Genomic DNA, 56,409 nt, shown 5'->3' on the forward strand with positions numbered 1-56,409 from the left:
CCGAGGCCGACGGGCTCGCGATCGCGCGCGATGCTGACGTGACGTACCGGGTGGATGTGCCGGGCGGCACCCTCCAGGTGACCTGGACGACCGACGACCGCGTTCTGCTCACCGGACCGGCGATCCTGGTCGCTGAGGGCACCACCTCCCTCTGACCGGGCCTGACCGGGGTCCGACCGCGAGATGGTTAACGGGTATTCACCATCGTGAGGGCGGTCACGTCTATGGTGCTGCCCATGGAGTTGACTGATAGCACAGCGATCGTGACCGGAGCGGCCAGCGGGATCGGGGCGGCGACGGCCCGGGCACTGGCGGCCAAGGGTGCGACGGTCATCGTCGCGGACATGCAGAAGGACAAGGGCGAGGCCCTGGCGGAGGAGATCAAGGGGCTGTTCGTGCCCGTTGACGTCACCGACACCGACCAGATCACCAACGCCGTCGAGAGGGCCGTCGAGATCGCGCCGCTGAAGGCCGTGGTGAACTCGGCCGGCATCGGGTGGGCGCAGCGCACCATCGGGCGTGACGGCCAGATCGGGTCGGCGCACGACCTGGATGCGTACAAGAAGGTCATCGCGATCAACCTGATCGGCACCTTCGACATGTGCCGCCAGGCGGCGACCTACATCAGCCGCAACGAGCCCGACGCCAACGGTCAGCGTGGCGCCATCGTCAACCTGGCCAGCGTGGCCGCCTTCGACGGCCAGATCGGGCAGGTGTCCTACTCCTCGTCCAAGGGTGGCGTCGTCGGCCTCACCCTCCCGCTCGCTCGCGACCTCGCCGCGGTCGGCATCCGGGTCAACACCGTCGCCCCGGGTCTGATCGACACCCCGATCTACGGCGAGGGCCCGGAGGCCGAGGCATTCAAGGCCAAGCTCGGCGAGAGCGTGCTGTTCCCGCACCGCCTCGGCGTGCCGGAGGAGCTGGCCAGCATGGTCGTCGAGTGCCTGACCAACGACTACATGAACGGCGAGACGATCCGCGTCGACGGCGGCATCCGGATGCCACCGAAGTGACCGCACGCCACTGAGGTAACCGGACGCAGGTAGTACCCCGACGGCTGGCGCACCGCTAATGTGTGCGCCAGCCGCAGTCCGTTTCAGACCGTTCCGCGGATGTCGGAGCTAGGGGAGTTCGCATGTCCGAAAAGGAGGGCACGAGTACGTCCAAGGCGCTCGCGATCATCGAGCCGGACGAGCCCACCGGGCCCTCGGGGCCGAGCGAGCCCGCGCAGGAGCCGCGGTTCACGCGCGAGACGATCGGTGTGATCGCCGGGGCCGCGGGCGTGCTGGCGGTGTGTCTGCTCGCGACGGCACTGGTCGCCAACGGCAAGGCGAGCCCCAGCGATGACCGCACGTGTCTGGGCCCACAGATGACGGTCGCGGTGGCACCCGAGGCAGCCGCCGTCGTCCGCAACATCCTCGAGGACGCCGGCTGCAGCCAGATGGAGGTGAAGGCCACCAAGACCGACCGGGTCCTCCAGCCGATGGCGCTCGGTGGCGAGCTGCCCGACGTCTGGATCCCCGACTCCTCGCTCTGGCTCGAGCGGGTCACGCCCGCCGAGGAACCGGTGAAGCTGCGCGACTCGATGGCCTCCTCCCCGGTGGTGCTGGTCTCCGGCGACGGGCTCACCCGCACCTCCTACACCGAGGCCTTCGCCGAGGACGACCTGCTGCTCGGCGATCCCCAGCGGATGATGAGCGCGCTCGGCACCGTCGTCGCGGGCCGGGCGAAGCCAGGCGGCGAGGCCAGGCTGGAGCCGTACGCGGAGCGGATCGCCTCCGGCGCGGAGGCCGCCGCACCGGACGACTCGGCGCGTCTGGCCGAGCTGCAGACCACGATGAGCGGGGTGACCGCGACGAGCGAGCAGCAGTGGTCGACGTACGCGCCGATGCTGAAGGCGGCCGCGCCGAAGGAGGGCACGGTGGTCCTCGACTACCCGGTCCTGATCACCGCCGACTCCTCCCGGCGCAACGCGATCGCCTCCACGATCACCAGCTTCGCCCGGGTGCTCGACAGCCACGCCGCCGACACCGCCCTGACCCGGGCCGGGTTCCGCACCGCCGGTGCCGGCAAGCCGTCGCCCAACGTCGGCGCATACACCCGGGTCGAGCAGGCCGCCGTCACGAAGGCCGCCGCCGACTGGAACGCCAAGCTGCGGCCACAGCGGGCGATCGCGGTCGTCGACGTCTCCGGCTCGATGGGCTGGCCGTCCGCGCCCGGAAGCACGACGACCCGTCTCGAGCTGACCCAGGCGGCCGCGTCGAAGGCCGTCGAGCTCCTCCCCGGCGGCGCCGCAATCGGGCTGTGGGCCTTCTCCGAGGAGACCGAGGGCACCCTCGGTGGCGACCACGCCGTGCTGGTCCCGACCCGTCAGCTCGCCTCGAACGGCCAGCGTACGCAGCTGACCGAGGAGATCGCCGGGCTCACCGCTCGCACCGGCGGCGGCACGTCCCTCCACGACACCGCGCTCGCCGCCTACCAGGCCGCGGTCACCGCCTACGACCCGCTCGCCTCCAACACCGTGCTGCTCTTCACCGACGGCACCAACGACGATCCGGACTCGATGGATCTCGCCGAGCTCCTACGTCAGATGGAAGCCGCCTCGGACCCGAGCCGGCCGGTCCGCGTCCTGGGCATCGGGATCACCGCCGACGCCGACCTCGACGCGCTCCAGGCGATCGCCGACGCGACCGGCGGGGAGGCGTACGTCGCCGAGCGGCCGGAGGACGTCGGAACCGTCCTGCGGGAGGCGCTCAGCCAGCGCTGAGGGCCGCTGCTGGATAAGCATTGTCCCCCGGGTGGTGCGGCGCCGTACCCTTGTTGGTATATGACGAACAACGCACACGATTTCTCACTCGCTGACGAGCTCGAGGCCACCGAGGACTGGGACGCGCTCGAGGACGGCTTCGAGTCGGGCTACGCCGACGAGGATCCCGAGGACACCGACCCGACCGTCGGTGCGATGGAGCTCGCCGAGCGGCACGCGCTCAAGCGCGTCGCCAGCCTGCGCACCGAGCTCGAAGACATCACCGAGGTCGAGTACCGGCAGCTGCGCCTGGAGCGAGTGGTGCTCGTGGGCGTGTGGGCCGGCGGCACCCAGACGGACGCGGAGAACTCCCTCGCCGAGCTCGCGCTGCTGGCCGAGACTGCCGGCTCCGAGGTCCTCGAGGCGATCTACCAGCGTCGCCAGGCGCCCGACCCCGCGACCTACATCGGTCGCGGCAAGGTCGAGGCGCTCAAGGAGATCGTCGCCGCCACCGGCGCCGACACCGTGATCGCCGACGGCGAGCTCGCTCCCTCGCAGCTGCGAAACCTGGAGGACCGCACCGGGGTCAAGGTCGTGGACCGGACTGCGCTGATCCTCGACATCTTCGCCCAGCACGCCAAGTCCCGCGAGGGTCAGGCGCAGGTGGAGCTCGCCCAGCTCAACTACATGAAGCAGCGGCTTCGTGGTTGGGGTGGCAACCTGTCCCGCCAGGCCGGTGGCCGGGTCGCCGGTGGTGCCGGTATCGGTGGCCGTGGTCCCGGTGAGACCAAGATCGAGACCGACCGTCGTCGGATCAACACCAAGATCGCCAAGCTCAACCGCGAGCTGAAGGCGATGAAGGGCACCCGCGACACCAAGCGGGCCGACCGCAAGCGCCACCAGATCCCCGCCGTGGCGATCGCCGGCTACACCAACGCCGGCAAGTCGTCGCTGCTCAACCGGCTCACCGGAGCCGGGGTGCTCGTCGAGGACGCCCTCTTCGCGACCCTGGACCCGACCACGCGGCGTACGACCACCGACGACGGGCGGGTCTACACGATGTCCGACACCGTCGGCTTCGTACGCCACCTGCCCCACCAGCTCGTCGAGGCCTTCCGCTCGACGTTGGAGGAGGTCGCCGACGCCGACCTGGTCGTGCACGTGGTCGACGGTTCCCACCCCGACCCCGAGGGCCAGCTGGCCGCGGTGCGTGAGGTCTTCGCCGAGATCGGTGCCGGTGACGTGCCGGAGCTCGTCGTGATCAACAAGTCCGACATCGCCGACCCGCTGGTGATCAGCCGGCTGCTCCGCGCCGAGCCTCACTCGGTCGCGGTCTCGGCCAAGACCGGCGAGGGCATCGAGGAGGCCATCAAGGCCGTCGAGAACGACCTGCCGCGTCCGGGCGTCGAGTTCTCCGCACTGGTTCCTTACGAGCGGGGCGACCTGGTCAACCGGATCCATCAGCACGGCGAGATCGACCATCTCGAGCACACCCCCGAAGGCACCGTCGTCAAGGGCCGCGCCAACGCGGACCTGGCCGGCGAGCTGGCGGCGTACTCCGCATGATCGCGAGCGCTGATCCGGGTCGCTGATCCAGCGCCCGTTTCGGCGTTTCGACATGGGCGATGCCGGACTCGTCCCTCACACTTGGGACGGTCGGTCGATGGAGAGGGCACGGATGCGCACAGAGGTACGTCCTGCGGCGCGCGCCAGGATCGTGGGCGCGCTGGCCGGTGCTGCCCTGGTGGCGACGCTGGCCGGCTGTGCCGCCGAGGACGACGGCGCGCTTCCGGGGCAGGAGGGGAGCCAGGGGACCGAGGTGACCCAGGACCTGTGCACCCGCCTGGCTGCTGAGTCCGTGACCAGGGCTGCCGTGGTGACCGGCGCCGGCGAGCGGGTCGTCGTGATCGGCGACTCCTGGGCCTCGGGCTTCGGGCTCGACGACCCCGGACTCTCCTGGCCGCGCTATCTCGACGGCGAGGTGCGGGTCTCCGGCTTCGGCGGCACCGGCTACTCCCACGAGCTGATGGAGCGGTGCGGCCCGATCTCGTTCCCCGAGCGCGTTCCCGACGCGGTGGCGCAAGGGGCCGACCTGGTCGTGCTCGAGGGCGGCATCAACGACTCCAAGAGCGACCTCGACGACGTCGAGAAGGGCTTCCGGGCCACCCTCGAGGAGCTGAAGGGCTACGAGGTCGTCGTGCTCAGCGCACCCAAGGTGAACTCCCGTGCCAAGGCGATCCGGGCCGTCAACAAGATGATGCGGCGGGTCTCGGCGGAGTACGGAGTGACCTACATCAACGTCTTCGATCTCGAGCTGCCCATGCTGGAGGACAACACCCATCTGACCGTCGCGGGCCACATGCAGTTCGGGGAGATCGTCGCCCGCCGGATCGCGGAGAGCCGATCGGAGACTGTCCCCGCGCACGGCTAAGGTTGCCCGAGTGACCGCAACCGACACCGCCTCCCAGACGCCCGTACGTGAAGCCCTGGCGGACGCTGTCGCGACCCTCGGCGGGGCCACCCGCGAGGGTCAGGTGATGATGGCCGACGCGGTCGCGCAGGCGCTGGCCGACGAGGAGCACCTGCTGGTCGAGGCCGGCACCGGCACCGGGAAGTCGCTGGCCTACCTGGTCCCGTCGCTGCTCCACGACAGCCGGGTCGTGGTCGCCACCGCGACCCTGGCGCTGCAGCACCAGCTCGTCGAGCGCGACCTGCCGCGCCTGGTCAAGGCGATCGGCTCGCGACCCGGTGTGGACGCGTCCTACGCCGTCCTCAAGGGCCGCTCCAACTACGCCTGCCTCCACCGGGTGCGCGAGGGCGCCCCCGACGACCAGGGCACCTTGGTCGACGTCCCGCTGGGCCCGATGGCCGAGAAGGTCCTCGAGCTGCGCAGCTGGGCCGAGAAGGAGGCGGAGAAGGGCGGCAGCGGAGAGCGTGACTCGGCGCCTCGTCACACCGACCGTGAGTGGCGGCAGGTCTCGGTCAACCACCGCGACTGCCTCGGCGCGGCCAAGTGCCCCTTCGGCGAGGAGTGCTTCGTCGAGGTCGCCCGCGACAAGGCACAGAAGAGCCACCTCATCGTCACCAACCACTCGCTGCTCGCGATCGACGCGATCGAGGGCGTGCCGATGATCCCGGAGTACGACGCCGTGGTGATCGACGAGGCCCACGAGCTCGTCGCCCGGGTGACCCAGGCGGCGACCGACGAGCTGACCGCCGCCGAGGTGGAGCGAGCCGCCCGACGGGCTCAGAAGCACGTCGAGGGCTCCGAGGCCGACGACCTGGCCGACGCGGCCGACGCGCTGAGGGCCGCGGTCAACGAGACCTCGCCCGGCCGGTTCGTGACGATCCCGGAGGTCGTCTCCGACGCCCTCGTGCTGGTGCGCGACGCGGCCCGGTCCGCGCTCTCCGCGCTCCCCAAGCCGAAGGACTCCGACAGCGCCGACCCCGGGTTCCAGCAGGCCAAGGGTGGCCTGCAGGAGGTCTTCGCCACCGCCGAGCGGATGGCCGCCGCCTCCGAGCACGACGTGATCTGGCTCAACGAGGGCAGCGACCGGATCCCGCCACGGCTCTGCGTCGCGCCGCTGCAGGTCTGGGCACAGATGCGCGAGAAGCTCCTGCGCGAGAAGACCGTGGTCTTCGCCTCGGCGACGCTCAAGCTCGGCGGCGACTTCGGCCCGGTGGCCGGATCCCTCGGGCTCAAGTCGGAGGAGCGCACCGAGCCGGGCGCCGGGGCGCAGCGTACCGAGGATGTGCTGCCGTGGGTGGGCCTCGATGTCGGCAGCCCGTTCGACTACGGCCGACAGGGGATCCTCTACGTCGCCCGCCACCTGCCTCCTCCCGGGCGCGACGGCATGGGCGCCAAGACCCTCGACGAGATCGTCGACCTGGTCGACGCCGCCGACGGGCGTACGCTCGGGCTCTTCTCGTCCCGGAGGGCCGCCGAGGCGGCCGCGGAGGTGGTCCGCAAGAAGCTTCCTCACCTGACCACGCTGGCCCAGGGAGACGCGCAGCTGCCCGAGCTCGCCGCGCAGTTCGTCGCCGATCCCCACACGGTGCTCTTCGGCACCCTGTCGCTGTGGCAGGGCATCGATGTTCCCGGAGACACCTGCCAGCTCGTGATCATCGACCGGATCCCGTTCCCGCGGCCTGACGACCCGCTGATGTCGGCCCGCCAGCAGGCCGCCGACAAGGCCGGCGGCAACGGATTCATGCAGGTCGCCGCCACCCACGCCGCGCTGCTCATGGCGCAGGGCGCCGGCCGGCTGATCCGCACCACCACCGACCGTGGGGTTGTGGCCGTGCTCGACCCGCGCCTGGCGACCGCCCGCTACGGCGGCTTCCTCAAGGCGAGCCTGCCGCCGATGTGGGCCACCACCGACCCGGCCATCGTGCGGCAGGCGCTGAAGCGTCTCTCCGAGTCGGCATCCGCCTGAACGACCAGCGGGTGAGACGCTCGGTGTGACTTGACGGGCAGTTCGTGGGCTTGTCGGGTGTTTCAGTGCCCGTCAAGCCCAGGGATACCCGGTCGACCGGGTATCCCAGGGCCTCAGCCGCTCAGCGGTAGGTCTTGGCCCACCAGCGGTGGGTGGCCTTGTCGGGCGAGGCGATGCCGTGGCAGGAGAACGCCGTGCCCTGGCCGCACTTGAAGTTGCTGCTCGCGTTGGCGAAGGTGACCTCGACCTTGCGGATCCGCTTGGACGAGAAACCCTCGATGGTCTTGGTCGCGATGCCCTGGCTGTTGGGCTTGAGGTAGTAGACGCCACGGGTGCCATCGGTGCGGAAGACGCTGACCACGGCGGCGTTGGCGCTGGGCCGGGCCACGTCGACCTTCACCCGGAGCTTCCAGCCCCTGCCGACGTTCTTCGGGACCAGGCGCTGGGAGGCGTAGGTGAGGTGCTTGAGGGTGAACTGACCGTCGACCGTCTGTCGCTTGGCGGGCAGCGCGGTGCGGCCGTCGTAGACCGGCGGGTAGTAGGCGCCGCCCTCGCTGTAGCTCTTCGAGGGCGCCAGGTTGGCGGCGGCGAAGCGGGTGTACTGCAGCTTCAGCGTGGTGCCGCGGGCGGCGAGCGCCTGGCGGATGGCGGTCGTGGAGTAGGTCGAGGGGGCTCGGTTCCAGACGCTGAGGACCACCTCGGGCAGGTCGCCGCGCTCCTTGGCGAAGCGCTCGGAGAGGTAACGGAAGAAGATCCAGTTGCCGTAGATGCCGAGGTTGGAGGCGCTGGAGTTGTCCAGCGGCTTGCGCTGGTCCTCGAGCTGGCCGTAGGCCAGGTACTGCCGGTTGTCGTTGATGCTGTCGTAGACCTCGTCCTCGACCCAGGTCGCGGTCGACTCCATCATCCAGCGGTCCTCGCCGGCGTCGTAGGCGAACTGGACCGCGTGGAAGTATTCGTGGGCGGCCGTGACGCGGAGGTTCTCGGTGGGCGTGTTGATCGTGCCGTACTCGCTGGTGGCGTAGTCGTTGTCGAGGACGCAGTAGGCCGTCGCGGCGGTCTTGGAGACCTTCGTCTCGGGCGCGCAGTAGCCGTAGTAGCCCTCGTCGTAGAGGTTCTCCAGGTAGATGTCGACCTTGCCCGGGGTGACCGCCTTGTCGGCCGCAGGCTTGCGGTAGCCCGCCTTGACGTAGACGTTGTGGACCTTGGTGACCACGTCACGGACCTGGGTCGCGTACGTCGCCGAGGCCTTGTCGCCACCCTTGCCCGGCGTGTAGTGGACGCAGACGACGTCGCTGCAGGTCTGGGTCGCGGCGCGCGGGCGGGCGAGCAGCTCGCGCGCGGCCGCCTTGTTGGAGCCGTCCAGGGCGTCCTTGGCGTTCCACAGGTCGGTCAGCGCGATGGTCGCGTCGGGCCGGCCGGCGACGTGTCGACCCGGCACGAACTGCCGGACCCCGCGCACCGACTGGTTGCGCTTGATCTTCTTGGCCTCGGCGAGCGCCTCCCGGGCCTCCTTCTCCGTCACCGGCTGCTCGACGCTGGTGTCACCGCCGGTCCTCACCGAGGTCGCCGGGGTCGATCCGGTTGCGGGCATGGTGGCGGCGAAGGTGGCCACGACCATGCCTGCGATCACGGCGAAGGAGCGTTGTTTGCGGGTGATCCGGCGGGCAATGTTTCGCATGAGATACCAGACGTTGGGGAAGGCAGACCAGGGCAGTCTAAGCGCACAGGACCGCTGTGTCCGGGGGACACGGCCTACACGGGCTCCGTGACGTGGTGGAGCCGGTTGCTTCCGGTCGCGGTGGCGTACGACCTGGTCCAGGTGGCCGGAGTGTTGGGGTCGCGGCGCTCGCCGATGACGTACCAGTCCATCTGCGCGCGGTTGCGGGTCACGTCGAGCACCGAGAAGCCGTGGTCGTCGAAGTTGAGGTAGCGGACGTGGCGGTTGGCGGTCCGGATGATGTTCTCGACCGTCACGCTGACCGTGCGACGCGGTGCCCCCAGGATGTCCTTGAGGTTGTTCGACGTCACCGAGGTGGCGACGAACTCGACGCCGGCCGTCTTGCCCAGCGGGTAGACGGCGGAGTCGTACGGCAGGTCGCAGGCCCACGCCGAGTGGATGTCGCCGGTGACGAAGACCGTGTCCGTGATCGCGTTGTTGCGGATGTGCTCGAAGAGCTCGGTGCGGTCCGCGGTGTAGCCGTCCCACTGGTCGACGTTGTAGGCGATGCCGTTGTCGGGCAGCAGCCCGGTGACGTCGTTGACCGGGCTGATGAGGCTCTTCGGGAGGGCGCCGAAGGTGACCGGCGCGATCATCACCGGGTTGCCGACGATCTTCCACTGGGCGTCGGTGAGCAGACCCTGCTTGAGCCACTCCAGCTGCTCGTCGCCGGTGATCGTACGGTCGGGGTCGTCGACGCCGGCCAGATCGGTTCGGGCGACCTGCTCGGAGCGGTAGGAGCGCAGGTCGAGCATGCTCAGCTCGAGGAGCGTGCCGAAGCGGAGCCGGCGGTAGATCCGGTCGTGGAGGTGGCCGTCGGTCTCGACCGCGGCGGTCCCGTCGACGCGCAGCGGCATCCACTCGTCGTAGGCCTGGTTGGCGTTGGTCTTGCGCTCGATCCAGTCGTACTCGCCCGGCTCGTTGTTCTCCGCGCCGAGCAGCCAGGCGTCGTTGGCCGACTCGTGGTCGTCCCAGGTGACGATCCAGGGCAGGTGGGCGTGGGCGTCGGCGAGGTCGACGTCGCGCTTGTACTGCGCGTGCCGGATCCGGTAGTCGGCCAGGGTGCGCATCTCGTGGGCCGGCTCGTGCGGTCGGACGTCGTCGTTGTTCATGCCGTTGCCGTACTCACCGGGGGCGTACTCGTAGAGGTAGTCACCCAGGTGGAGGATCGCGTGCAGGTCGTCGCGGGCGGCGAGGTGGCGGTAGGCGGCGAACCAGCCGGCCTGGAGGTTGGAGCAGGAGACGACCCCGAAACGTACGTTCTCCGGGGTCGCGTCGGCGGCCGGGGCTGTGCGGGTGCGGCCGACGCGGCTGGTCTGGCCGTTGTAGGTGAAGCGGTAGAAGTACCAGGTCTCGGGGGCGAGGCCGGTGACGTCCAGCTTCACGGTGTGGTCACGATCGGGGCCGGTCTGCTGCGAGCCCTTCGCGGTGATGCGGCTGAAATCGGCGGTGGGCGACATCTCCCAGCGGACCAGGATCTCCTCGCCCAGGCCGGACCCGGGTGTCGCCTCGGACGTGGGCGTGACCCGGGTCCAGATGACCACGCGGTCCGGGAGCGGGTCTCCGGACGCGACGCCGTGCTGGAAGTGGTTCAGCGTGGTGCCGGCGGCCTCGGCGGGTGCCGGGAGTGCCACGACTCCGGCTCCTGCCGAGGCGGCCAGTCCGGCGACGATGAGGGTGCGGCGATCGATCTGCGTCTGGGTCGTGCTGCTGTGGGTCGTGCTGCTGTGGGTCACGCTGTATGGAACGACGCAGCCGCCGGCACTGTCATGGGCCGGCGGCTGGATTTCACGCAGTGTTCCCGGGTTGGTTCCGGGAGATGTGGCGGCGGACTCAGAGGCTGCGCAGGACCGCCGTCACCTTGCCGAGGATCGTGGCGTGGGTGCCGTCGATCGGCTCGTACGCCGCGTTGTGCGGCAGCAGCCAGACCTTGCCGTCCTTGCGGGAGAGGGTCTTGACCGTCGCCTCGCCGTCGATCAGCGCGGCCACGATCTCGCCGTTCTCCGCGGTGGGCTGCTGGCGCACGACCACGAAGTCGCCGTCGCAGATGGCGGCGTCGACCATCGAGTCACCGGAGACCGAGAGCAGGAAGAGGTCGCCGTTGCCCACCAACTGCTTGGGCAGCGGGAAGACGTCCTCGACGCTCTGCTGGCTCGAGGTCTCCTCGGCGAGGATCGGGCCACCGGCCGCGATTCGGCCGACCAGGGGAACCATGGTGGCGTCGGGGTTGGGGTTGACGGCGGCCTCGGCGGTGATCTCCGTCTCGGGCTCCTCGCCGGACATCGCCTTGCGGTGGGCCATCACCTCGGGGAGGAAGACCTCGAGGGCGCGGGGTCGCTTCGGGTCCTTGCGGATCAGACCACGCTGCTCCAGCGCGCGCAGCTGGTGGGCGACGCTGCTCGTGCTGGTCAGGCCGACCGCGGCGCCGATCTCGCGCATGCTGGGCGGGTAGCCGCGCTGCTCGATGCTGTCGCGCAGGTGAGCGAGGATGCGCTGCTGACGTGGCGTGAGCCCGGTCGCGTCCGGCGGCCCGTCGGGGAGCTCGCGGACGCGGCTCTTCGAACCGCCTGATCCGGTGCCTGTCTTCTGCGTGGTCATGTCATCACATTAGTCCCTCTGGCACCACGACATCAAACATCTGTTCGATCTCGTGAACGGCGCGTGTCGGCGTTCGAAAATTCTTGCGGTCGCTACTTGCGTTGTTCGAACACGTGATCTACCTTCGAACATGTGCTCGATCGAACACGTGATCGAGAGACTTGTGAACTGGAGGCCGTGATGAGTGCAACCGTCTATGTGCTGCCCGTAGCCGAACCGCCCCGACCGGTGCGGGAGGTGCGTCGTTCGACCGTGCGGCTCACCCGTCGCGGACGGATCGTGGTGTTCGCGTTCGCGCTCGTCGTGCTCTTCGGGATCGCGCTCATCGGGGCGCGGGTGGCCTTCGCGGTGGAGGGTGGTTCCGATGCTGATGCCGGATTTCGTGGCCCCGCCCCCGCCGCCCACACGATGGTCGTCGGCGATGGCGACACGCTCTGGGGCATCTCCGCGAAGGCCGTCGCCGGCACTGACGCTTCGATTCGGGAGATGGAGCAGACGATCAAGGAGCTCAACAGCCTCGAGTCCTCGATGCTCGTGTCCGGTCAGACCCTGATCATTCCGACCGCGCCGTAAGCGGCGCCGTACAGATGTCCGGCTGCTCCTTCGACCCTGGCAGCCGGCAACCGGGGAAAAGTGAGAGTGCTGCAGACGATGGGAAGCGTCTGCGGCACTCTCGCTGTCTGGCGGTCGTCAGTGACGCCCGCGATAGGGGGTGTCCGGCTCGGCCGGCGGCCACTGCTTGTTGCGGGCGCTGTGCCGGGGAGGCCACTCGTCGTCAGGCTGGGCGGCGGGCGGGTCCTGTGGCTGCCGCTGGGTGGGCATCGCCTGGGTCGCTGCGGGGTCCTGCGTCAGCCGAGCCCTCGAGCCGGTCTGGCCGTAGCTGGTCGGGGCCTGGTAGGCGCCGGACTGATACTGCGGCGAGCCGGCCTGCTGGATGGGGTAGCTGTCCGTGCCGTAGCCCTGCGAGCCGTACGTCTGAGGGGTCGCGGGCGTCGGGGTGGACGTCGGGGTCGGCGGGCTCGTGTAGTAGGGCGGAGGGGCCTGCGGCGACGCTGCCGGCGGCTGGTAGGTCGGGGCACCGTAGGCGGACCGGCTTCCGGTGTTGCCGAAGTCCGGGGAGGTGCTGGTGTAGCCGTAGGGAGCCTGGGAGCCGGTGTCGGTGTAGGCCGAACGGCTGCCGGTGTCGCCGTAGGCAGACTGGCTCCCGGTGTCGGAGCTGTGCCGGCCGTAGGAGCCGGTGTCCTCGTAGCCGTAGGAACCGGTGCCGTAGTAGTCCTGCTCCGGGTAGGCCTGCTCCGAGTACATCTGGTCGCCATAGGGCTGGTCGGGGTAGTCCTGCTCCTCGACGTAGGCGTTGGAGTGGCTTCCGGCGTAGTCGTCGGCGGGCGGCGGGGTGGGGGGGCCGGAGAGGGCCCGCCAGGCCTTTCCGGCGAAGGTGAAGGTCAGGAAGAGGCAGGCGACGGCCACGACGGCCGCGATGGCGAGCTTCGCCCAGGCGCCGGAATCGCCTCCCCGTGCGTCGGCCCCGAAACCGACGGCGACCCACACCAGCACTCCCCAGATGACGAGGAATGCCAGCGTCGCGATCGCAGGCAAGATGAACGGTGGCCGGGGACCGCTTCTGGGGCGCGTGCCTCTCCGCGACCCGACGCGATTTCCTCCGGAGATGTTTGTCACGGGGTCATTCTTACCCATCCGACCCAGCGTGGCGCCGTCGAACCGGAATCTTTCGGCGTTTGGTCGGCGACACGCCGGACACGCGGGGAAGGACGACCCTCGCTTGCATCGTCTGGGGGCCGGGCGTACGGTTACCACTACATCTAGTAGTTACACCGCTGTAGTTATCCACATCTAGTTCACACAAATGGGTGGATGGCCCACAGCGACGAGGGTGTTGTTCCACAGGGGCTCACGCTCAATTCCACAGGTTCCACAGGCTCGGGCCGCCGCGGAGACGGCCTGGATCCACAAGGCTTCATGAGAGGGGCTCGACCGTGCACTGTCCGTTCTGCCGACACAGCGACACCAAGGTGCTCGACTCCCGTGTGGCCGAGGACGGTGGCCAGATCCGGCGTCGCCGGGTCTGCCAGGAATGTGGGAGGCGGTTCACGACCGTCGAGCAGATGCAGCTGATGGTGGCCAAGCGCTCCGGCGCAGCGGAGCCGTTCAGTCGCGACAAGGCGGTGCACGGCGTACGCAAGGCCTGCAAGGGCCGCCCGGTCACCGAGGACCAGCTCGCCTGCCTCGGCCAGGAGGTCGAGCAGGCGCTGCGGAGCCAGGGGTTGGCCGAGGTCCCCAGCCACGAGGTGGGGCTGGCGATCCTCGCGCCGCTGCGCGAGCTCGACGAGGTGGCCTATCTGCGCTTCGCGAGCGTCTACCGGGCCTTCGGCTCGGCGGACGACTTCGAGCGTGAGATCCAGATGCTGCGTACGGAACGGGAAGTCCAGGACTTCGAGGCAGAACATCCGGTCGAGGCTCCGGTGGGCCGCGACTAGATCCCACGGCCATTCACAGCGAGATGGCACACAGACCGGCCCGGGCAGGCCGTGGGGAAGCGACCTGTCCGGGCCATCCAGCAAGACAACAGCACGACGCACGAAGCCCGAACGGGCGCTACAGGAGACTCCACCATCAGCACCGACCAGCAGTACGGCACAGCGATCGATGACAACAGGGGGAACGAAATGACAGACACGGCAGCAGAGGCACAGGCATCGTCGAAGACGGGCGCCGGGCTGAAGATCGAGCGCATCTTCAGCACCGAGGGCGTCCACCCCTACGACGAGATCACCTGGGAGCGGCGCGACGTCGTCCAGAAGAACTGGAAGACCGGCGAGACCGTCTTCGAGCAGACCGGCGTGGAGTTCCCCGACTTCTGGTCGATCAACGCCTCGACGATCGTGACCACCAAGTACTTCCGCGGTGCCCTCGGCACCGACAAGCGCGAGCAGAGCCTGAAGCAGCTCATCGACCGCGTCGTCAACACCTACGTCGCCTCCGGCAAGGAGAACGGCTACTTCGCCTCCGAGGCCGACGCCGACCTCTTCGGTCGCGAGCTGACCTGGCTGCTGGTCAACCAGCACTTCGCCTTCAACTCGCCGGTCTGGTTCAACGTCGGCACCGAGTCCCCCCAGCAGGTCTCGGCCTGTTTCATCCTCTCGGTCGACGACTCCATGGACTCGATCCTGAACTGGTACAAGGAGGAGGGCCTGATCTTCAAGGGCGGCTCCGGTGCCGGTCTCAACCTCTCCCGCATCCGCTCCTCCAAGGAGCTGCTGAAGTCCTCCGGCGGCACCGCCTCCGGCCCGGTCTCCTTCATGCGCGGCGCCGACGCGTCCGCGGGCACCATCAAGTCCGGTGGCGCCACCCGTCGCGCCGCCAAGATGGTCGTGCTCGACGTCGACCACCCCGACATCGAGGAGTTCGTCGAGACGAAGGCGCGCGAGGAGGACAAGATCCGCGCGCTGCGCGACGCCGGCTTCGACATGGACCTGGGCGGCAAGGACATCTCGTCCGTGCAGTACCAGAACGCCAACAACTCGGTGCGTGTCTCCGACGAGTTCATGCGCGCGGTCGAGGAGGGCAAGAAGTTCGGTCTCCGGGCGCGTACGACCGGTGAGGTCATCGAGGAGATCGACGCCCGCGAGCTGTTCCGCAAGATCTCGGTCGCCGCGTGGGAGTGTGCCGACCCGGGTCTGCAGTACGACGACACCATCAACGACTGGCACACCAACCCGGAGACGGGCCGGATCACCGGCTCCAACCCGTGCTCGGAGTACATGTCGCTGGACAACTCCTCCTGCAACCTGGCGTCGCTGAACCTGCTGAAGTTCCTCAAGGACGACGACACCTTCGACGCGGTCCGCTTCCAGCAGGCCTGCGAGATCGTCTTCACCGCGATGGACATCTCCATCTGCTTCGCCGACTTCCCGACCGAGGCGATCGGCGAGACCACCCGCGACTACCGCCAGCTCGGCATCGGCTACGCCAACCTCGGCGCCCTGCTGATGGCGATGGGTCTCGGCTACGACTCCGAGGGTGGCCGCACCATGGCCGCCGCCATCACCTCGCTGATGACCGGTGCCGGCTACAAGCGCTCGGCCGAGCTGGCCGGCGTCGTCGGTCCGTACGCCGGCTACGCCCGCAACGCCGAGGCCCACCAGCGGGTCATGCGCAAGCACCAGGCCGCCAACGACGCGGTCCGCTCGATCAACCCGGTCGACCGCAACATCATCGACGCGGCGACGAAGGTGTGGAGCGACGTCGTCGAGATCGGCAAGGTCAACGGCTTCCGCAACGCCCAGGCCTCGCTGCTCGCGCCGACCGGCACCATCGGCTTCATGATGGACTGCGACACCACCGGCATCGAGCCCGACTTCTCGCTGGTCAAGTTCAAGAAGCTCGTCGGTGGCGGCTCGATGCAGATCGTCAACCAGGTGATCCCGCGGGCCCTGAAGAAGCTGGGCTACCAGCCCGAGCAGATCGAGGCGATCGTCGCCTACATCGCCGAGCACGGCCACGTCGTCGACGCCCCGGGCCTGCGCCAGGAGCACTACGAGGTCTTCGACACCGCGATGGGCAAGCGCGCGCTGCAGCCGATGGGCCACGTACGCATGATGGCGGCGACCCAGCCGTTCCTCTCGGGTGCGATCTCCAAGACCGTCAACCTGCCCGAGACGGCGACCGTCGAGGACATCGAGCAGGTCTACATGGAGTCGTGGAAGCTGGGTCTGAAGGCCACCGCGATCTACCGCGACAACTGCAAGGTCGGCCAGCCGTTGGCCGACGGCAAGTCGGAGAACGCCAAGAAGGACCAGGGTCTCTCCACCGCCGCTGCTCCGGAGGTTCCGGCCGCCGAGGTCGAGCCCGAGGTCGTCGAGAAGATCATCGAGAAGATCGTCTACGCGCCGACCCGCAAGCGCCTGCCGAAGTCCCGCGTCTCGCGCACCACCTCCTTCACGGTCGGTGGCGCCGAGGGCTACATGACCTCCGGTGCGCACGCCGACGGCGAGCTCGGTGAGGTCTTCCTCAAGCTCGGCAAGCAGGGCTCGACCCTGGCCGGTGTCATGGACGCCTTCTCCATCGCGGTGTCCGTCGGCCTTCAGTACGGCGTTCCGCTCGAGACGTACGTCTCCAAGTTCACCAACCTGAAGTTCGAGCCCGCCGGCCTGACCGACGACCCGGACGTACGCATGGCGCAGTCGCTCATGGACTACGTCTTCCGCCGCCTGGCGCTGGACTACATGTCCTTCGAGGACCGTGCGGCGCTCGGCATCTACTCCGCCGAGGAGCGTCAGCGCTACCTCGAGACCGGCTCCTACGAGCAGCTCGGCAACGGCACCACCGCCGCCGAGCTCGTCGAGAAGCCGGCTCCGGAGCGCAAGGTGGAGGCGAAGACCGAGGTCGTCGAGGCCGACGTCAAGGACGAGGCTCCCGCTGAGGCTCCGGCCGAGGCCGCTGCCGCATCGGAGGCCCCCAAGGCCGCCCACACCACCGCCGAGCTGCTCGAGTCGATCAGCGGCATGGCCATCGACAGCCCGCTCTGCTTCACCTGCGGCACCAAGATGCGCCCCGCCGGCTCCTGCTACGTCTGCGAGGGCTGCGGCTCGACCTCCGGTTGCAGCTGAGCTCTGAATGACTGAGTCCGGTCCCGCATCCACTCCTGGGTGCGGGACCGGACTCATTTGTCGGCTCTAGATTGCTGGGATGAGCGCCGCTGCCGGATCCGACCTACGTGAGCTTCTCGATGTCGTCCAGGCGGTGGACCGGGACGCGGAGCGCGAGCACGGTGCCGCGGCAGTGCTCACGAACCTCGATGCCTATAGGGGCTCCAAGAATCTGCACGTGCACGTCCACAGCGGCGGGCGTCGAGATCCCGGGTGACCCGGCGTCGTCGCCGCGCCGCAGCTCGAGTGCGACGGCTCGCCCAGTGCTGCCGGCTCGGCGTAGTGCACCGCCACCCAGGCGTGGCGGCGCCAGGTGAGATGGCCGGTGTAGGTGACGTCTACGCCGCGATGGACTGTCTGCACGTCACGGCGTCTGACCGCGTGACGGATGTCGTCCGGTGTGTATCCGCCGAAGACGGGCTGCTTTCTGGTCGCCACGTCGTCCCGTAGTCCCAGCGCACGGGCAACCCAGCTCGCCGCGTCCAGGTCATGCGCGCCGAGCTGTGGATCGGCGAGAGTGCTCACCCTGAGCACGATAGGCGGGACGCCGACTATCAGTGGCCGAGGATGCGGGCGAGCCAGGTGCCGTTGGGGTCTTTGGGGTCGGCGGAGTGCCCGGGGCACCAGCGGCCGGAGGGTACGGAGGCCTTGACCTGGGCGACATGGCGGCCGCAGCCGGCCCAGGTGGTCTTGCCGCACTTCTTGCAACGTACGGAGCGACACATCGTTCGATTCCTGTTCTGTGGTTCTGGTGGGTGCTCAGGCGGGCGGTTCGCCGGCGTCGAGGGCGTCGACGAACTCGCAGAACGCGTCGAAGGCCCGTGCACCGTGGATGGTGGCGGGGCCGCCGTGCATGAGGAAGGTGACGCCGATGGCCTCGGCCGCTTCCTGAGGGCTCGCGCCGGCCCGGGCGGCGGCCTGTCCATGGGAGGCGATGCAGCCGTCGCAGCCCTCGACCACGCCGATGGCGAACGCGATCAGCTCTTTGGTCTTGCGGTCGAGCGCCCCGTCGGCGAAGGCGGCCTTGGAGAGCCCGCTCCACCCCTTGTACACGTCGGGGATGGCGCGGCGTAGCTCCTGGTGGAGCGGTCCGAGCTCCCGCAGGACGCTCTTGCCGTGGGGCGACTCGGCGTGGAGCGAGTCGGTGTCGGTCGTCGTGGTCATGGCGGGTCCTTCCTGCTGCGGTGGGTGTGGCGACATCTCGGATCTATAACCCCCCAGGGGGTTACGATATCGAAGGTAGCATAACCCCCCGGGGGGTTATAGAATCGCTGGGACCGAACGGAGACTTTGATGACCGGCTTCACTCTGAGCGCGACCGTGCCCACGTCGTACGCGGAGACCTTGGCGCGCGTACGAGACCTCCTCGGCGACGCCGGGTTCGGCGTCCTCACCGAGATCGACCTGACCGCCACCCTGCGAGCCAAGCTCGGCGTCGAGATTCCGCAGCAGGTGATTCTCGGTGCCTGCATGCCTCAGCTCGCGCATCGCGCGCTCGAGGCCGACCCGCGGATCGCGACGATGCTGCCGTGCAACGTCGTGGTCGCCGCCGAGGGTGAGGAGACCCGGGTCGAGATCTTCGACCCGGCCGCGATGACCTCGTTCAGTGCCGACGCCGGCATTGCCGAGGTTGCGGCGGATGCGCGGCAGCGCCTCGCTGGCATGCTGGATGCACTTACCGGAAAGAAGGACGACGATGCAGCTCGAGCCTGACGAGATCAAGGCCATCATCACCCGACTCAAGCGCGCCAACGGACACCTCGCCTCGGTGATCCGCATGCTCGAGGAAGGCTCGGAGTGCGAGGATGCGCTCACTCAGCTGGCGGCCGTCAACAAGGCCGTCAGTCGTGGCGGCTACGCGCTGGTCGCCACAGGGCTGGAGAAGTGCCTCGCAGAAGGTGGTCGCGACAGCGTCGACACCAAGAAGATGGAGAAGCTCTTCCTCGCGCTGGCCTGAGCGCCGTGCCGGTTGCCGTCCACAGGCAGGTCTCGGGATCGACTTGTCCACAGCCTCGCGGATGACGGTGGCGGCGCAGCGGGATCGGGGGTCTGCTGGGGGCATGTCCAAACGAAAGAAGCACGAGAGGTCACCACGGCCACCGAGCAGGTCCGGGGATCCGCGGCGGCGGTCGTTCGCCGAGAAGGTCGTCGACAGTCCGTACTGGCCGGCGATGTTCGCTGTGATCGATGCCGAAGCTCGCGGGGATGCCAAGGCGGCGTTGGAGATCGTCCATCGGGCCGGCAACCAGCTCGACGGCGAGCAGTTCTGGCATCCGCTGCGGATCGAGCGACTCGAGCAGATGTGGATGCTCGGTGCCACGATGCCGCGATGGGCTCACTCACGATGGATCGTCTCCCAGGCGATGCAGGGCACACAGCCGCGCAACAAGTGGAGGATGTCCAAGGCGATTCAGGTCGCGATGGAGGTGCGCGGCGGCCCCGATCCTCTTCGCGACCGGGAGGACGACCGGATCCAGATCATGGATCGCGACTGGGTCTATCGCCAGACGTTCCTCTACGAGCTGGGCGGGCTCGAGGCGTTCTTGCGTCACAACGCCTCCGGCGATCTCATCGCCGGGGCCGACCGGATCTGGGAGTGGGCGCGGGCGTCGATGCGCGGCGTACGCCTTCTGGAGCGGGAGCCGAGACATCTTCTGTGGGAGGACCCGGAGACCGGAGAGCAGGTGCGGACGATCAACATCGGAGCCGGGATGCTCGTCGAGGAGGGCGAGTGTGCGATCGGCCGGATCGTGCCGTTGGAGAGCGGGGCGATGTTCGAGACGGCGCCGTTGCGGGTGTCGGACGAGGTGGCATACGCGGTGGCTGACGAGCCCGACAGATGGACCGAGGTGCTGCGGGAGGCGTGTGCGCAGGGCCCGGGTGAGATCTGGATACGGCGGGGGCTGAGGGACTACGGGCTGCTCACCGACATCCCTCACGCTTTGGTCAACCTCGCCATGGATGCGGGGCTGCACGCGTTTCATCACCCCGATGACGAAGAGCTCGCCGAGCTGTTCACGCACCCCGCCGACTACCCAGCCTGCCTCGCCGCCTGGCTGGTCCGCCCGGCGTCGATCAGGGCGCTGCGCGCCGGGCTGCCCCCTGAGGGCCGGGCCGCGCTCCTCGGATTCGCGGACTTCGTCCGTGAGCCGGCGGCGAGCCTCATCCGCGACCTGGTCGACCACCACGAGGAGGCTGCCTGACACTCCGCAGACGGCAACGCCGGGTACAAGACGCAGAACCTGTTCTGCAGCGAGACCGATGGGCTAGCGATCCCGTTTGAGCGTGAGAGTCGCGAAGTCGGCGCCGAGGATGCGGAAGGCGTCGACGAGGAGGCCGGCGACGAGCTCTGCCTCAGGCTGCGGCGCGGTCCGCCAGTAGTGCGGTTGAGACGGTGCCGGGGCGATCGGGTCGGTCTCGTCGGGTGTCAGCCAGCCGGCCGCGCGAAGCGCCTCGTGCTGCTCGGCCGAGGCCTCCCAGGCGCCACCGATGTGCCGCGTACCTGCGAACTCGGCGTAGAGCGCCTCGTCGACGCACAGCACCTGACCCCAGCGAAACGGGGCGACGGGCTTCGACCTGAACCGGGCCAGGAAGCCGGTCGGTTCCGGCGCCGGTGGTTGGGGCTCGCCGATGATCACGAACTCCTGCTGTCCGAGATCGGCGAGCTCGGAGGTGATCCGTTGCTGCCACTGCGTCGCGTCCACCCGACCATCCAACCAGGGCAGGGAGAAGCCCCGCGGGTTACCGCCACGTTCACCAGCCGGGGGTTGTCACCCCGACGCCACGCTGGTTGCATCGGTGCGCTGCCTTCCGCCCCCACGACGAAGGACCCCCACATGACTCTCGGGACACGCCTCGCGCGCCGGCTCGCCCTCGCTCTTCCGCTCGCCGCAATCCTCTCCGTCGTCCCGGCGCCGGCATGGGCCGCGCCGCCACCCGCGCTGCCGGCCTCGGCGCCGGAGGCCGACCGCACCTGGCAGCCGGCCCTCGACTTCGACACCGACGGCTGCTACAACACCCCGGCGATCGGCCCCGACGGCACGCTCAACGGCGGCCTCGCGATGGGCGGCACGGTCAACGGCCAGTGCCGCGACCTCTCCGACCTGCAGAACACCAACGTCTACTCCCGCTCGAAGTGCAACAACGGCTGGTGCGCGTACCTCTACGGCTACTACTTCGAGAAGGACCAGGTCTCCTGGGGCCCCGGGTCGGCCGGCCACCGGCACGACTGGGAGCACATCATCGTGTGGGTGCAGGACGGTCACGCGCGGTTCATGTCCGTCTCCCAGCACTCCGGCTACCAGATCAAGCCCGAGGCGGAGCTGCAGTTCGAGGGCGGTACGCACCCCAAGGCCGTCTATCACAAGGACGGCGGCAGCACCCACTGCTTCCGCTTCCCCAAGACCGGCGGCGGCGACGAGCCGCCCGAGAACCACGAGGGTGTCTGGCAGGTCAAGGGCCTGGTCGGCTGGGACAACTACCCCGCCGGCATCCGTGACCGCCTCGTCGCAGCCGACTTCGGCGCCGCCACCTTCAAGCTGACCGACGCCCGCTTCGGCAACGCACTGGCGGGCGGGAAGCCGGCCGCGGTCACTCTGGATCCGTACGCCTGACCCACGGTCACACCAGAGCGTGAGGCGCCTCCGTCGCGCGCCCCTGGAAGGCGAGGATGGCGGGGTTGAGCACGCGGCCGTCGCGGATCTCGATCGCTCGGCGCAGCGTCTCGACGGCGTCCCATGCGGTCGGTCCCTCGAGCACCGGGCGCAGGAACGGGATCAACGCGTTGCTGTTCTCCCAGGTCGCCGAGTTCCACAGGTATGACGGACTGTGGTCGACCGCGTAGTAGAGGACGTGGTCGCCGACCAGGAAGGCCGGGTCGTCGAAGGTGGTGGGCCGGGCCCAGGTGAAGCCCATGCCCAGGTCACAGGAGACGTCGACGATGACGCTGCCGGGGCGGAAGGCGGAGAGGTCCTCCTCCTCGAGGAAGACCAGTGGGTTGGCGGTGTCCTGCAGGGTGCAGTTGACGACGATGTCGTTCTCGGCCAGGTACGGCGCCAGCGGCTCGCGCCCCCGCTCGGTGATCACGTGGCTGACGTGCTTGCCGTCCGGCTCGTGGTCGAACTGCCGAATCAGCACCGAGTGGATCGGTGAGCCGACCGCGGCCACCTCTCGGTTGGTGAGCACCGCGACCTCGTGCACACCGTGCGCGTTGAGGGCGGTCACGGCGCCACGTGCGGTGGCTCCGAAACCGATCACCACCGCGCTCAGGCGGCGACCGTAGTCGCCGGTCAACCCGGCCAGCTCGAGCGCTTGGAGGACCGAGCAGTAGCCGGCCATCTCGTTGTTCTTGTGGAACACGTGCAGACCAACCGCACCGTCGCGGGTCCAGTGGTTCATCGCCTCGAAGGCGATCAGGGTCAGGCGCCGGTCGATGGCGACCTGGGTCAGCTCCGGGTCCTGTACGCAGTGTGGCCAGCCCCAGAGCGTCTGCCCCGGGCTCAGCGCCTCGACGTCCTCGAGTTGCGGCTTGGGGAGCAGCACGACGTCGGAGTCGGCCAAGATCTGGTCGCGTGACGCGAACCCGGCGACATACGTCCCGAGAGCCTCGTCGCTGACCCCGAACCGGGCGCCATAGCCGTCCTCGAGCGTGATTCTGGACCGGATGTCAGCATCCAGGTTCGGGATGTGCTTGGGGTGGAGCGGCAGGCGGTGCTCGTTCTCCTTGGCCGACGAGGCGATGACACCGAGCCCTAGGCGCATCACTTCTTCTTCGGCGGATGGATCTTGTCGGCAAGGGTCTCCGTGGACCCCGAGCTGCGCTTCTCGGCGCGCTTCGCCTTGATGGATTTCCCGGACTTCTTGGACATCTTCTGCCGCGGTGACTTGTCGCTCATGGGGATCTCTCTGATGGGAAGCCTGAATGGCTCCGTCCTCCGACAGTACGCCCTTGCTGGTCGGAAGCCGGGCCGGGGCCTCCCTCGCCCCGTGCGCCTGAACCGGCCGGCCTCCCCTTCTCGCAGGTCAGGTGGCCTGCGAGAAGTCGAACAGGGCGATCGGGGCAGAGGTCGGTTCGTCGGAGCCTCCCTCGGGCTCGACGGTGATCCCGGCAGCGCTCGCATCCGCGGCGTCGCCCTCGAGGACGAAGGTCTGGTCGCTGCCGGCCGGCATCAGGCCGGCAGGGACCATGACATCGTCGTGCTGGAGCCACAGCTCGTAGACCTTGCCGGCCGGAGCGGCCGGCATGCCGGAGGTGACCAGCACCGCCCTGTTCTCCGAGACCGAGCGGACCACCCGGGCACGGGCCTTGCCGGGCAGGTCGACGGCGACGGTCGTCGCGTCCTTCGCGCTCAGCACCCGCTCCGCGGTCGTCATGGTCTGGCTGGAGTCGTCGCGGATCAGCTCGACCGCGGCGACCGTCCCGGTGCCGACGACGGCCAGTACCGCGGCCGCGGCGGCGAACGCACGCCAGCCGAGCCGGCGGCGGCCGGAGGAGGTCTCCGAACGCTCGGGAACGTCCTCGTGGATCGCCGGGATCTCGGGCGGAAGCGGCCGGATCTCCTTGATACCGGCGAGCAGCCGGTCGCGCAGCTCGGGCGACGGCGCGGTGTCGGTCAGGCTGCCGAGCATCCAAGCGCTGTCGCGCAGGCTGGCCACCTCGTCGCGGCAGTCCGCGCAGGCGGCGAGGTGCTCCTCGAACCGAGCGCGCTCGATGTCGTCGAGGGCGTCGACGGCGTAGGCGCCGGAGAGGGCGTGAATGTCGTGCGCGTTCATCGGCTCACTCCCATCGCGTCGCGCAAGCGGATCAGTCCGTCCCGGATACGGGTCTTTGCAGTGCCTATCGGCAGCTCAAGCATGGCGGCGACCTCGGTGTGGGTGTAACCCCCGAAGTACGCCAGCTGCAGGGCCTCACGTTGGGGCGCCGTCAGCGTCTCGAGAGCGGCGCGGACGCGGTGGGCCTCCAGCGAGGTCTCCGCGGCTTCGGCCGTGGTGTCATGGGGTGTGGTCTGGGTGGTGCCGTGGTAGGCCGTGTCGTTCCGACCGGCCGACTCGGCCGACCGGACCCGGTCGACCGCACGGCGGTGGGCGAGGGTGAGCAGCCACGACTGGGCGCTGCCCAGGCTCTCGTCGTACCTGCTGGCGTACCGCCACACCTGGAGGAACGTCTCCTGGGTGACCTCTTCGGCCTGCGCGGGGTCGCGCACCACCCGCAGCACGAGTCCGTGCACGCGGGCGGAGGTCGCGTCGTAGAGCGCGGCGAAGGCGGCCTCGTCGCCTCGACCGATGCGGCGGAGCAGGCCGGCGAGCCCTGGGGACCCGGTCCCCTCCGACGACGAGTCGTCGGAGGGGACTGAGCTGAGCGATCTCATGTGTCGATCCTCGCGGATGTCCGGTTCGATGTCCCGATCAGGGCATCAGAACGGTGTCGACGACGTACACGGTGGCGTTGGCGGTCGGGATGTTGCCGCACAGCACCTTGGCGTTCTCCTTGCCGACGGTGAACTCCTCGTCCGAACCCTCGACGGTGATCTTGTCGCCGGCCAGGGTCTCGTGCTCACCGGCGACCTCGTCCGGACCGAGCTGCCCGGCCACCACGTGGTGGGTGAGGACCTTGGTCAGCATGTCCTTGTCGGCCAGCACGGCGTCGAGGTCGGCCTTCGGGATCTTCTTGAACGCGTCGTCGGTCGGGGCGAACACGGTCAGCGCGTCGGCGCTGTTGAGGGTGTCGACGAGCTCGGCCTGGCCGACGGCCGACACGAGCGTCTTGAGGAGCGGGTTCGCGCTCGCCGCGGAGGCGACCGGCGCGGTCGACATGCCGTTGAAGGAGCCGGCGCCGTCGGCGGGGATCAGCTTGCAGCCTTCGCCGAAGGTCTGCGCCCCGGCGTTGGTGGTCTCCTCGGTCTCCTCGGGCATCGACTCGGAGGTCTCGGAGGTCTTCGAGCCGCTGTCGTTCGCGGACTCGCCGTCCTCGGAGCCACATGCCGAGAGGCCCAGACCCAGCAGGAGAGCCAGAGTGGCAGCCGCGCCGCCGGTGCGGGTGATCGTGTTGATCTTCATGGAATGGCCTTTCGAGGGATGGTTCGTGTTGCTGTCATGAGGGCTTCGGCACGGTGGCCGGAACGGATTTCTTCTTTTTCTCAGGCGACGGTGACGACGATTTCCTGGATGCCGCTCGACCCGTCGGGGAACGGGGCTGCCCGGACGTCGCTCTGCACGGTGCCGTCGCGGTCGGTGACGCGTACGGCCAGCTGATGGCTGCCCGGCTGGGCGTCCCAGGGCAGGAACCACTGACGCCAGTAGTCGATCCCGGCGTCAGGGCCCAGCTCGGCCCGTTGCCAGCGGCCGCCGTCGATGCGTACGTCGACCTCGGCGACGCCGTGCTGCTGGGCCCAGGCGACGCCGCCGATCACGGTGCGGCCGGCCGGGATGTTGCTGAGCGGACGGGGTGTGTCGATCCGGCTGGAGAGCTTGATCGGCGCGTCGATGGCCCAGTCGCGGTCGGTCCAGTAGGCCGTCGCTTCGTCGTAGCGGGTCAGGGTGAGCCGGGTGACCCACTTGGTGGCACCGACGTACCCGTAGAGGCCGGGCACCACCAGCCTGGCCGGGAAGCCGTGGATGCGGGGGAGGACCTCGCCGTTCATGCCGAGGGCGACCATCGCGTTGCGGCCGTCCAGGGCTGCCTCGAGCGGAGTGCTGATCGTGAAGCCCTCGACGTCGGTCGAGAGGATCTGGTCGGCGTTCTTGCCGACGCCGGCCTCCTCGAGCAGGTCCCGGAGAGGTACGCCGGTCCAGCGAGCCGCGCCGACGAGCTTGCCGCCGACCTCGTTGGAGACGCAGGTCAGGGTGATGTCGTGCTCGACGTTCTCACGCTCGCGCAGGTCGTCGTAGCTGAAGGTCAGCTCGCGGTCGACGTCGCCGTCGATGGTCAGCGACCAGCTGTCCTGGTCGACGATCGGGACAGCCAGCTTCGTGTCGACCCGGTAGAAGTCGCGGTTGCGGGTCGTGAACCGCGAGATCCCGTCGTACGTCTCCTCCAGCCCTGCCGGGAGCGCAGGCAACGGGTCCCGGACACGTGGCAGCCTGATGTTGGCGAGGGCCGTACGACTCCGCACGACCAGCTCCCCGCCCGTCGCCGCCGCGGCGGAGAGCAGGGCCAGCGCCCCGAAGCCGATCAGGACGCTGCGGCGGGAGGCGGTGCCTTCGCCCGGTACGTCCCGTCGGTGGCTCGGTGCGTGCTCGACGGTCAGTGCGCGGGTCAGCAGCATGAGCACGGCGGGGCCGAGGACGAGCGCCACCAGCGTGGGCACGAGGTCGGCGATGTCGAACAGCGGTCGGCGGACCACCGCGGCTCCGGCGAGCAGGACGAGTCCGGCGGTGAGCGCCATCCCGAGACGTAGGCGTCTTCGAGCGACCACCCCGATCGCCGCGGTGAACGCGATCGTCACCAGCAGCACGCTGCCGATCAGGATCGGCTTGTCAGCGCTGCCGAGCTCGCGCACCGCCCACTCCTTGACCGGGGTGGGCGTCGCGTCGATGACGGCGGTGCTGACCGCGAGCGCGGGGGAGGAGGCCGGCGTGAGCAGCGCCGCCGTCAGGTGCGCGACGGACATTCCGACTGCTCCGGCGAGCACGCCGGCGGCGGCATGGGCGAGGGTGTGTCGATCCAGGCGTCTCATAGCGGGGATTCGCACCCGAACCCGAATCGGATTTCAGTCGGAGTCGCGCATCTTGGCGAGCCTGGCCCGTAGGGCGGGCACCCGGTGTGCGTTGGCCCGCAGCTCGACGTACGCATCGCCGTAGACCCAGAGCAGGGCGTCGTCGAGCCGCCGCACGGCGCCCGGCGGATAGCGGTAGTCCATCCGCGCCATCAGGGTGTCCTCGTCCACCGATCGCAACGCGTCGCCGAGCTCGGTCAGCGAGGTGATGCCCAGCTCGAGGATGACGCCGGAGATCCAGCCGTAGTGGTCGGTGCGCGACCAGCCGGCGTCGGCGTACTGCCCGGCGAGGAACGCCGCCAGCTCTCGTGGGCTGATGCGCGGGTCGTCGTCGACGGGCTCGGTGCTGGCGCCGGTCACGCCCTGCCGCAGCCGGTCCCTGATCGTGGAGAACTCTCGGTCGGCGAGCTCGAGCAGCCCGGCGGCGAGCGTGAACCGGCGGTCGAAGTCGGGCACGTGCTCGCTGGGGATGGTGCCCTTGTAGCGGATGTCGTGCTCGAACTCGGCCCAGGCGTGCTGCAGCACGGTGCGGATCTGGATCTGCGCCTGACGCCCCCGCAACAGCTCGTACGCCGGCTGCCCCTCGCGCGCGGGATCGAGACTGACCAGCAGGTGGCGGCTGGCGTACCCGAACCGGCCCTCGCTCGCCGTCTCCTCACCCATGTCGCGGTCGTCGAGGACCACCACCTGGTCGTCGAGGAGCTCGGCGACGGCCTGGACGTCGCTGTGGACGTAGGTGATCACCCGCAGCCCGATCTGGTCGGTGATCTCGCGGAGCGGGTCGGTGTAGACCGGCCGTCCGTCGACGGTGCGAGCCGCCTTGGCCGCGAACGACGCGACCGACTTCGCGCGGGAGCTCACGGTGAGGTAGTTGATGCCTGCCTCGTCGAGGATCGAGGTCACCAGTTGCACGTACTGGTCGGCCGCCTCCTGCAGCGTCGGCTGGATCGCGGCGTACTCACGGACCGCGGTCCCGGGGTCGTGGATCTTCGCCCCGGCCCGACCGCGTGGTGTGGGGCGGAGGTCGTCGGGCAGCGTCGGCGTGACGATGTAGCCGGTGGCGAAGTCGCCGTAGGTCGTGGTCCGCTCCGGTGCGCGGGTCGCGAACAGGCCGATGTAGGCGCACAGCACCGCGTCGACCTGGTCCTCGACCGCGCGCAGCTCGCTCTTGCGTACGGCACTCTCGGCGGCGGTGCGGAGGGCCAGCCAGGACGGGTCGTCGAGCAGCAGCGGCGGCTCGGCGCTCTGGAGACCCTCGAGCAGGCCGAGCAGCACGAGCAGCTCGGCCCGGAGCTGGTCGATCTCACGGCCTGACTTGTGCTTGTACTTCAGCGTGCGTCCCAGGCGGAAGAGGGCGACCGTCGCGGGGTGTGGGTACACCTCGATGGCTCGGCGCCGCCGGCCCGATCGCGGGTTCATGTCGAGCCCGAGCCGGGCCGCGATCCGGGCTCCTCTCGGCTGCTCGCTGAACTCCGGCTTGCTGGTGTTGGTCGGGTGCGCGCCTGCGTCGAAGCGAGCGAAGTCCTTGTTGAGCGCCGCCTCGGCCGGCCGGTTACCGGTGGGGTTGGTGACGATCAGGGGAGCGTCGATCGCGACCAGGCAGTGGTTGTCGACGTACGGCTCCAGGGCGGCGACGATCTCGTCGTCGGTCCGGGCGGCCGAGACATGGACGAGACGGCCCTCCTCGTCCAGGACGGCCAGGCCCGTCGGCCTGCGCGCGCCCCAGGCGAGGTCGACTCCGATGAAGTACATGGGGCCAGCCTGCCCGCCCGTGCTGCGCGGGTCTAACACCGAGGTGCGTCAGCGGGTCGCCTGCACGATCGTGATCGGGCCGAACCGGTGGTCGATGTGGTCGACCTCGCGGGCGTCGGTGAAGCCGGCGTCGATGAGCAGGCTGACGATGCCGTTGTCGAGGTTGCGCTCGGTGTAGGCGTTCATGCCGCGGTGCCGGTGGCCCTCGTGTCCCTTGTGCCCGTGGTTGTGCCCACCGGGCCCGTGGTCGGGGGCGCCGAAGTCGACGATGGTGACTCGCCCGCCGGGCCGGAGGATCCGATGAGCCTCGCGTCCGAACCCCTCGCGCCCGGCGTCGTCGACGTGGTGCAGCGCGAGCGAGGAGACGATGTGGTCGACGCTGCCGTCCTCGGGCAGCAACCGGTCGGCGTACCCCTGCACCAGCGAGAGACGTACGCCTCGCCGCCCCGCCTTCCGGGCGGCCAGCCGCAGCGCGCTCGCGTCGGGGTCGTGCCCGGTGACGACGGCTCCAGGGACGGCGCGGAGCACCGCGAAGGAGAGGTTGGCCGTGCCGCAGCCGACGTCGAGGACGGTCTGGCCGGGCTGGATGCTGGCGAGCTCGACCGTGCGCTCGTGGAGCGGGCGCACGCGGGCGAACCGGGTGAAGAGGTCGTAGAGGGGGAGGAGCCAGGCGCGGCCCATGCCGGGGAGGAACTCGCGGCCCCGATCGCTCTCGGCGCGGCCGTCGATGATCTGTATCGTGGTCATAGTTCCACGATGAGACATTCTGCGGATCTGCGGTGGGAGGGAAGTCGGTGACGATGGGACGTTCTTCGGATACGGTTCCGGCTCGAGCGCGTGCCGTCCGCACGGTGCGCGCCGACGGCACGCCGGTCTACGCCTGGGACCAGCGTCCTGGCGTACCTTCGGTCAGGGTCGTGCCCCTCGACCCCGACTGCGACAGCAGCCACCTGCCACCCGACAACCGGCACGCTCACGACTTCTGGGTCCTGGCCTACGTCGAGCGTGGCGGAGGCGCCGTCGGCCTCGACGGCCGGCAGGTGACGCTGCGCGACGGCGAGGTCCACGCGGTTGCTCCCGGCGAGGTCGTGGCCGCCGAGTCGATCGCCGAGCTCACCCACGCGCGAGCCTGGTCGGTGGCCTTCACCCCCGACGCCATCCCCGCCCTCGCCTCCATCTCCCCGCTCACCTGGGCCCACCACCCCCTGCTCGCCCTCTTCGCCGCCGACGACCGCCACGCGCTCGTGCCCGAAGCCGAGCGCCCGCGCTGGCAGTCGTGGCTCGCCGAGCTCGCCGACGAACTACAGCACCCCGACCGTCTCGGCGCCCACGAAGCCATCACCGCGATCCTGACGAACCTCCTGGTCGCCTCGGCGCGTCTGGCCCCGAGCGCCCCCATCGCCCCCGACCCGCTGGTCAGTCGCGTCTTCGACGAGATCGAGAGGACGTACGCCACCAAGGTCTCCGCCGGCGACCTCGCCCGCTCGCTGGGCTACACCCCCGGCCACCTCACCACCGTCATTCGCCAACGCACTGGCCGCACCCTCCTCGACTGGCTCACCGAGCGCCGCCTCACCGAAGCCCGCCGCCTCCTCCGCGAGACCGACCTCCCCCTCTCGGTCATCTCCACCCGCACCGGCCTCACCGACCCCGGCTACCTCGTCCGCCGCTTCAAGGCCCGCTACGGCACCACCCCCGACCGCTGGCGCCGAGAGGCGTGAACGGGTTCCGAAGAAGCCCGAGTTCCTAGGCTTCGTCAACCGCATCCACGTCGGCGTCGCCGAGGTTGAAGCGGTTGAACACCTCCTTCGTGCGAGCGCTCACGCGAAGGTCGACTCGACCGTGGAGGAAGATGTCGCTGTTGCTGTTGCCGATGAAAACCAGCTGGAGTAGGTAGGTCGGGCTCGCCCCACTGCGGGCTCAGGGATCCCTGCTCAGAGACAGAGACTCGTGCAGGTGCGAACTCGACTCCCGAGAGGCCAGCAGCTGTGATCGCATCAGCCAGCTTGCTGGTGACGAAGAGTATGGGTGGGTCGTGACGAGGTCCTCGCCCGCCGACGAGTCGATCACGTAATGGAACGGACCAACCAGTTGGGGAGTTCGGTGAGCGTCGTAGTCCATCTGGTCGCCCCACTCGCCGACCACATCTGGCTCAATCTGAAATTGCGTCATTGGGCCCGAGCACGAGCCTCGGCCAGCTTCGCCTTCAGCCAGTGAGGGATCGCGTCGTCACGTCGCGGAAACTTCTCGAGGTCTAGTCCATACAGACCTGGATCGACCTCGCGCCGCCATGCGGGTTCATCGTCGTAGTTGAAGTCGACATCCGCCCGTCGCTGACCGTCCCGGTTGGTCACGGTCCATTCCAGCGACAGCCACGTGCCCGCTCCTGGCCGATACATCACCTGTCGCAGTTCCTTGAACAGCTTGGATGCCTGTCGTGGTCCCAGGGTTCCGGTCGTGGAGCCGTCAGGGCGGGTGACCTGCATGGTCTCCTCGGCGAACATCGACAGCGCGCGACGAGTGAGGACGAGTTTTGTCCAGTCTCCCGTGACACTCTCAGACAGAAGCGCGGAGATTTCCTCGATCAGCTCGCCCTGGCGGACCAGTGCAGGAACCTCGGGCTCAGTCGTCTCGGACATTCTCGAATTCCTCTCGTATGGGGTCTCCGCCGTCGATCCGGTACTCGGCGGTGATGGCCGTCGGCGTTCGGCTATCGCTGTCCTCGGGGTAGTCGATGTACAAATCAATCTCGACGTTACGCCCGGTGTCGACCATGGCGCGCAGTTCGGTCTCAAGTCGGTAGAAGCTGTTGGGGATGGAGCCGTAATCTTGTGAACCGGATCGGTTCAGTTCCTGGAGCATGGCGACGATGTTGATCCGCTCCGCTCCTCCTGCGTGCGCGTTCTGATGTAGGTGACCGCCGTCGTAGCCATCACCCGCGGCCCTCCCGACCGACGACTGGATCGACGGTGACCGCGGGGCATCGCCGCGCCTGGCTTGTACATCGCTCGCTCTCACTGTTCTTGTGCCGGCGTCGGTGTCGTAGCGGAATCGGTCGCTGACTACGTATGTCACGTTGGCCGCTGGGTAGTTCAGGTCCCAGTTCAGATTCCCTTTGGTCCCGAACTCTGTCTCGACGTGGGTCACCATTCCCTCGTCGTCGGTGTAGTAGGTGCCGCGACCAGCCACCTGATATGCCGTGTTTGGCTCCAGTTCGAGACCGTCCGGTGGGAATCGGGTCCGAGGTCCCAAAGGCATGATCGCGGCCGTTCGCCTCACGGGCGGCGCAGGGTAGAGCTCGCTGGCCCTCACCTGCGGGTGAGGGCCAATCGGCCAGTCGTATTGCGAAGGTTTCTGGCTCACGGTCGGGGTGCCCGTTGAGCGCGCTACCTGCTCGTCCGCGGCCGACGACGTCGGCTCCGGTGCCTTCGGGGCGGGAACGTACGGCACAAAGTTCGCCGCATCAGGATCGGTCCAGGTCGCTCCAGGCGGTGGTAGGTACGGGAGAGCGAAGTTGGCCGACTGCCCACCTGAATATGTGGGTGCCGCCTCAGTGACGTTGGCTGGCTGCCGTCCGGCGCCATGCGCGGCACCCACTCGAGCCGCCAACGCCGCTTTCAGGGGTGCGAAGGCGCGATTCAAGACAGGCCCCACGGTGTACGCCTGCGGCCGAACCAGCTTCCACGCGACGTACGTCAGCACAGCGATGAGGCCGAGCTTGAGGACGAACCAGAGGGCGTCGGTCGTAAGGATGGCGGCAAAGAAGCGCAGCAGCAGAAGTCCCACGAGGAAGCAGATCGGGCCCATCACCAGCGGCCCGGCGACACGCTTGAGCATCGCGACCGCCGCATCGCGGGTGCGATCGATCATGAACAGCACGCCCAGCGCAGGGGAGAAGGGAACGAGAAGCCGCACCAGGGCGTACGCAAGCAGCGTGGCGAGAGCGGCTAGAAGCAAGAAACCGCAGGTCACCAAGATCATGGCTAGGTTCACCAGCGATGTCGTGGCTCGCTGTGACCAGTGGCCGCCCTTGAAGTGGTCGTACGCCAGCGCATCGTTCTCCTTGATCTGCTCGGCGTACGTCTTGAAGTCATCGGCCTTCTGCTCGACGATCTTCGCGCCGGCACCCTCAGGATCGTCGCGGTAGGTCTCGTACTCCTTCCAGGAAAAGTGCGTAGCCGCGAAGACCTTCGGCCCGTACTCCTTGGCGGTCGCCGAGTCGGGATTGCCGAAGACTCCAGTGACCCAGGTGCGGTACTGCGTGGTGCGGACGATGTGATCGAACTGAACGTCTACCGCGACGACCGCCGACTCGTCGCCGAGGTCTTTGGCGTCTTGCGGGACAGCCTTGTTGTCGTTGAACGACGTGGCGATCAGCTCGGTTGCTCCGCGCACGCCGTCATCGACGAGGTGGACCGCTTCCAACGGATAGTTCATCAACCAGGACGAGAGCCCGAGCACGAGAAGAGCCCACGCCGCTGCGGTGGCTGAGGCTGCGAAACGACCGGCTCGCGACCGCAGGATGATGATGACGACGACGAGAAGCAGGACGATCGGCAGCCATGGCGACCACACTCCCTGCGTTGTCGCAGTCGTGGCCTCTACGACGGGTTCTTCGAGCGCGATGAGCCATGAGCTGGGGGAGAGCACCGAGTGGAGCAGGGCGTGGGACCAGTTCGGAAGCAGGCCGGCGACCTCGAGCAGGATGTTGCTGAGCGCAGTCCCGGCGTCGGCCACGAACTGCCCAGTGCAGCCGTTGTCATAGGTGAACCACTGCGGCGAAGTCCCGTAAACCGATTCGATCGATGCCGGATGCTTGGCGGCGAACGGATCTGCCGACCGCCCCGCGCGGTCGACATCGAGCTTGACGACGAATGATCCGAACCCATGAGGTGAAGCCGGAATCGGCGCATCGAGGTTGTTGCAGGCGTCTTCTCCCGGGATCGGCAACGGGTCGAACGGCACGTCGATCGCCGTGGCCGGGAGCGCGGTGAGCAACGCGAGCAGGAGAGTCGCCAAGGCCAGCAGACGGCCGAACCACCGCCTGCCTGCCGGATCCCTCAATGGCGCCCGAGCAGCCTTCACGTGAAGTGTTCTACCCGTGTCCACCGACATCTAAACCGAATCAAGCAAAGAAATCTCCCACGCTGGCAGAGCGCACAGCCTGGGCCCAGCCGGTTCGATGGCCCGTGCTGCATCGCTAGGCCTCAAGGCCTAGCTTGCGGCCACTGTGGCCGCGGTGAAGAAGTCGGTTGGCATGGCGTGATCCAGGCGCCAGGTGATCGCGATGGGGCGATCACCCGTGTGGGAGACATAGGTGGCCGGGCCAAGGAAGAGATAGGGCGACGTGCCGAAAACCCCGTCGGCCTGCTCACGCGCGAAGAGCAGCACGTTGCTTGCGCCCGTCAGATAGCGCTGGCCAGTCTTGCTCGTCACCGAGGTAGTGGACTGCGTCTCCCAGTGGAACAGCGTCGGACTGATCGGGTAGTCCCGATACATCGTGGTGGGGGAGAAGTCGGCTTCCGACTTCTTGAGGTTGATGAAGAACGCATCCACGTTGAGCTCTGGGATGTGCTTGACGCCTTCGCGCATGGAGTTCGGCTTCCGGTCGAGGCTTGCATATCCCAGTGCCGCCAGGATCTCTTCGCGCTGATAGCGCGCGTGGACCATGAGTGGCACCTCGGAAAGGGAACCGGAAAGGTTGGACAGGCTGTGACGGGCGGAATCGAAGGCGAGGTCGACCACAGCCTTGATCTCGGACCGTGTCGCCTGCTCTGACCGGAGGGCAGCGAATCCGGCATTGATCGAATCGAATCCGCCGCCATCGGGCCAGAGCGAAAAGAAGAGCATGTCGGCCAAGCGCCGCTCGCCGGAGGAAAGCGATGAATACGACGGCGCGTCGTCTGCGAGCATCCGAGAGAAGGTAGTCGCGCGAAGCGGGTCATCTACGTGGGAAAACGCGCGTACGCGACGCAGCAGTCTCGACTCGGCGGAGGTGCCCTCCGGGACTGGCAGGCCAGCCAAGCGGCGCAGCTCTGTCCACGAGTGCTGGCCCTTTCGAAGAACGTCGGGCAATTCCATCCCCGACTCGTTGAGGTACTCAGAAAGGGAAAGGTCGCCGTATGAGCGCAGTTCCTGAACCATCGAGGGCCAGCGGTTCGAGATCTGCGACTTGAGATTGTCGACGATCAACGTCTGTGCCTCGCGGTCCATGACGATCTGGCAACCGGCGGGCAGGAACGGGAAGCCGCGTTCGACCTCGCGGCGGAGAGCAGCTCTGGTCAGCCCGGTCATTGCTCGAAGCTTTCGATCCCAGGAGAACTGCTTGTTCTGATGGCCGACGAAGTCGAGAACGGTGAGAACGGCTTTGTCGCGGGTGCGCCGCAGGCCACGACCAAGCTGCTGCAGAAAGACTGTGGCTGAGTCGGTGGGCCGGAGGAACAGGAGGGTGTCTACGTCAGGGATGTCGAGGCCCTCGTTGAAGACGTCGACGGAGAACAACACGTTGAGTCGTCGCTCGCGCAGCGCGGCGATCGAGTCGCGGCGTACGGCGGAGGCAGTGGTGCCGGTGACCACTCCGGCAGGGATCCCAGCCTTGTTGAAGACGTCCGCCATGTAGTTGGCATGCGCCACGTCGACACAGAAGCCGAGGGCACGCATCTGCGACACGTCGGGCATCTTGTCGCGGAGCTCGTTGAGGACGATCCGGGCGCGAGCGTCGTTACCGGTATATAGCGAGGAGAGTGCTGTGTCGTCGTACTTTCCGCGCACCCACTTCACAGCCCGGAGGTCGGTGTTGTCGGATACAGCGAAGTAGTGGAAGGGACAGAGGAGGTCTGCGCCCAGTGCGTCCCACAGCCGGAGCTGGGTGGCGATGCGATTGTCGAAGAACGACGCGACGTTGACCCCGTCCGCGCGTTCGGGCGTCGCGGTTAGACCGACCAGCTCCGTGGGCCTTAGATGTTCAATGAGCTCGCGATACGACCTTGCCTCAGCATGATGGAACTCGTCGATGACGACGACGTCGTAGGTGCTCGGTGGGATCTGAGAGACTCCGTACGACTTCAGTGACTGCACGCTGGCGAAGATATGCTCCCAACGCTCCGGGCGAGCTCCGTCGACGTAGAGCTCGCCGAAGGTCGCGTCGGAGAGGACCTCGCGGTAGGTCCGCAGAGACTGCTGCAAGATCTCCTTACGATGCGCCACGAACAGGAGCTTGGGACGCTTTCCCTCAGGGTCGTTCTCTGTGAGTCGTCGGTAGTCGAGAGCAGCGACGACGGTCTTTCCGGTCCCCGTCGCAGCGACCACGAGGTTGCGATGCCGGTCGTGCAGCGTACGCTCTGCGTCGAGGTCGTCGAGCATCTTCTGCTGGTACGGATATGGCCTGACCTCAAGGCCTGAGAGCGAGATCGTGACTCGATCTCCACGGCTCCGCCCGGATGCCTCGGCCAACGCATCGTCCAGCCGATCACGGTCTCGGTCGGGGTCATACAGTTCGAAGTCGCCGTGGTTCCAGTAGGTATCGAACGTGGCGGTGAACTTGTCGAACAGGGAAGGCGTTCCCTTGCGAGACAGGCGTACGTTCCACTCCACGCCCTCGACCATGGCCGTCCGGGTGAGGTTGGAAGAGCCGACGTACGCGGTGTCGAACTCGGTATTGCGGCGGAACATCCATGCCTTGGCGTGTAGACGGGTGCGCTGGGCGTCGTACTGAACCTTCACCTGGGCACCGAAGTCTCGAACGAGTCGGTCGAGCGCGTCGCGCTCAGTTGATCCGGTGTAGGTGGTGGTGATGACTCGGAGCCGTCCGCCCCGGTCGCGGAGGCGTCTCAGTTCGGGCTCGACGAGGCGGAGTCCGTACCAGCGTACGAAGGCGCAGAGCAGATCCACTTCGTCGGCGGTGTCGATCTCGGCGCGCAGTTCGGCGGCGAGACTGGGCTCCTCCTTGGAGTTTGTGAGCAGGGCCGCCTCAGTGAGCGGGGTTTTCGGGCGGGTGTTGAGGTAGGTGACCGTGCCTGGGGCCTGTGGGCTGCTGATCCGGCGGAGCTCGGTCGGGGGAGCGACGATGTGGTCCACATCGCCGGTCTCGAGTTGGGCGATGAGTTCATTGGCGGCCTTCACCCGAAGCTCGGGATCCTTCACGGCCTCGAGGCTGCGTACGGCTGCTTGATAAACGTGGCGCGCAAGTACGTGTGGCTGGTCGGCCTGGTCCACCTGGCCGGTCTCGACGTCGCGATCGGCTACCCGTCTGAGCTGGTCATGAAGGTCGTTGGTGACGAGCAGTTCGTAGAGGCCGTCATGCGATCCGAGGTCTGACACCTGTCCAGCTTCTCTAACGGTGTCACTGGATGGTCGGAACTTCGCAAATCTCGTCCTCAAATGTGGGGAGCAGCTCGCTCGGAGTACTCCTTCGAATGCGTTGAGGCGCCCTAGTGAGCGGTCCGGTGGCCGTGCGCGATCCACACGCCGACGAGAATGCCCAGCAGGTAGCCGATACCTGCGCCGATGAGGAGCGCCGTGCTCATCGGGAGAGTGGCCTTCGGGACTTCATGGTTCCATTGGCGCTCGTGATCGAGTCGTGGTCGATCTGCGTCGGAAGGTATCCACCGAATCGGGGATGCGGGGATCGCCCCCTGTTGCCGTTTGGCCTGGGCTTGACGTGATCATGTGGGGCTGGGATCCGTCGGCGCGAGCGGGGTTCGCGGAGTGTCATCGTCTAGTAGAAGACCTGATTGCCGATCGGTTCGAGTGCGTAGTGGAGGTTTGCCTTGGCCCTCAGTGAGAGCGGACTCCTTCGGCTGGCGGAGCAGCTAAAGGAGAAGGTCGGCAGCAGGTTCGTGCTCGGGATCGTCGGGCCGCCGGGGGCGGGGAAGTCGACGTTGGCGGAGCGGCTGCGGGATGTACTCAACGCGGACGGACACATCGCGGTGGTGGCGCCGATGGACGGGTTCCACCGGAGCAACGCGGAGCTGGACGCGATGGGGGCACGGGCGCGGAAGGGGGAGCCGGACACCTTCGACGCCGAGCGGTATGTGGCTGCCTTGCGACAGGTTCGCGCGGGGCAGCAGAGAGTCGAGTGGCCGACGTTCAGCCGGGTGACCGACGAGCCGATCCCGGGTGGGGTGGTCATCGAGGATGAGCCGATCGTGATCACCGAGGGCAACTACCTGCTGCTGGACGAGGGGCCGTGGAGGGACGTACGCGGCCTGCTGGACGAGGCCTGGTTCGTCGATGTCCCGGACGATGTCCTGGTGCCGAGGCTGCTCGAGCGGTTCCTCGCGGGCGGGAGGTCGCGGGAGCAGGCGGAGGCCAAGATCGCCGCGAGCGATCTGCGGAATGCTGCGCTGGTGCGGGCGACGCGGGATCGGGCGGACCTCGTGCTGTGAGCCGTCAGCTCTCGGAGGAGGCTGCGCAGTCGACCAGGAACGACATCAGCTCGGTGGCGTCGTCGGTCGCGAGCACAGTGTCGAGGGCGTGGTCGAGCTCGAGGCGCCGAACACCGGGGACGGTGATGGCGTCGAAGCCGTTCGAGATCAGGATGCCGGTCATCATCAGCTGGGCGGTGCGCTTGTTGCCGGCGGTGTAGAACCGGGTCCGGGCGGCGGAGCAGAAGTAGATGAGCGCCTGGAGTCGGGGGTCGTCGGTCTCGGCGACGCGCTCCCGCAGCCCCGCGAAGCGTGTCCGGAGCAGCTCGCTGCCACCGCGGCGCAGGGTGCCCTCGCCACGGAACCTCCCGGCGTCAGGCGCCTCGTGGCGGGCGAGGATCCGGTTGAGGCGGTCGGACGTCGATTTGTCGATATGGAACCTGCCGTAGCCGACCAGGTCGCGGAGCGTGCCGTACGCCTCGCCCAGCGCCAGCACCTGCCGCTCCTCCTCCGCCGCGTGGTCACCGACGGTGATGCCGGCAAGCAGCGTGCGCACCTCGGGAAGGGCGAAGCTGTTGCCCTCGAGCCGCGCGGCGTTCCAGACCAGCTCGGGGAGGTGCGCGCGGAACCGACGCCAGGCGCTCTCGGTGTCGCCGGGGAGCATCCGGGAGGTGTCGACCTCGGTCCACCAGACGCCGGTGTCGCGCACCTGGGCCTCGCGGTCCGCGACCACCCGGTAGGTGTCGTCCGTGGCCGGCTTGCGGGCAGCGTACGTCTCGGGGTCCGGTGCCCAGCGGGGCTGCTTCGTCACCACGTCCGGATCTCCTCGCGGGCTCGGTCCGCGGCGTCACCGCCGACGGAGATGGCGTCGATGGCGATCTGGATCGGGGCGGCGTAGACGACCCGGTCACGCTCGAACGTACCGAGGAACAGATCGGGTTCGGCGGAGACGACGACCACCGTGGCGCCGTCGGGGGCGGACGCCGGTCGAAGGGTTCCGCTGGCGAGAAAGGGCTGAAGAGCGCTCGGGTCCTCGCACCACATCACCGAGATCCGGGGTACGGCCTCGTCGAAGGCCGGGAGGTCCAGGCCGGCCGCGCCGGAGAGCGCCCACCGCTGACCCGAGGCTTCGCCGGCGGAGGCGAGTCGGCCGATGGTGGCGTCGCCGCTCAGCAGGACGGCATCGGGACGATGCGCAACACCCGAGGCCCGGGCGGCCTCCTCGACGATCCCGACCGGGTCGCCGTCGGCCCAGGCGTCGATCCGGCCGGCCCAGAGCTCGATGTCGGGAGCGACGTCGGCCGGATACAGCGGATCGAGGATCGCGCGTGCCGCCGCTGCGGCCGCCGGCGTCGCCAGCGGAGAGGCGCTCATCGTCAGCCCGGCGCCGCAGGCCGTGGTGATGGTGTCGAGCGTGTCGACGGACGGGCTGACCACGCCGTTGACGATTCGGTGAACCGTCGAGGCCGACACGCCCGCTCGCGCGGCCACCTGCCGAGCGCTGAGTCCGGAGCGCTCGATGCACTCCGCGACGAGCCGCCCGACGTCCTGTTCCATATATGCAACGCTAGTCCAAGGCGTTGCATATATGGAACAGGCGTGCCGACGTACGTTCTTCTAGGGTTTCCGCCATGACACGACCGATCACGCTGCTCGTCGAGGGAGACTCGGACAAGGCCTTGGTGGAGACACTGGCCCCGTGCTACGGGGTGGAGCTGGTCGAGCTCGGAATCGAGGTCGTCTCGATGAACGGCGCCGGGAACGCCGGGCGGTTCATCAAGGAGATGACCGCGGCGGGACACCGGGTCGGCGGACTCTACGACGAGGCCGAGGAGCGCTTCGTCGCGAACGCGCTCGGTCGCCAGATCGGCGAGGACCTCTCCGGGCAGGGCTTCTTCGCCTGCCGACGCGACCTCGAGGACGAGATGATCCGGGCGATCGGCGCGGCGAGGATCGTCGAGATCCTGGAGGCCAACGGTGAGGGCGGCAAGTTCCGTACGCTGCAGAACCAGCCCGAGCACCGCAGCGAGGAGGTCGCCGACCAGCTCCACCGCTTCTTCGGCACCGCCTCGGGACGCAAGATCCGCTACGGCACGATCCTCGGTGAGGCCGTCGAGCTCGAGAACATCCCGGACCCGCTGGTCGGGCTGCTGACCTGGTGCTGGGGCTGAAGCGTTCCTAGGGCTCCATGTCGTCGTGGACGACGACGCGGGAGAGCTCGATGGTGCCGTCGGGGCACTTCCAGAAGTGCAGCCGGCGGGCGCTGGGGGTGTGGATCTGCATCGAGACCCGGTAGCAGACCGCGCCGTCGGAACGGGACTGCGGCGCGGCATTGCCCCCGGCAGATGTACGCAGCTGGTGCAGCTCACGCCCGGTCGACTGCTCCGCGAGGCCGGTGAGCACCTCCATGACGACGTCGGCGATCTTGTCGACGGCGATGCCCTCGAGCGCGTCGACGCTGTCGAGGAACCGCTCGCCGATCGCGTAGTCGGGCAGCGGGCGGGTGGGCTGCTCGCCGACCGGGATCCGCCGGGCCCAGGCGGCCTCGACGAGATGACGGAAGCCGCGCTCGCGGTCGGCGAAGACGGGGAGGGCGACCTCGGGCGGAGCGGTCTTCTGCTTGGCGCGGCGCAGCTGGGAGCGCATCCGCGCCAGCTCGGCGTCGCGGATCTCCAGCTGACGGGCCGCGCGGGCGAGGTCCTTGGCGAACTGCACACGCTCGTTGCGCAGCCCGGAGACCTGGTCGCGGAGCTCGGCCAGCTCGGCCTCGAGATGGGCCTTCTCGGCCTTGATCGCGGTGACCTGCAACGACATCGACTGCACCGCGGCCTTCTTCGCCGGGGCGGACTCCTTCGCGGGCATCGGCTCCGGCGAGGGCGCAGGGGCGGGCCGGACCGCGCGGACCGGCTCGCCCTTGCGGCGCGGCATCATCGCGGGCGTCGGGATCGCCGGTTTGGGCGGCGCCACCTGCTCGGCAACGGCCTCCCGACCCTCCGGTGCTCGGGGAGCGTCCGGAGCCGGGTGCTCAGGGACCGTCTCGACATGCTCGACCACCGCCGGCGGCGGCGCATCCGGGTCGAGCCAGGGCGGGCCACCGGCGTACAGGGAAAGGGCCTCGCGGACCGTGTCGTGCTCGCGGACCTCGCGCAACGACAGCCGCCACTTCGGGCCGGTGGCGACGACGCGCGCGAGCACCACCTCGCCGGGCGTGAGGAGGGCCTGCAGGTCGTCGTCGGGGTCGCCGGTCACGTCGGAGCGGAAGACCTCGACGGTGACGTCGGGATGCAGGCGCAGGTCCGCGGAGCCGGCGAGGACGGAGCGGACCTCGGCGGGGACGACGTCGCCGACGGCGTACGTCTTCAGTGCCTCCTCGGCGGTGGGGCGGCTCTCTCGGATGTCGAGCCAGCGCGACTTCTTCTCCAGGACCCCGTCGACGTGCATCCCGGGGGCGAGAACGCGCTCGATCGGCACCCCGGCCTGGGCGAGCTGGGGCGGGATCGATGCCATGTCGCCACCGTCGAGGTCGACCAGCGCGCGCTCGCTCATGATCGAGCGCACCGTGCCGGCGCGGCGCTCGCGGGTGGAGGCGGTGCTGGCGCTGTCGAAGAGGCCGGCGGCCGCGGCCATGTCGAGGGCGTCGTCGATGAGCTGCCCGGTGAGCTTCTTGCCCTCGGACTTGTTCCAGGCGAACCGCAGCGGCGCCTGCTTCAGGTCGATGTTCCACCCCAGACCGACCGGGTAGACCCGCCCGGCGCCGCCGTAGACCTGGGTGCCCGGCGTCATCTTGTTGGAGAAGGCCCAGGTGTGGCCGCCGGTCGTGACCAGGTAGAGATCGGCCAGGTCACCGATCTCGGCGGCGATCCGCTCCACGTCGGCGTACGGCTCGGTGTGTCCGGACGCGACGGTCACCACCACGGTCGGCTTGGTGCGGGTGTCGCCGTTGAGCAACGCCGCCAGCGCCTCGGCCTCGGACGTGTTCGTCACGCGCTTGATCGCAGACATGCCCCTCCTTTCACAAAAACGTACAGCGAACGGAAAGGGGACGTACGTCAACGACCCGGCTCTTTCGTGAGGGAACTCGGACTCCTGTCGAGATGTCCGGGGTGACCGCCGTCCGATGGTTGCGGGGAAGTGTCGGTGCTGCGGTGTACGATCGCCGCGCCTGCGAGAACGACCCCTCTAACCAGCCCCTATGCCTGAATCCTCCAAGCCGGCCGTCGCCGAGATCCTGCGCCTGCGGGCTCCGTTGAGCCTGCAGGTGCTGCGCGCCGCGCTGAAGGGCAAGCGGGTGCTGCTGACCGAGGAGGAGCTGCTCGCCGTGTTGACCTCGGGCGGTTTCGTCGAGGGGCCTCCGGGGCAGTGGAGCCTGGCGCCCGCTGCGGCCCCGGCGCCCGCGCCGGCTCGGTTCAACCAGACGACGCTGGCCGCGCGTGCGGGGGTGGAGGGTGACGTACTCCTGAAGGTGCTGGACGCGCTGGTGACCGACCACCCCGAGGTCAACTGGGGTGCGCTGCGCGACCGGCTCGAGTCCGGCGCCGACGTCGCGGTCTCCGACCGCACCCTCGGGCTTCTGGAAGAGGGCGTACGCCGCTTCGAGGTCGCCCGGCTGCGGGCCGAGAAGCAGGCCGCCGAGGAGCGTGCCCGGGAGGCGGAGCGCCGCCGCGAGCTGCAGCAGCTGGCCGAGAGCGAGGTCGCGATGCTGCGCGCCGAGCTCGACGACGAGCGTCGGCGTGCGCACGACGCGGCGCTCGAGCGGGACCGGCTGCGGCAGGAGGCCGAGAAGCTGGTCGCGCTCAAGGAGCAGGAGACCGCCTCGTGGGTGGCCACCGCCGCCGGCGGCTGGATGCTCGACCTCGGCGCGCCGGAGACCTTCGGCGAGGAGAAGCTCCGCCAGGCGCTCGGCCAGCTCGAGTCGGCGCTGGTCGTGCTCAACGTCCCGGTCTCCGGGCGCGAGATCGAGGCGGTCGTGGTGCACCCCGGCGGGATCGCCGTGGTGGAGCAGTACGACATCCCCTCGACCGCCGGGGTGGTCTCGGTGCCCGCCGACGGCGCGGCGGAGGTCGACGGCCGCGCCTTGGAGGTCAGTGATCCGCGTGGCGAGGTGCTCGGTGCCGTACGCGTCCTGCAGAAGGCCGCCTCGCTCGACCTCGCCTACCTGCCGGTCGTCGCATTCCAGGGGCCGGCCGACGCCGAGGGCGAGGACGTGCTCGTCTGCCTCACCGCCGAGGTCGACCTGGCGGTCGACGACATGCTCCACTCCCAGTCGTCTCGGGTCTCGGCCGACGACGCGGTCGCGCTGCTGGCGAAGCTCGGGGTTCCGGAGCTTCCCCAGCCACCCTCCGGGTTCTGACTCCTGCCGAGGCGTCAGTTACGTCGGCCGAGACGTCACTTGCGTCGGTCGAGTTGGCACGCGTGTGCGTACTCGAACGACGTACGTGACGCTTCGGCCGACCGGAGTGACGTCTCGGCAGGTCAGATCAGGCCGGCGGCGCGGGCCGCCTCGGCGTACGCGGCCGCCAGGGTCGGCACGGTCTCGTGGGCGTTGAGGCCCGACGGGTTCGGCACGACCCAGAGCTCAGCGCCTGCCAGCGGCTCGGGCTGGCGGCCCTGCTTCGCCTTGGGACGGTTGAACGCGGTGCGGTAGGCGGTGATCCCGGCGATCGCGACGACGCTGGGTTTCCGCCGTGCGACCAGGGAGAACAGCTCGGCGCCGCCCTCCTTGAGCTCGGCGTTGGTGAGCTCGGACGCCTTGGCGGTGGCGCGGCGGACGATGTTGGTGAACCCGATGCCGCGGGCACGGAAGTAGTCGCGGTCCTCGGGCGTCATCCCGGCGGACGCGTCGATCGGCCGGGTCGTGATCCCGGCGCGGAAGATCGCGGGGTAGAACCGGTTGAGCGGGTGCGCGAAGTGGGTCTGGGTCGCCGCTGTCCACAGGCCGGGGTTGATGCCGACGAAGAGGAGGCGCAGCGGTTGGTCGTCTGCCGGGAGGAGGTCGGGGACCGAGGCGCCGTAGTAGGTCTGGAGCTCGGCCTGGGTGAAGCGGGCCACGGCCTGATCCTTCCATCTGCGTAACGACCTCCCTGCCGCGGGTGCAACAGCCGGGTGCCGTGGGGAGTATGTGGAATATGCACCCCACGCGTCTTCTCCCACTCGCAGTCGCTGCGACGGCGCTCCTGGTCTCCTCCTGCGGCACCCCCGAGGAAGCCAGTGACCCGGGCTCGACCCCTTCGGCCTCGACCTCGCCGTCCGGCACGCCCAGGTCCGAGCCCGAGCCGTCCCGTCCGCCCAGCTCGGAGAAGCCGGTGCGTGGCCTGGTCTCCGCCGGCGGCGCGGCCGAGGGCGACCTGGAGAAGAGCGCGACCCCGCTCCCGGACGCGGCCGCGATCCGGGCGTACGCCGCCACCCTCGGCGCCTCGCTCCAAGACCCCTTCACCACCGAGGCGACCAGGCTCCTCGCGCACGTGCCCACCGGTCAGCGGCTCTATGCCCAGACCGTCTACGACGGCTGCGAGGCCCCGGACCCGGCGACGATCACGGCCTCCACCTCCGGCGCTGACGTAGTCCTCCAGGTCACCCCGCCGAAGAGCACCAAGATCCAGTGCCTGGTGGCCGAGCGATCGGTCGCGTTACTCAGTGTCGACCAGCCCGTCGGCTAACGTTCCCCGCGTGGGGGAGCCGTGGAACACCTTCGTCGAGGGCGACAACCTCGACGTGCTCCAAGCGCTCTCGGCCGCAGGCGAGACCTTCGACCTGATCTACATCGACCCGCCCTACAACACCGGCAGCCTCTTCGCCTATCACGACGACCGGCGCGGCGAGGACGGCCGGCGGGCCGGTCGCCACGAGGCCTGGGTCGCGATGATGCGGCCCCGGCTGGAGGCCGCGCGCACGGTCATGTCCGACCGTGCGGCGATCTACGTCTCCATCGACGACAACGAAGCCGCTCACCTCAAGGTCTTGATGGACGAGGTGTTCGACGAGCGCAACCACCTCGCGCAGATCGTGGTCAACCTCAACCCCAAGGGCCGCCAGCTCGGCAACGGGTTCGCGACCTCCCACGAATACCTGCTCGTCTACGCCAAGGACGTCCGGTCCTGCGCGCTGGAGTCGAGCATCCCCGAGGCCGTCAACGAGCAGGACTTCCCGCTGGTCACCGACGACGGGCGCCACTACCGGCGGCTGCCGCTGCGCAACACCAACAAGAAGTTCAACCCGGCCACCGCCAAGACGCTGCACTTCCCGGTGTGGGGAGACCCTGACTCCGGCCGGGTGAGCGTCGAGCCGTTCGACGGCGGTCAGGAGATCTGGCCGGTTTTCGGTGACGGTCGCCCGGCGGTCTGGCGGTGGAGCGCCCCGCTGATCGCGGCCCGTCCCGACGACCTGATGTGCCGCCGCGTACGCGGGAAGCTGGGGGAGCGGGTCGACGTCTACCAGCGCGACTGGCTCTCCCGCGACGCCTCGGGAGAGGCCCGGCGCAAGAAGCTCACCACCATCTGGATGGCCGAGGAGATCGGCTCGACCGACTCCGCGGTCGCCGAGCTGAAGTCGCTGGTGGGGCCGCTGTTCGAATCGCCCAAGCCGACCGGCCTGATCCGCCGGATCCTGGCCACGATGCCCACCGACGCGAGAGTCCTTGACTTCTTCGCCGGTTCCGGCACCACCGGCCACGCGGTCGCGCTGGCCAACGTGGAGGACGGGACGCGGCGTACGTGCTGGTCGGTCCAGATCGCCGAGACGACCAGGCCGGGCTCGAACGCGGCGAAGGCCGAGATGACGTACGTCTCCGACATCACCCGCGCGCGTCTGCGCGCCGTGGTCGCCGCCCATGGGAACGGCGGCGCGGAGGGGTTGGTCGAGCGCGACCTGGGTGAACTTCTCGAAACATCTGGTAACCCCGTTACACGGGGTGTGTAAAAGGCGGCATCGTCTGGGGGCGACCGAACATCTCACCTCGGGAGACCCCCATGAAACTCCGTGGCCTGTTCATCCTCGCCTGCGGCGCTCTGGTGCCGCTCACGATTCCGGCGGCAGCGCACGCCGAGTCCTACTCCCAGCCGCTCTCGACCGCCATCGGCGACCTTCCCGTCGCCGCCGAGAACCGCACCGGCTACAGCCGTGACCTCTTCCAGCACTGGATCGACGCGGACGGCGACGGCTGCAACACCCGCAACGAGGTCCTGATCGCGGAGGCCGAGGAGGCCCCCACGGTCGGCTCCAGCTGCTCGCTGTCGGGCGGCCGCTGGTACTCCTACTACGACGGTCTGTCCTGGACCGCCACCAGCGACATCGACATCGACCACATGGTCCCGCTCGCCGAGGCCTGGGACTCCGGCGCCCGCACCTGGACCTCGACCGAGCGCAGGAACTTCGCCAACGACCTCGGCTACTACGGCTCGCTCGTGGGCGTCACCGACAACGTGAACCAAGCCAAGGGTGACCAGGACCCCGCCACCTGGATGCCGACGAACCAGAAGTGCCGCTACCTCAAGGAGTTCGTCTCGGTGAAGATCCGCTGGCGGCTCTCGGTCGACAGCACCGAGAAGTCCGCCCTTGCCAACCTCACCTCCGCCAACGGCTGCGGTAGCCAGACCGTGTCGGTGACCCGCGCCCGCTGACCCCACGCCGACTCTGCAGAAGTGGCGGCCGAATCGGTAGAAGTGGCGTACGAGATCCCGATCTCATTCGCCAGAACGACCGATTGGGCCGCCACAACTGAGGACTCGGCTGGCCTAGGATCTGCGACATGGCGTTCTCTGCTCCGCGAGTGACCCGTGAGCAGGTGGGATCCGACGTACGCCGCCGGCTGGCGCGCCTGAAGTCGAAGCGGTGGCACGTGTTCCAGGCCGCGGGAGCGGCGGGGGTGGCGTGGTTCATCGCGGCCGGGCTGCTCGGCCACGTACAACCTGTCTTCGCGCCGATCGCGGCGGTGGTCAGCCTCGGCACCTCCTACGGCCAGCGGCTGAGGAGGGTGACCGAGGTGACCATCGGCGTGGCGCTCGGGGTCTTCCTGGGCGACGTCGTGGTGCAGGTCATCGGCGAGGGCGCCTGGCAGATGACCCTGGTCGTGGGGATGGCCATGGCCGTGGGGATCTTCATCTCCTCGGGGCAGGTCTTCCGCAACCAGGCGGCGGTGCAGTCGATCTTCGTGATGGGGCTGCTGCCGACCCCCGGCGCGGCCTTCACCCGCTGGACCGACGCGCTGATCGGCGGGGCGGTGGCGCTGGTGGCCGCCTCCATCGTGCCGGCCGCGCCGCTGCGGCGGCCGGGCGAGCAGGCGGCGGTGGTGGCCAGGAAGATCGCCTCGCTGCTGCGCGCCGCCGGCCAGGTGATGCTCGACGCCGACGCGGTCCATGGGCTCAAGGTGCTCGCGGACGCGCGCGCCACCGACCCGCTGATCCGGGAGCTCCAGGACGCCTCCGACGAGGGTATGTCGGTGCTGGCCGTGTCGCCGTTCCGGTTCCGACATCGCAGCCACGTGCACCGGATGGCCGAGCTGGTCGAGCCGCTCGACCGTGCCCTGCGGAGCACCCGGGTGCTGGTGCGGCGGACCGCGGTGTCGGCCTACCGCGGCGACGTGGTGCCGGAGAGCTACTGCCAGCTGGCCTTCGGGCTCGCCGACGCCGTCGACGTGGTCGAGGCCGAGCTCGCCGCGGGCCTCGGCCCGGACGGGCTGAGTGAGCAGGCCCGGTCGGTGCTGCTCGCGGTCGGCGAGCACTCGGCCGAGGTGGAGCGTACGGAATCGCTCAACGCCGAGGTCATCCTCGTCCAGATCAGGTCGATCATCGTCGACCTGCTCGGGGTGACCGGGATGGGACAGTTCGAGGCGACCGACGCGCTGCCGCCGCTGCCGCCTCGCTGAATGTTCACCGAGTTACCTCGGTGAGCATCCCGCTACAGCGACCCCCGCAGGTCGCGTACGACCGAGTCGACGACCGCGATCAGGTCACCCTCGGTGGACGCCGCGATCGCGCGTTGCCGCTGGTAGGAAGCACCTTTGTGGATGATGTCGTGCACCGCGGCGAGCTCTTTCTCGCAACCGAGGCGGGCGGCGACGGGCTCGAGCCGCACCAGCAGCTCGGCGAGGTCCTCGGTGACCAGCCGCTCGTCGGAGGCGTCGTTGAGGATGACGATCGCGTCCAGGCCGTAGCGGGCGGCGCGCCACTTGTTCTCCTGGACGTGCCACGGCGGCATCGTGACGATGGGCTCGCCGGCGGCGACCCGGGCGTCCAGGTCGACGCAGAGGCAGTGGGCCAGGGCGGCGATCGCGGCCAGCTCCTGGAGCGTCGAGACGCCGTCGCAGATCCGGTTCTCGATGGTGCCGATCCGGGGCGAGGGCCGGATGTCCCAGCGGATCTCGCTGATGTCCTCGATCACGCCGGTGACCGTCTGGTCCGAGACGTACGCCTCGAACTCCTGCCACGTCGTGAACTGGAACGGCAGCCCGGCGGTCGGCAGCTGCTGGAACATCAGCGCCCGGTTGGACGCGTACCCGGTGTCGACTCCCGCCCAGATCGGCGAGGAGGCCGACAGCGCCTGGAAGTGCGGGTAGTAGGTGAGCAGTCCGTTGAGGACGGGCATCAGCCGGTCGCGCTCCGGCATCCCGACGTGCACGTGCACGCCCCAGATCAGCATCTGCCGCCCCCACCACTGGGTGCGGTCGATCAGCTCCTGGTAGCGATGCCCCGCGGACAGCTCCTGCCTGGTCCAGGACGCGAACGGATGCGTCCCGGCTCCGTAGAGGTCCACGCCGAGATCGTCGCCGGCGCGTACGACCTCGGAGGTCGTCTCCCGGATCTGGTCCATCGCCTCCTCGACCGTTCCGCAGATCCCGGTCACGATCTCCACGGTGTTGCGCAACAGCTCCTTGTGGATCCGCTCGGGGTTGGGGACCCGGGCCTTGGCCCGTGCGAAGAGATGGTCGGCGACGTTGACCAGGTCCCTGGTCTGGCGATCGACGAGGGCGAGCTCCCACTCGACGCCGAGCGTCGGTCTGGGGGAGGGATGGAAGTCGATCCGCATGTAACGAGCGTTCCTTGCGCGGGCTCGTTTGTCGAGCACCGTGAATGCCTGTCGATCACCGCCCCGATGGCACCCTGTGACGGTGGACGCGCGTGAGGTGAACCTGACTCTGGACTTCTGCCTCCGCGTCGGTGAGCTGCTGATCTCCACCGGCGCCGGGGCCGCAGACGTGACCGCGACGATGAGGTCGCTCTCTCAGCATCTCGGGCTCCGCGGGGCCGAGGTCGACGTCACCTACACCAGTCTGTCGATGAGCTACCAGGCCGATCCCGAGGCCATCCCGATCCACACCACCCGCCAGGTCAAGAACCGCACGATCGACTACGACCACCTGACCGCCGTCGACCACCTCGTGCGTCAGGTCGTACGCGACGAGGTGGACCTCCAGGGCGCCCGGATCGCGCTCGGTCGCATCATCTCCGGCGGCCACCGCCGGCCGCGGTGGGCCGCGACGCTGGGCATGGCGGTGATGGCCGCGGCGTTCACCGTGTACGTCGGCGGTGAGCTCCGGGTCGTCATCCTCGCCTTCATCTCCGGTGCCGCGATCGACCAGCTGCAGGCCTTCCTCCACCGCCGCTGGCGGCTGCCGCTCTTCTACCTGCAGGTCGCCGGCGCGGGCGTGGCCACGCTGCTCGCCGTCATCGCCGCGGCGCTGCCGCTCGACCTCGACGTCTCGACCTCGATCACGGCCAACATCACCGTGATGCTGGCGGGGATCAGCTTCATGGGTGCCCTGCAGGACGCCCTGACCGGCTTCCACGTCACCGCCAGTGCCCGGATCATGGAGGCGCTGGTCTCCACCGCAGGCATCATTGCCGGGGTCACCGGCGGTCTGGTCTTCGCCGGTGCGGTCGGCGTACCGATCCATGGCGCGGTCTCCGGCGGCACCACCACGCTGCAGTCGATCACCCTCGCGACGGTGGGCGGCGCGGTCGGCGCCGCGGCCTTCGCCTACGCCGCGTACGCACCGAAGCGGACGATGATCCCGATCGCGGTCATCGCCGGCATCGCGGTGGTCCTGTCGATCGTCGTGCCCGGCGACGTGGGACGTACGTGGCGGGTGGCCGTGGCCGCCCTCTTCATCGGTCTGGTCGCCTACTCGGTGGCCAACCGGCTGAAGGTGCCGCCCCTGGTCATCGTGGTCTCGTCCGTGGTGCCGTTCCTGCCGGGCTACTCGATCTACCGCGGCCTGACCATGCTCGCCCAGGAGACACCCGCGACCACCTCGGTCGGCCTGGTGGCCCTCTTCACCGCTGCCTCGGTCGCCCTGGCCCTGGCCTCCGGCGTCTATCTGGGCGAGTTCATCGCCCAGCCGCTCAGCCGCCGGTCCTGGCGGATCGAGACCCGGCTCGCCGGGCCGCGCCTGGTCGGTCCGCTGCGGAAGGACCGGACCACCACCCCGGTGCCGGCCGCCGAGGTCGACTCCTAGGCCGGCAGCGGGGTGCCGGTTCGTCAAGGTATGCAGAGAAACCGTCGCATCCCTAGCGGAGTTCCGCGAGGGATGCGACGGTTCGGCTACATACCTTGACGAACCAGCGCCTCGAACCAGCGCTCGGTGGTGACATTGTCGTACGGCGCCCGGCCCTCCTTGACCGCGAGGAACACGCGCTCGGCGGAGTCCTCGGTCATCGAGATGATCTCGGGCGGGTAGCCGTACTCGAGCTGGTGGTGCTCGAACTCGTCCTCGTCGTCGATGTAGACCGAGCCGTCGAACTTCTTGACCACGTCGAGGTCGAGGTCGATGCAGGTGACCGTCGTGTCCTGCCACAGCGGCGGAGTACACATGTCGACATATATCTGCGAGGTCACCCGCCCGTTGGGCCGGTTGAAGGCGGGGAAGTGGGCCGCGTCGTGGTGGGGGACCAGGCTGACCGAGTCCCAGTCGGCGACCCAGCCCCGGCCCGGGCGGGCGAACTCGGTGCCGACCGGGTGACCGATCCACTCACCGTGCTCGTCCTCGCCGAGGTAGACGCCCGTGAAGGACCAGTGAGGCCGGCCACCCCACTTCGTGAACTCGACACGAACGGGATGACCGGCCTCGAAGCGCATGGCGCCGATTCTGCCTCAGCTCTGCTTCTTCGGCATCACGTACTTGGCCCCGAGGGCGATCAGGTCCTGGTAGCGCGAGCCGGTGAACTTGCCGAAGTTGTGGATCACGTGGGCGTCGAGGCCCACCAGCACGCGGGCCTGCTTCTTCTCGATGCCCTTGACGATGATCTCGGCGGCCCGCTCCGGCTCCATCTTCGCGAGCTTCTCGTCGAAAAACTTCGCGGTCGCGGCCTGGTCGTCCTTGGCCGAGACGCGAGCGCTGCGGGCGACCGCCGTCTTGATGCCACCGGGGTGGACCGAGGTGACGCCCACCTTGTGGCCGTCGATCAGCATCTCCTCGCGCAGCGCCTCGGTGAAGCCGCGCACCGCGTACTTCGCGGCGTTGTAGAAGGCCTGGTCGGGCATGGAGACCAGCCCGAACAGCGAGGAGATGTTCACGATGTGCGCGTCGCCGGACTCGATCAGGGCCGGCAGGAACAGCTTCGTGCCGTGCACGACGCCCCACCAGTCGATGCCGATGATCCAGTCGATGTCCTCCCACTCGAGGTCGTTGACCCGGCCCGAGAGCGCGACGCCGGCGTTGTTGATCACCACGTTGACGGTGCCGAAGTGGGCGATGACGCCCTCGGCGTACGCGGTGAAGGCCTCGCGGTCGGCGACGTCGAGTTTGTCGGCCTTGATCTCGCGGGCGCCGGCCTGCTTGGCCAGTTCGACGGTCTCGGCCAGCCCGGTCTCGTTGACGTCGGAGAGCGCCAGGCGGGCGCCGCGGCCGGCGAGGTTGAGCGCGAGGGCGCGGCCGATGCCGGAGCCGGCTCCGGTGAGAACGACTACCTTGTCGTCGAAGGACTTCATGCGGGGACACTCTCCTTGGTCGTGGCCGGGGTGGTCTGGCTGGTTTGGGTGGTCGCGGCGGTGACGGCGTACTTGTCGACGTCGAACTTGCTGGTCAGGTGGCGGAACAGGAACGTGAAGCTCGGCCAGAGGGTGGTGTTGCGGCCGTGCTCGTCGAGATACCACGACGCGCAGCCGCCCTCCGACCAGACCGTCTTGGCCATCTTGCGCTGCAGGTCGTCGTTCCAGGCGGAGGTGGCGTCCTCGGTGGGTTCGACGGTGGCGTACGCATTCGTACGCATCGTGCGGATCGCGTCGCGGATGTAGGCCACCTGCGACTCGATCATGTAGACCATCGAGGAGTGGCCGAGGCCGGTGTTGGGGCCGACCACGAAGAAGAGGTTGGGGAACTCGGGGACCGTGGTGCCCTTGTAGGCGCTCATCCCCGTCTCCGCGAACCGCTCGGCCATGGTGCGGCCCTTGCTGCCCGTGATCGCGTGCGCGATCGGGAGGTCGGTGGTGTAGAAGCCGGTCGCCACCACGAGGACGTCGATCTCGCGGCTGGTGCCGTCCTTGGTGACGATCGCGTTCTCGCTCACCCGGTCGATGCCGTCGGTGATCAGGTCGACGTTGTCGGCGGCCAGCGCGGGGTAGTAGGCGTTGGAGATCAGCGTGCGCTTGCAGCCGAGCGTGTAGTCGGGGGTGACCTTGCGGCGCAGCTCGGGGTCCTTGATGCCGCGGCGGATGTTGTTCCTCGCCATCAGCTCGTGGGCCTTGGTGAGCCGGGGCTCCACGGCGAGGCCCAGGACGCGGACCTCGAGGCCCCAGTAGACCGCCGCGCGGGCGAGGCGCTGGGCCCCGGGTACGTGGCGGAAGGCGGCCTTCTCGAGCTTGGTGTAACGGTGCTCGTTGCGGGGGAGCACCCAGGGCGCGGTGCGCTGGTAGACGTCGAGGCGCGCCGCCTTCTTCTGGATCTCCGGCACGATCTGGATCGCGCTGGCGCCGGTGCCGATCACCGCGACGCGCTTGCCGGTGAGGTCGACGTCGTGGTTCCACTGGGCCGAGTGGAAGATCTCGCCCTGGAAGGTGTCGATGCCCGCGATGTCCGGGAGCTTGGGCTCGGAGAGCGCACCGGGGCCGGCGATGACGGTGGTGGCCGCGTACGTCTTCTTGCCGGTCTTGCTCTCGGTCTCGACGAGCCAGCGCTGCCGGGTCTCGTCCCAGGTCGCGGCGGTCACCGCGGTGTCGAAGACGAACCGGTCCAGGGTGCCGGAGCTCTCGGCGACCTTCTTGATGTACGCCTCGATCTCCGGCTGGGGCGAGAAGCTCATCGACCAGTCGGGGTTGAGGGCGAAGGAGTAGCTGTAGAGCTGGCTGGGCACGTCGCAGGCGGCGCCGGGGTAGGTGTTGTCGCGCCAGGTGCCACCGACGCCGGAGCCCTTCTCGATGACGACGAAGTCGCGCTCGCCGTCCTCCTCGAGCTTGATCGCCGCGCACAGGCCTCCGAAGCCGGCGCCGACGATGAGGTGGTCGACGTGGGTGAGGTCAGCAGTGGTCATACCGAGAGTATTCTTGCCTATTGAACGGATGTCAATAGACTGGGTGACATGAGCCAACGGACGAGACTGACGCCCGAGCAGCGCCGCGAGCAGCTGCTGGACCTGGGCATTCGCCTCTTCGCGCACCACTCCCTCGACGAGATCTCGATCGACGTGGTGGCGCGGGAGGCCGGGATCTCGCGCGGGCTGCTCTACCACTACTTCGGCGACAAGATGGCCTTCCGTGAGGCGGTCGTACGCCGCGCCGCCGACGCTCTCGTCGCCCAGACCGCCCCGCCCGCGACAGGGGAGCCGGTGGAGCGCCTGCTGGCCTCGATGACGGCCTACGTGGACTTCGTCGACGCCAACTACGAGGGGTACGTCTCGATGGTCCGCGGCGCCGCCAGCGACCCGGTCCTGCGCGAGATCTACGACGAGGCCTTCTTGGCGTTGGGGCTCCGGATCTTCGACGCCGGTGCCGACTTCGTCGAGGACACCCCCGCCGCGCGGCTGGTGGTGCGCGGATGGCAGGCGATGTCCGAGGAGCTGGTGCTGTCCTGGAAGGCGGACCCCGCAGGGCTGTCGCGCGAGGAGCTGCTGGGGCTGCTGGCGGGGTCGTTGCCGGTGTTGCTGGAGCTGCTCGGGCCGGCGCAGCTGTAACACGTCGTTCGTACGACTATCCGGTCGTTCAGATAGGGCGACCAGTGCTACGAACGACGTGTTACACGGGTGCCCGCACTCAGGAATGAAGCCGCCCGGACCCAACCGATCGACGACCGACCGCGTCAGTAGGGCGTCGGGGGTTGGAACCGGAGGAGGAGACTGGTGAGTCGGGACGAGGAGTTCACCGCCTACGTCAGGGAGAGACGCGCGCATCTGTACCGCGCGGCCTACCTGCTGTGCGGTGACGAGCATCGCGCCGAGGACATCGTGCAGCTGACGCTGTCGAAGGTGTACGCGGCGTGGAGGCGGGTGCGGAAGGCCGACAGCGTCGATGCCTACGTACGGCGGGTGCTGGTCAACAGCCATCTGGACGAAGGCCGCCGTCCGTGGCGGCGCGAGCGAGCGGGCGAGATCGCCGACCGGCCGGCGCCCGCCGGCCTCGGCGCCGAGGACCTCGATGAGCTCTGGACCGCGCTGCGATCTCTTCCCGCAGGTCAGCGCCGGGTTGTGGTGCTTCGGCACTACTGGGGTCTGTCGGTCGAGGAGACCGCTGCCGACCTCGGTGTCAGCAGCGGGACGGTCAAGAGCCAGACCTCTGAGGCCCTGGCCAACCTGCGCCGCACCCTTCGTCCCGACCACGCTTCGGCCGATGCTCCCCGAGGAGGCCATCGATGAACACCTTCGACGACGACACCCAGCTGCGCGACGGCCTCTACCGCATCGGCGCGACCGCTCCGGTCCCGCTCGCGGACCCAGCCGAGGACGTACGCCGCGGCCGCCGCCGCGTACGCCGGGCCCGCCTGGTCGCGACGGTCGGGACCGTGATGGCGGTCGGGATCATCGGTATCGCCGGGGTGGCGCTCCAGCCCGGCATCGCGGACCGGGCCACGGATCCGGCGGGGTCGCCGGCGGCCACCTCGACCTCGTCGGTGCGCCGGGCCGAGTCGGTCGCGCAGGCGCTGCCCAGCGCGTTCGACCTGGCGATCAACGTGATGTTCGAGCGCGACGGCGCCTTGGCAGGCGTCCCCGACGTCGTGATGAGGCCGTTGCGGGCGACGACCGACGAAACCATCACGGCCTGGACGGCGAAGGCGGAGCAGATCGACGCCGGCGGTGACCAGGAGCTCGCGGATGTCCTCGCGAGGATCCAGCGGTCGTTGGACGGCATGGCGACGACAAGATCGGACATCCGTGACACGACCCGGACCCAGGTGGCGGCGGCGGCCTACGGGACACTCGCCGACGATCTCTTCTCGCTCGCGAGGCTCGTGCCGTCGGTCGGCGACGCCGAGATCGACGCTCAGATCGAAGCGCTCGGCGCCATTCGCCCGGCGTTCCGGTCGTTGGGCGAGGAGCGGGCCATCATGATGGAGGCGCTCACGAAGCGCCAGTACTCGCAGACGACGGGTATGTCGGCAGAACCCATCAGCGAGGGAGACCTCGCCGCGCTCGCCTCGGCCGAGGCCACCTGGCGTCGGTCGCTCGCGGACTTCTACACGGCGACCTCGGAGCGTCAGCGTGAGACCCTCGACCGGATCACCTTCAACACCGCGACTGACGGGGCCATCGGGGTCCCGGCGCACCGGGCGGTCAACCAAATCCTGTCCACCGGCAGCCTGGACCGGGTCACGCTCACGCCGGATGCTTACACCGGGTCCTACACCGAGCTCATCCGTGGGCTGCAGAAGCTGTTCGTCGCTGCGGCGAGCGAGATCATCGACGATCTCGCAGCGCTCGATCGCTAGCGGGGTGTAACACGTCGTTCGACGTACATTCCGGTCGTTCTCTTGGGGCGACCAGTACGTCGAACGACGTGTTACAGGGCGGCTCGGCCCTACTCGGAGACAGCAGCCTCGAGCTGGTCGAGCGCCCAGTGGAGGTCCTCCTCGGCGATCACCAGGGGCGGCGCGAGGCGGATGGTGGAGCCGTGGGTGTCCTTGGCGAGCACGCCGCGGGCCAGCAGGCGCTCGCAGATCTCGCGGCCGGTGCCGACGGCCGGGTCGATGTCGACGCCGGCCCACAGGCCGCGGGACCGGAAGCCGACGATGCCCTTGCCGACCATCGCCATCAGGCGGTCGCGCAGAACCTGGCCGAGCGCCTCGGCGCGGGCCTGGAACTCGCCGGTCTCGAGCAGCTCGATGACGGCGGTGCCGACGGCGCAGGCGAGCGGGTTGCCACCGAAGGTGGAGCCGTGCTGGCCGGGGCCGATCACGCCGAGCACGTCACGGTCGGCGACGACCGCCGAGACCGGGACGATGCCGCCGCCGAGGGCCTTGCCGAGGATGTACATGTCCGGCTTCACGCCGGCGTGGTCGC

52 protein-coding genes (2 of these 52 cut by a window edge) are annotated in these 56,409 nt (G+C 68.9%); 25 read left to right on the forward strand and 27 right to left on the reverse strand.

The genetic code is table 11. The annotated features are described in order from the left end of the window. From dapF to ACFVJS_RS00310, 6 genes are all read left to right on the forward strand, one after another. Positions 1–155, forward strand: the 3' end of a protein-coding gene (gene dapF / locus ACFVJS_RS00285; RefSeq protein ID WP_378876235.1) for a diaminopimelate epimerase. The gene continues 697 nt to the left of window position 1, outside the view; the window shows 155 of its 852 coding nt (coding positions 698–852); the start codon falls outside the window, past its left edge; the stop codon is at positions 153–155. Positions 156–236: 81 nt separating this feature from the next. Continuing rightward, complete coding sequence (locus ACFVJS_RS00290) at positions 237–1,013, forward strand: SDR family NAD(P)-dependent oxidoreductase (RefSeq protein ID WP_008362565.1); 777 nt, start codon at positions 237–239, stop codon at positions 1,011–1,013. A gap of 122 nt (positions 1,014–1,135) precedes the next feature. Continuing rightward, positions 1,136–2,767, forward strand: coding sequence for a VWA domain-containing protein (locus ACFVJS_RS00295; protein WP_378876238.1), 1,632 nt, complete (start codon positions 1,136–1,138; stop codon positions 2,765–2,767). A gap of 60 nt (positions 2,768–2,827) precedes the next feature. Continuing rightward, positions 2,828–4,312: a GTPase HflX gene (gene hflX, locus ACFVJS_RS00300; protein WP_378876240.1), complete on the forward strand. Its 1,485-nt coding sequence runs from the start codon at positions 2,828–2,830 to the stop codon at positions 4,310–4,312. 97 nt (positions 4,313–4,409) lie between these two features. After that, positions 4,410–5,177 carry an SGNH/GDSL hydrolase family protein gene (locus ACFVJS_RS00305; RefSeq protein WP_378876243.1) on the forward strand — a complete coding sequence of 256 codons (768 nt, stop codon included), beginning with the start codon at positions 4,410–4,412 and terminating at the stop codon, positions 5,175–5,177. A 10-nt stretch (positions 5,178–5,187) separates the two neighbouring features. Then, positions 5,188–7,182 carry an ATP-dependent DNA helicase gene (locus ACFVJS_RS00310; RefSeq protein ID WP_378876245.1) on the forward strand — a complete coding sequence of 665 codons (1,995 nt, stop codon included), beginning with the start codon at positions 5,188–5,190 and terminating at the stop codon, positions 7,180–7,182. Positions 7,183–7,303: 121 nt separating this feature from the next. On the opposite strand, the gene ACFVJS_RS00315 is transcribed toward ACFVJS_RS00310, so the two are convergent. The 3 genes from ACFVJS_RS00315 to lexA form a co-directional block, all read right to left on the reverse strand. Beyond that, positions 7,304–8,860, reverse strand: a complete 1,557-nt coding sequence (locus tag ACFVJS_RS00315; protein ID WP_378876247.1) for an MXAN_6640 family putative metalloprotease — start codon at positions 8,858–8,860, stop codon at positions 7,304–7,306. 74 nt (positions 8,861–8,934) lie between these two features. Next, on the reverse strand, positions 8,935–10,635 hold the full coding sequence (locus ACFVJS_RS00320) for an alkaline phosphatase D family protein (RefSeq protein ID WP_378876249.1): 1,701 nt from the start codon (positions 10,633–10,635) through the stop codon (positions 8,935–8,937). Positions 10,636–10,732: 97 nt separating this feature from the next. Next, a complete protein-coding gene (gene lexA, locus ACFVJS_RS00325) occupies positions 10,733–11,497 on the reverse strand; it encodes a transcriptional repressor LexA (RefSeq protein WP_378876251.1) in 765 nt (254 codons plus the stop codon). 180 nt (positions 11,498–11,677) lie between these two features. Between lexA and ACFVJS_RS00330 the strand changes: the two genes are divergently transcribed. Beyond that, positions 11,678–12,070, forward strand: a complete 393-nt coding sequence (locus ACFVJS_RS00330; protein ID WP_378876254.1) for a LysM peptidoglycan-binding domain-containing protein — start codon at positions 11,678–11,680, stop codon at positions 12,068–12,070. A gap of 117 nt (positions 12,071–12,187) precedes the next feature. Here ACFVJS_RS00330 and ACFVJS_RS00335 read toward each other — a convergent pair whose 3' ends face one another. Beyond that, positions 12,188–13,093 carry a hypothetical protein gene (locus tag ACFVJS_RS00335; RefSeq protein WP_378876256.1) on the reverse strand — a complete coding sequence of 302 codons (906 nt, stop codon included), beginning with the start codon at positions 13,091–13,093 and terminating at the stop codon, positions 12,188–12,190. Positions 13,094–13,491: 398 nt separating this feature from the next. On the opposite strand from ACFVJS_RS00335, the gene nrdR reads away from it, so the two are divergent. Together nrdR and ACFVJS_RS00345 are read left to right on the forward strand one after the other, a co-directional pair. Then, a complete protein-coding gene (nrdR, locus tag ACFVJS_RS00340) occupies positions 13,492–13,992 on the forward strand; it encodes a transcriptional regulator NrdR (RefSeq protein WP_378876258.1) in 501 nt (166 codons plus the stop codon). A gap of 189 nt (positions 13,993–14,181) precedes the next feature. Further along, complete coding sequence (locus ACFVJS_RS00345) at positions 14,182–17,124, forward strand: vitamin B12-dependent ribonucleotide reductase (protein ID WP_378876263.1); 2,943 nt, start codon at positions 14,182–14,184, stop codon at positions 17,122–17,124. A 593-nt stretch (positions 17,125–17,717) separates the two neighbouring features. Here ACFVJS_RS00345 and ACFVJS_RS00350 read toward each other — a convergent pair. Together ACFVJS_RS00350 and ACFVJS_RS00355 are read right to left on the reverse strand one after the other, a co-directional pair. Then, positions 17,718–17,888 (reverse strand): hypothetical protein, encoded by a 171-nt coding sequence (locus ACFVJS_RS00350; RefSeq protein WP_378876265.1) that lies wholly within the window; start codon positions 17,886–17,888, stop codon positions 17,718–17,720. 34 nt (positions 17,889–17,922) lie between these two features. Continuing rightward, complete coding sequence (locus ACFVJS_RS00355; protein WP_378876267.1) at positions 17,923–18,327, reverse strand: carboxymuconolactone decarboxylase family protein; 405 nt, start codon at positions 18,325–18,327, stop codon at positions 17,923–17,925. Positions 18,328–18,456: 129 nt separating this feature from the next. On the opposite strand from ACFVJS_RS00355, the gene ACFVJS_RS00360 reads away from it, so the two are divergent. The 3 genes from ACFVJS_RS00360 (at position 18,457) to ACFVJS_RS00370 (ending at position 20,366) form a co-directional block, all read left to right on the forward strand. Then, positions 18,457–18,876 carry a DUF302 domain-containing protein gene (locus tag ACFVJS_RS00360; protein WP_378876269.1) on the forward strand — a complete coding sequence of 140 codons (420 nt, stop codon included), beginning with the start codon at positions 18,457–18,459 and terminating at the stop codon, positions 18,874–18,876. Further along, positions 18,860–19,120 carry a metal-sensitive transcriptional regulator gene (locus ACFVJS_RS00365; RefSeq protein ID WP_045546765.1) on the forward strand — a complete coding sequence of 87 codons (261 nt, stop codon included), beginning with the start codon at positions 18,860–18,862 and terminating at the stop codon, positions 19,118–19,120. The genes ACFVJS_RS00360 and ACFVJS_RS00365 overlap by 17 nt, the downstream gene beginning before the upstream one ends. 103 nt (positions 19,121–19,223) lie before the next feature. Beyond that, complete coding sequence (locus ACFVJS_RS00370) at positions 19,224–20,366, forward strand: hypothetical protein (protein WP_378876272.1); 1,143 nt, start codon at positions 19,224–19,226, stop codon at positions 20,364–20,366. Between the two features lie 63 nt (positions 20,367–20,429). On the opposite strand, the gene ACFVJS_RS00375 is transcribed toward ACFVJS_RS00370, so the two are convergent. After that, complete coding sequence (locus tag ACFVJS_RS00375; protein ID WP_378876274.1) at positions 20,430–20,867, reverse strand: hypothetical protein; 438 nt, start codon at positions 20,865–20,867, stop codon at positions 20,430–20,432. A gap of 132 nt (positions 20,868–20,999) precedes the next feature. Here ACFVJS_RS00375 and ACFVJS_RS00380 point away from each other — a divergent pair, with 132 nt between their 5' ends. Beyond that, positions 21,000–21,776 carry an NPP1 family protein gene (locus ACFVJS_RS00380; RefSeq protein ID WP_378876276.1) on the forward strand — a complete coding sequence of 259 codons (777 nt, stop codon included), beginning with the start codon at positions 21,000–21,002 and terminating at the stop codon, positions 21,774–21,776. Between the two features lie 7 nt (positions 21,777–21,783). Here ACFVJS_RS00380 and ACFVJS_RS00385 read toward each other — a convergent pair whose 3' ends face one another. The 8 genes from ACFVJS_RS00385 to ACFVJS_RS00420 all read right to left on the reverse strand — a co-directional run bounded on the left by ACFVJS_RS00385 (position 21,784) and on the right by ACFVJS_RS00420 (position 29,375). After that, a complete protein-coding gene (locus ACFVJS_RS00385) occupies positions 21,784–22,923 on the reverse strand; it encodes a N(5)-(carboxyethyl)ornithine synthase (RefSeq protein WP_378876277.1) in 1,140 nt (379 codons plus the stop codon). Then, positions 22,923–23,057, reverse strand: a complete 135-nt coding sequence (locus ACFVJS_RS00390; protein ID WP_256206805.1) for a hypothetical protein — start codon at positions 23,055–23,057, stop codon at positions 22,923–22,925. Before ACFVJS_RS00390 ends, ACFVJS_RS00385 begins: the two co-directional genes overlap by 1 nt. Before the next feature lie 127 nt (positions 23,058–23,184). After that, positions 23,185–23,934 (reverse strand): anti-sigma factor domain-containing protein, encoded by a 750-nt coding sequence (locus ACFVJS_RS00395; RefSeq protein WP_378876280.1) that lies wholly within the window; start codon positions 23,932–23,934, stop codon positions 23,185–23,187. Next, positions 23,931–24,530, reverse strand: coding sequence for an ECF RNA polymerase sigma factor SigK (gene sigK / locus ACFVJS_RS00400; RefSeq protein WP_378876283.1), 600 nt, complete (start codon positions 24,528–24,530; stop codon positions 23,931–23,933). Before sigK ends, ACFVJS_RS00395 begins: the two co-directional genes overlap by 4 nt. Before the next feature lie 37 nt (positions 24,531–24,567). Beyond that, entirely contained in the window at positions 24,568–25,218 is a 651-nt protein-coding gene (locus tag ACFVJS_RS00405) for a fasciclin domain-containing protein (protein ID WP_378876285.1), read from the reverse strand. An 80-nt stretch (positions 25,219–25,298) separates the two neighbouring features. Continuing rightward, on the reverse strand, positions 25,299–26,837 hold the full coding sequence (locus tag ACFVJS_RS00410) for a molybdopterin-dependent oxidoreductase (protein WP_378876287.1): 1,539 nt from the start codon (positions 26,835–26,837) through the stop codon (positions 25,299–25,301). Positions 26,838–26,870: 33 nt separating this feature from the next. After that, a complete protein-coding gene (locus tag ACFVJS_RS00415; RefSeq protein ID WP_378876289.1) occupies positions 26,871–28,628 on the reverse strand; it encodes a DUF429 domain-containing protein in 1,758 nt (585 codons plus the stop codon). Positions 28,629–28,676: 48 nt separating this feature from the next. After that, positions 28,677–29,375 (reverse strand): class I SAM-dependent methyltransferase, encoded by a 699-nt coding sequence (locus ACFVJS_RS00420; RefSeq protein WP_378876291.1) that lies wholly within the window; start codon positions 29,373–29,375, stop codon positions 28,677–28,679. Positions 29,376–29,479: 104 nt separating this feature from the next. On the opposite strand from ACFVJS_RS00420, the gene ACFVJS_RS00425 reads away from it, so the two are divergent. Beyond that, positions 29,480–30,349, forward strand: coding sequence for an AraC family transcriptional regulator (locus ACFVJS_RS00425; protein ID WP_378876294.1), 870 nt, complete (start codon positions 29,480–29,482; stop codon positions 30,347–30,349). A gap of 447 nt (positions 30,350–30,796) precedes the next feature. Here ACFVJS_RS00425 and ACFVJS_RS00430 read toward each other — a convergent pair whose 3' ends face one another. The 3 genes from ACFVJS_RS00430 to ACFVJS_RS00440 form a co-directional block, all read right to left on the reverse strand. After that, positions 30,797–31,267 carry an agglutinin cell wall attachment protein gene (locus ACFVJS_RS00430; RefSeq protein ID WP_378876296.1) on the reverse strand — a complete coding sequence of 157 codons (471 nt, stop codon included), beginning with the start codon at positions 31,265–31,267 and terminating at the stop codon, positions 30,797–30,799. Continuing rightward, positions 31,251–33,713 carry a DNA/RNA non-specific endonuclease gene (locus tag ACFVJS_RS00435; protein ID WP_378876298.1) on the reverse strand — a complete coding sequence of 821 codons (2,463 nt, stop codon included), beginning with the start codon at positions 33,711–33,713 and terminating at the stop codon, positions 31,251–31,253. The genes ACFVJS_RS00430 and ACFVJS_RS00435 overlap by 17 nt, the downstream gene beginning before the upstream one ends. Positions 33,714–33,842: 129 nt before the next feature. Beyond that, positions 33,843–36,947: a DUF3427 domain-containing protein gene (locus ACFVJS_RS00440; protein ID WP_378876300.1), complete on the reverse strand. Its 3,105-nt coding sequence runs from the start codon at positions 36,945–36,947 to the stop codon at positions 33,843–33,845. A gap of 449 nt (positions 36,948–37,396) precedes the next feature. Between ACFVJS_RS00440 and ACFVJS_RS00445 the strand changes: the two genes are divergently transcribed. After that, positions 37,397–38,014: a nucleoside/nucleotide kinase family protein gene (locus ACFVJS_RS00445; RefSeq protein ID WP_378876302.1), complete on the forward strand. Its 618-nt coding sequence runs from the start codon at positions 37,397–37,399 to the stop codon at positions 38,012–38,014. Between the two features lie 4 nt (positions 38,015–38,018). Here ACFVJS_RS00445 and ACFVJS_RS00450 read toward each other — a convergent pair whose 3' ends face one another. After that, complete coding sequence (locus tag ACFVJS_RS00450; protein WP_378876305.1) at positions 38,019–38,804, reverse strand: hypothetical protein; 786 nt, start codon at positions 38,802–38,804, stop codon at positions 38,019–38,021. Next, positions 38,801–39,550, reverse strand: coding sequence for a helix-turn-helix domain-containing protein (locus tag ACFVJS_RS00455; protein ID WP_378876307.1), 750 nt, complete (start codon positions 39,548–39,550; stop codon positions 38,801–38,803). The genes ACFVJS_RS00450 and ACFVJS_RS00455 overlap by 4 nt, the downstream gene beginning before the upstream one ends. 74 nt (positions 39,551–39,624) lie before the next feature. Here ACFVJS_RS00455 and ACFVJS_RS00460 point away from each other — a divergent pair, with 74 nt between their 5' ends. Continuing rightward, the gene (locus tag ACFVJS_RS00460; RefSeq protein WP_378876309.1) at positions 39,625–40,164 is read left to right on the forward strand and encodes a TOPRIM nucleotidyl transferase/hydrolase domain-containing protein; all 540 of its coding nucleotides are present in this window, start codon (positions 39,625–39,627) and stop codon (positions 40,162–40,164) included. Between the two features lie 7 nt (positions 40,165–40,171). Here ACFVJS_RS00460 and ACFVJS_RS00465 read toward each other — a convergent pair whose 3' ends face one another. Then, positions 40,172–41,995, reverse strand: a complete 1,824-nt coding sequence (locus ACFVJS_RS00465) for a hypothetical protein (protein ID WP_378876311.1) — start codon at positions 41,993–41,995, stop codon at positions 40,172–40,174. A gap of 190 nt (positions 41,996–42,185) precedes the next feature. On the opposite strand from ACFVJS_RS00465, the gene ACFVJS_RS00470 reads away from it, so the two are divergent. Beyond that, on the forward strand, positions 42,186–43,343 hold the full coding sequence (locus ACFVJS_RS00470; protein WP_378876313.1) for a hypothetical protein: 1,158 nt from the start codon (positions 42,186–42,188) through the stop codon (positions 43,341–43,343). Between the two features lie 122 nt (positions 43,344–43,465). Here ACFVJS_RS00470 and ACFVJS_RS00475 read toward each other — a convergent pair whose 3' ends face one another. Beyond that, the gene (locus ACFVJS_RS00475) at positions 43,466–44,041 is read right to left on the reverse strand and encodes a mismatch-specific DNA-glycosylase (RefSeq protein WP_378876315.1); all 576 of its coding nucleotides are present in this window, start codon (positions 44,039–44,041) and stop codon (positions 43,466–43,468) included. A gap of 77 nt (positions 44,042–44,118) precedes the next feature. On the opposite strand from ACFVJS_RS00475, the gene ACFVJS_RS00480 reads away from it, so the two are divergent. The 4 genes from ACFVJS_RS00480 to ACFVJS_RS00495 all read left to right on the forward strand — a co-directional run bounded on the left by ACFVJS_RS00480 (position 44,119) and on the right by ACFVJS_RS00495 (position 47,852). Next, a complete protein-coding gene (locus tag ACFVJS_RS00480) occupies positions 44,119–44,649 on the forward strand; it encodes a hypothetical protein (RefSeq protein WP_378876317.1) in 531 nt (176 codons plus the stop codon). Between the two features lie 10 nt (positions 44,650–44,659). Further along, complete coding sequence (locus ACFVJS_RS00485) at positions 44,660–45,907, forward strand: site-specific DNA-methyltransferase (RefSeq protein WP_378876319.1); 1,248 nt, start codon at positions 44,660–44,662, stop codon at positions 45,905–45,907. 50 nt (positions 45,908–45,957) lie between these two features. Further along, positions 45,958–46,608 (forward strand): HNH endonuclease family protein, encoded by a 651-nt coding sequence (locus ACFVJS_RS00490; RefSeq protein WP_378876322.1) that lies wholly within the window; start codon positions 45,958–45,960, stop codon positions 46,606–46,608. Between the two features lie 128 nt (positions 46,609–46,736). Further along, entirely contained in the window at positions 46,737–47,852 is a 1,116-nt protein-coding gene (locus ACFVJS_RS00495) for an aromatic acid exporter family protein (RefSeq protein WP_378876324.1), read from the forward strand. Between the two features lie 32 nt (positions 47,853–47,884). Here ACFVJS_RS00495 and ACFVJS_RS00500 read toward each other — a convergent pair whose 3' ends face one another. Continuing rightward, positions 47,885–49,012 (reverse strand): glutamate--cysteine ligase, encoded by a 1,128-nt coding sequence (locus tag ACFVJS_RS00500; RefSeq protein ID WP_378876326.1) that lies wholly within the window; start codon positions 49,010–49,012, stop codon positions 47,885–47,887. An 82-nt stretch (positions 49,013–49,094) separates the two neighbouring features. On the opposite strand from ACFVJS_RS00500, the gene ACFVJS_RS00505 reads away from it, so the two are divergent. Next, complete coding sequence (locus tag ACFVJS_RS00505; RefSeq protein WP_378876329.1) at positions 49,095–50,441, forward strand: threonine/serine exporter ThrE family protein; 1,347 nt, start codon at positions 49,095–49,097, stop codon at positions 50,439–50,441. 86 nt (positions 50,442–50,527) lie between these two features. Here the strand turns inward: ACFVJS_RS00505 and ACFVJS_RS00510 are convergent, their stop codons facing one another. From ACFVJS_RS00510 to ACFVJS_RS00520, 3 genes are read right to left on the reverse strand one after another with little or no spacing between them, the layout of a single operon-like run. Then, complete coding sequence (locus ACFVJS_RS00510) at positions 50,528–51,061, reverse strand: DUF402 domain-containing protein (protein ID WP_378876331.1); 534 nt, start codon at positions 51,059–51,061, stop codon at positions 50,528–50,530. Positions 51,062–51,076: 15 nt separating this feature from the next. Continuing rightward, positions 51,077–51,913: an SDR family NAD(P)-dependent oxidoreductase gene (locus ACFVJS_RS00515; protein ID WP_378876334.1), complete on the reverse strand. Its 837-nt coding sequence runs from the start codon at positions 51,911–51,913 to the stop codon at positions 51,077–51,079. Beyond that, entirely contained in the window at positions 51,910–53,451 is a 1,542-nt protein-coding gene (locus tag ACFVJS_RS00520) for a flavin-containing monooxygenase (protein ID WP_378876336.1), read from the reverse strand. Before ACFVJS_RS00520 ends, ACFVJS_RS00515 begins: the two co-directional genes overlap by 4 nt. 48 nt (positions 53,452–53,499) lie before the next feature. On the opposite strand from ACFVJS_RS00520, the gene ACFVJS_RS00525 reads away from it, so the two are divergent. The 3 genes from ACFVJS_RS00525 to ACFVJS_RS00535 all read left to right on the forward strand — a co-directional run bounded on the left by ACFVJS_RS00525 (position 53,500) and on the right by ACFVJS_RS00535 (position 55,838). Further along, positions 53,500–54,090 carry a TetR/AcrR family transcriptional regulator gene (locus tag ACFVJS_RS00525; protein ID WP_378876338.1) on the forward strand — a complete coding sequence of 197 codons (591 nt, stop codon included), beginning with the start codon at positions 53,500–53,502 and terminating at the stop codon, positions 54,088–54,090. 165 nt (positions 54,091–54,255) lie between these two features. Beyond that, complete coding sequence (locus ACFVJS_RS00530; protein ID WP_378876341.1) at positions 54,256–54,768, forward strand: SigE family RNA polymerase sigma factor; 513 nt, start codon at positions 54,256–54,258, stop codon at positions 54,766–54,768. Further along, positions 54,765–55,838: a nitrate- and nitrite sensing domain-containing protein gene (locus tag ACFVJS_RS00535; protein WP_378876343.1), complete on the forward strand. Its 1,074-nt coding sequence runs from the start codon at positions 54,765–54,767 to the stop codon at positions 55,836–55,838. The genes ACFVJS_RS00530 and ACFVJS_RS00535 overlap by 4 nt, the downstream gene beginning before the upstream one ends. 89 nt (positions 55,839–55,927) lie before the next feature. Here the strand turns inward: ACFVJS_RS00535 and rocD are convergent, their stop codons facing one another. Then, positions 55,928–56,409, reverse strand: partial view of an ornithine--oxo-acid transaminase gene (gene rocD, locus ACFVJS_RS00540; RefSeq protein WP_378876345.1) — the 3' portion only. The gene runs 757 nt beyond the window's last position; the window shows 482 of its 1,239 coding nt (coding positions 758–1,239); its start codon lies off the right edge, out of view; its stop codon occupies positions 55,928–55,930.

The sequence above is a fragment of the Nocardioides sp. NPDC057772 genome (assembly GCF_042798075.1).
Taxonomy (GTDB): Bacteria; Actinomycetota; Actinomycetes; order Propionibacteriales; family Nocardioidaceae; genus Nocardioides.

Coding starts and splice junctions, on each gene's coding strand:
- ACFVJS_RS00290 (WP_008362565.1), top strand. CDS start 237: ATGGAGTTGACTGATAGCACAGCGATCGTGACCGGAGCGGCCAGCGGG.
- ACFVJS_RS00295 (WP_378876238.1), top strand. CDS start 1,136: ATGTCCGAAAAGGAGGGCACGAGTACGTCCAAGGCGCTCGCGATCATC.
- hflX (WP_378876240.1), top strand. CDS start 2,828: ATGACGAACAACGCACACGATTTCTCACTCGCTGACGAGCTCGAGGCC.
- ACFVJS_RS00305 (WP_378876243.1), top strand. CDS start 4,410: ATGGAGAGGGCACGGATGCGCACAGAGGTACGTCCTGCGGCGCGCGCC.
- ACFVJS_RS00315 (WP_378876247.1), bottom strand. CDS start 8,860: ATGCGAAACATTGCCCGCCGGATCACCCGCAAACAACGCTCCTTCGCC.
- lexA (WP_378876251.1), bottom strand. CDS start 11,497: ATGACCACGCAGAAGACAGGCACCGGATCAGGCGGTTCGAAGAGCCGC.
- ACFVJS_RS00330 (WP_378876254.1), top strand. CDS start 11,678: ATGAGTGCAACCGTCTATGTGCTGCCCGTAGCCGAACCGCCCCGACCG.
- ACFVJS_RS00345 (WP_378876263.1), top strand. CDS start 14,182: ATGACAGACACGGCAGCAGAGGCACAGGCATCGTCGAAGACGGGCGCC.
- ACFVJS_RS00350 (WP_378876265.1), bottom strand. CDS start 17,888: ATGTGTCGCTCCGTACGTTGCAAGAAGTGCGGCAAGACCACCTGGGCC.
- ACFVJS_RS00355 (WP_378876267.1), bottom strand. CDS start 18,327: ATGACCACGACGACCGACACCGACTCGCTCCACGCCGAGTCGCCCCAC.
- ACFVJS_RS00360 (WP_378876269.1), top strand. CDS start 18,457: ATGACCGGCTTCACTCTGAGCGCGACCGTGCCCACGTCGTACGCGGAG.
- ACFVJS_RS00365 (WP_045546765.1), top strand. CDS start 18,860: ATGCAGCTCGAGCCTGACGAGATCAAGGCCATCATCACCCGACTCAAG.
- ACFVJS_RS00370 (WP_378876272.1), top strand. CDS start 19,224: ATGTCCAAACGAAAGAAGCACGAGAGGTCACCACGGCCACCGAGCAGG.
- ACFVJS_RS00380 (WP_378876276.1), top strand. CDS start 21,000: ATGACTCTCGGGACACGCCTCGCGCGCCGGCTCGCCCTCGCTCTTCCG.
- ACFVJS_RS00385 (WP_378876277.1), bottom strand. CDS start 22,923: ATGCGCCTAGGGCTCGGTGTCATCGCCTCGTCGGCCAAGGAGAACGAG.
- ACFVJS_RS00390 (WP_256206805.1), bottom strand. CDS start 23,057: ATGAGCGACAAGTCACCGCGGCAGAAGATGTCCAAGAAGTCCGGGAAA.
- ACFVJS_RS00395 (WP_378876280.1), bottom strand. CDS start 23,934: ATGAACGCGCACGACATTCACGCCCTCTCCGGCGCCTACGCCGTCGAC.
- sigK (WP_378876283.1), bottom strand. CDS start 24,530: ATGAGATCGCTCAGCTCAGTCCCCTCCGACGACTCGTCGTCGGAGGGG.
- ACFVJS_RS00405 (WP_378876285.1), bottom strand. CDS start 25,218: ATGAAGATCAACACGATCACCCGCACCGGCGGCGCGGCTGCCACTCTG.
- ACFVJS_RS00410 (WP_378876287.1), bottom strand. CDS start 26,837: ATGAGACGCCTGGATCGACACACCCTCGCCCATGCCGCCGCCGGCGTG.
- ACFVJS_RS00415 (WP_378876289.1), bottom strand. CDS start 28,628: ATGTACTTCATCGGAGTCGACCTCGCCTGGGGCGCGCGCAGGCCGACG.
- ACFVJS_RS00420 (WP_378876291.1), bottom strand. CDS start 29,375: ATGACCACGATACAGATCATCGACGGCCGCGCCGAGAGCGATCGGGGC.
- ACFVJS_RS00430 (WP_378876296.1), bottom strand. CDS start 31,267: ATGTCCGAGACGACTGAGCCCGAGGTTCCTGCACTGGTCCGCCAGGGC.
- ACFVJS_RS00455 (WP_378876307.1), bottom strand. CDS start 39,550: ATGGAACAGGACGTCGGGCGGCTCGTCGCGGAGTGCATCGAGCGCTCC.
- ACFVJS_RS00460 (WP_378876309.1), top strand. CDS start 39,625: ATGACACGACCGATCACGCTGCTCGTCGAGGGAGACTCGGACAAGGCC.
- ACFVJS_RS00465 (WP_378876311.1), bottom strand. CDS start 41,995: ATGTCTGCGATCAAGCGCGTGACGAACACGTCCGAGGCCGAGGCGCTG.
- ACFVJS_RS00470 (WP_378876313.1), top strand. CDS start 42,186: ATGCCTGAATCCTCCAAGCCGGCCGTCGCCGAGATCCTGCGCCTGCGG.
- ACFVJS_RS00480 (WP_378876317.1), top strand. CDS start 44,119: ATGCACCCCACGCGTCTTCTCCCACTCGCAGTCGCTGCGACGGCGCTC.
- ACFVJS_RS00490 (WP_378876322.1), top strand. CDS start 45,958: ATGAAACTCCGTGGCCTGTTCATCCTCGCCTGCGGCGCTCTGGTGCCG.
- ACFVJS_RS00495 (WP_378876324.1), top strand. CDS start 46,737: ATGGCGTTCTCTGCTCCGCGAGTGACCCGTGAGCAGGTGGGATCCGAC.
- ACFVJS_RS00500 (WP_378876326.1), bottom strand. CDS start 49,012: ATGCGGATCGACTTCCATCCCTCCCCCAGACCGACGCTCGGCGTCGAG.
- ACFVJS_RS00510 (WP_378876331.1), bottom strand. CDS start 51,061: ATGCGCTTCGAGGCCGGTCATCCCGTTCGTGTCGAGTTCACGAAGTGG.
- ACFVJS_RS00515 (WP_378876334.1), bottom strand. CDS start 51,913: ATGAAGTCCTTCGACGACAAGGTAGTCGTTCTCACCGGAGCCGGCTCC.
- ACFVJS_RS00520 (WP_378876336.1), bottom strand. CDS start 53,451: ATGACCACTGCTGACCTCACCCACGTCGACCACCTCATCGTCGGCGCC.
- ACFVJS_RS00525 (WP_378876338.1), top strand. CDS start 53,500: ATGAGCCAACGGACGAGACTGACGCCCGAGCAGCGCCGCGAGCAGCTG.
- ACFVJS_RS00535 (WP_378876343.1), top strand. CDS start 54,765: ATGAACACCTTCGACGACGACACCCAGCTGCGCGACGGCCTCTACCGC.